General features: G+C 33.2%; 53 protein-coding genes and 1 tRNA gene (2 of these 54 only partly in view). 23 read left to right on the forward strand and 31 right to left on the reverse strand.

The genetic code is table 11. The features are described 5' to 3' along the window. The 3 genes from BMX64_RS01270 to BMX64_RS01280 all read right to left on the reverse strand — a co-directional run. A protein-coding gene (locus tag BMX64_RS01270) for a gluconate 5-dehydrogenase (protein WP_091165121.1) crosses the window boundary here: on the reverse strand, positions 1-45 show its 5' end (the start). It extends 741 nt beyond the left edge of the window; only the first 45 of its 786 coding nucleotides appear in the window; it begins with the start codon at positions 43-45; its stop codon lies beyond the left edge, outside the window. Between the two features lie 6 nt (positions 46-51). Further along, entirely contained in the window at positions 52-888 is an 837-nt protein-coding gene (kduI, locus tag BMX64_RS01275) for a 5-dehydro-4-deoxy-D-glucuronate isomerase (RefSeq protein WP_091165124.1), read from the reverse strand. Between the two features lie 100 nt (positions 889-988). After that, positions 989-2,437, reverse strand: a complete 1,449-nt coding sequence (locus BMX64_RS01280; protein ID WP_091165128.1) for an MFS transporter — start codon at positions 2,435-2,437, stop codon at positions 989-991. Between the two features lie 428 nt (positions 2,438-2,865). Between BMX64_RS01280 and BMX64_RS01285 the strand changes: the two genes are divergently transcribed. Next, complete coding sequence (locus BMX64_RS01285) at positions 2,866-3,813, forward strand: alpha/beta hydrolase (protein WP_091165132.1); 948 nt, start codon at positions 2,866-2,868, stop codon at positions 3,811-3,813. A 242-nt stretch (positions 3,814-4,055) separates the two neighbouring features. On the opposite strand, the gene BMX64_RS01290 is transcribed toward BMX64_RS01285, so the two are convergent. Beyond that, entirely contained in the window at positions 4,056-4,910 is an 855-nt protein-coding gene (locus BMX64_RS01290) for a leucine-rich repeat domain-containing protein (RefSeq protein ID WP_091165136.1), read from the reverse strand. A 182-nt stretch (positions 4,911-5,092) separates the two neighbouring features. Here BMX64_RS01290 and BMX64_RS01295 point away from each other — a divergent pair, with 182 nt between their 5' ends. Continuing rightward, entirely contained in the window at positions 5,093-5,575 is a 483-nt protein-coding gene (locus BMX64_RS01295; RefSeq protein WP_091165140.1) for a DUF1761 domain-containing protein, read from the forward strand. 59 nt (positions 5,576-5,634) lie between these two features. Here the strand turns inward: BMX64_RS01295 and BMX64_RS01300 are convergent, their stop codons facing one another. Next, a complete protein-coding gene (locus BMX64_RS01300) occupies positions 5,635-5,913 on the reverse strand; it encodes a 4a-hydroxytetrahydrobiopterin dehydratase (protein ID WP_091165143.1) in 279 nt (92 codons plus the stop codon). A 97-nt stretch (positions 5,914-6,010) separates the two neighbouring features. Here BMX64_RS01300 and BMX64_RS01305 point away from each other — a divergent pair, with 97 nt between their 5' ends. Continuing rightward, a complete protein-coding gene (locus BMX64_RS01305; RefSeq protein WP_091165147.1) occupies positions 6,011-7,159 on the forward strand; it encodes an 8-amino-7-oxononanoate synthase in 1,149 nt (382 codons plus the stop codon). Here BMX64_RS01305 and BMX64_RS01310 read toward each other — a convergent pair. After that, on the reverse strand, positions 7,152-8,042 hold the full coding sequence (locus tag BMX64_RS01310; protein ID WP_091165149.1) for a diacylglycerol/lipid kinase family protein: 891 nt from the start codon (positions 8,040-8,042) through the stop codon (positions 7,152-7,154). The genes BMX64_RS01305 and BMX64_RS01310 overlap by 8 nt on opposite strands. Before the next feature lie 65 nt (positions 8,043-8,107). Between BMX64_RS01310 and BMX64_RS01315 the strand changes: the two genes are divergently transcribed. Then, entirely contained in the window at positions 8,108-9,076 is a 969-nt protein-coding gene (locus BMX64_RS01315; RefSeq protein ID WP_091165153.1) for an App1 family protein, read from the forward strand. A gap of 30 nt (positions 9,077-9,106) precedes the next feature. Here the strand turns inward: BMX64_RS01315 and abc-f are convergent, their stop codons facing one another. Then, positions 9,107-11,014 (reverse strand): ribosomal protection-like ABC-F family protein, encoded by a 1,908-nt coding sequence (abc-f, locus tag BMX64_RS01320; protein WP_091165156.1) that lies wholly within the window; start codon positions 11,012-11,014, stop codon positions 9,107-9,109. An 84-nt stretch (positions 11,015-11,098) separates the two neighbouring features. On the opposite strand from abc-f, the gene BMX64_RS01325 reads away from it, so the two are divergent. Further along, positions 11,099-11,482 carry a DUF983 domain-containing protein gene (locus tag BMX64_RS01325; RefSeq protein ID WP_091165158.1) on the forward strand — a complete coding sequence of 128 codons (384 nt, stop codon included), beginning with the start codon at positions 11,099-11,101 and terminating at the stop codon, positions 11,480-11,482. Positions 11,483-11,484: 2 nt separating this feature from the next. Here BMX64_RS01325 and BMX64_RS01330 read toward each other — a convergent pair whose 3' ends face one another. The 7 genes from BMX64_RS01330 to topA all read right to left on the reverse strand — a co-directional run bounded on the left by BMX64_RS01330 (position 11,485) and on the right by topA (position 21,068). Next, on the reverse strand, positions 11,485-12,537 hold the full coding sequence (locus tag BMX64_RS01330; protein ID WP_091165161.1) for an NAD(P)/FAD-dependent oxidoreductase: 1,053 nt from the start codon (positions 12,535-12,537) through the stop codon (positions 11,485-11,487). A gap of 94 nt (positions 12,538-12,631) precedes the next feature. After that, entirely contained in the window at positions 12,632-13,522 is an 891-nt protein-coding gene (gene porN / locus BMX64_RS01335) for a type IX secretion system ring subunit PorN/GldN (RefSeq protein WP_091166514.1), read from the reverse strand. 49 nt (positions 13,523-13,571) lie between these two features. After that, a complete protein-coding gene (gene porM / locus BMX64_RS01340) occupies positions 13,572-15,113 on the reverse strand; it encodes a type IX secretion system motor protein PorM/GldM (protein ID WP_091165165.1) in 1,542 nt (513 codons plus the stop codon). A 44-nt stretch (positions 15,114-15,157) separates the two neighbouring features. Further along, on the reverse strand, positions 15,158-15,805 hold the full coding sequence (gene porL / locus BMX64_RS01345) for a type IX secretion system motor protein PorL/GldL (protein WP_091165169.1): 648 nt from the start codon (positions 15,803-15,805) through the stop codon (positions 15,158-15,160). Between the two features lie 41 nt (positions 15,806-15,846). Continuing rightward, positions 15,847-17,253, reverse strand: a complete 1,407-nt coding sequence (porK, locus tag BMX64_RS01350; protein WP_091165173.1) for a T9SS ring complex lipoprotein PorK/GldK — start codon at positions 17,251-17,253, stop codon at positions 15,847-15,849. A 131-nt stretch (positions 17,254-17,384) separates the two neighbouring features. Beyond that, complete coding sequence (locus tag BMX64_RS01355; protein WP_091165176.1) at positions 17,385-18,536, reverse strand: formimidoylglutamase; 1,152 nt, start codon at positions 18,534-18,536, stop codon at positions 17,385-17,387. A gap of 3 nt (positions 18,537-18,539) precedes the next feature. Continuing rightward, the gene (gene topA / locus BMX64_RS01360) at positions 18,540-21,068 is read right to left on the reverse strand and encodes a type I DNA topoisomerase (protein ID WP_091165179.1); all 2,529 of its coding nucleotides are present in this window, start codon (positions 21,066-21,068) and stop codon (positions 18,540-18,542) included. A gap of 393 nt (positions 21,069-21,461) precedes the next feature. Here topA and miaB point away from each other — a divergent pair, with 393 nt between their 5' ends. The 7 genes from miaB to groL all read left to right on the forward strand — a co-directional run bounded on the left by miaB (position 21,462) and on the right by groL (position 28,187). Then, positions 21,462-22,907 carry a tRNA (N6-isopentenyl adenosine(37)-C2)-methylthiotransferase MiaB gene (gene miaB, locus BMX64_RS01365; protein WP_091165182.1) on the forward strand — a complete coding sequence of 482 codons (1,446 nt, stop codon included), beginning with the start codon at positions 21,462-21,464 and terminating at the stop codon, positions 22,905-22,907. Positions 22,908-23,000: 93 nt separating this feature from the next. Next, the gene (locus tag BMX64_RS01370; RefSeq protein WP_091165185.1) at positions 23,001-24,257 is read left to right on the forward strand and encodes a sigma-54 interaction domain-containing protein; all 1,257 of its coding nucleotides are present in this window, start codon (positions 23,001-23,003) and stop codon (positions 24,255-24,257) included. A 100-nt stretch (positions 24,258-24,357) separates the two neighbouring features. Further along, positions 24,358-24,861, forward strand: coding sequence for an LptE family protein (locus tag BMX64_RS01375; protein ID WP_091165189.1), 504 nt, complete (start codon positions 24,358-24,360; stop codon positions 24,859-24,861). An 80-nt stretch (positions 24,862-24,941) separates the two neighbouring features. Further along, positions 24,942-25,772, forward strand: a complete 831-nt coding sequence (locus BMX64_RS01380; protein WP_091165191.1) for a tetratricopeptide repeat protein — start codon at positions 24,942-24,944, stop codon at positions 25,770-25,772. A 3-nt stretch (positions 25,773-25,775) separates the two neighbouring features. After that, positions 25,776-26,105 (forward strand): preprotein translocase subunit SecG, encoded by a 330-nt coding sequence (gene secG / locus BMX64_RS01385; RefSeq protein ID WP_091165194.1) that lies wholly within the window; start codon positions 25,776-25,778, stop codon positions 26,103-26,105. A gap of 138 nt (positions 26,106-26,243) precedes the next feature. Further along, positions 26,244-26,519: a co-chaperone GroES gene (locus BMX64_RS01390; protein ID WP_007137725.1), complete on the forward strand. Its 276-nt coding sequence runs from the start codon at positions 26,244-26,246 to the stop codon at positions 26,517-26,519. Positions 26,520-26,558: 39 nt separating this feature from the next. Next, a complete protein-coding gene (groL, locus tag BMX64_RS01395; protein WP_091165198.1) occupies positions 26,559-28,187 on the forward strand; it encodes a chaperonin GroEL in 1,629 nt (542 codons plus the stop codon). 71 nt (positions 28,188-28,258) lie between these two features. Here the strand turns inward: groL and BMX64_RS01400 are convergent, their stop codons facing one another. From BMX64_RS01400 to xrtF, 8 genes are all read right to left on the reverse strand, one after another. Continuing rightward, positions 28,259-28,939 (reverse strand): DedA family protein, encoded by a 681-nt coding sequence (locus BMX64_RS01400; RefSeq protein WP_091165202.1) that lies wholly within the window; start codon positions 28,937-28,939, stop codon positions 28,259-28,261. Positions 28,940-29,207: 268 nt separating this feature from the next. Continuing rightward, a complete protein-coding gene (locus BMX64_RS01405; protein WP_091165205.1) occupies positions 29,208-29,549 on the reverse strand; it encodes a heavy-metal-associated domain-containing protein in 342 nt (113 codons plus the stop codon). A gap of 19 nt (positions 29,550-29,568) precedes the next feature. Further along, positions 29,569-31,581: a TonB-dependent receptor plug domain-containing protein gene (locus BMX64_RS01410; RefSeq protein ID WP_091165208.1), complete on the reverse strand. Its 2,013-nt coding sequence runs from the start codon at positions 31,579-31,581 to the stop codon at positions 29,569-29,571. A gap of 70 nt (positions 31,582-31,651) precedes the next feature. Next, on the reverse strand, positions 31,652-32,053 hold the full coding sequence (locus BMX64_RS01415; protein WP_091165212.1) for an HYC_CC_PP family protein: 402 nt from the start codon (positions 32,051-32,053) through the stop codon (positions 31,652-31,654). 53 nt (positions 32,054-32,106) lie between these two features. Beyond that, complete coding sequence (locus BMX64_RS01420; protein ID WP_091165216.1) at positions 32,107-33,462, reverse strand: MBL fold metallo-hydrolase RNA specificity domain-containing protein; 1,356 nt, start codon at positions 33,460-33,462, stop codon at positions 32,107-32,109. A gap of 43 nt (positions 33,463-33,505) precedes the next feature. Next, positions 33,506-34,336 (reverse strand): ATP cone domain-containing protein, encoded by an 831-nt coding sequence (locus BMX64_RS01425; RefSeq protein WP_091165219.1) that lies wholly within the window; start codon positions 34,334-34,336, stop codon positions 33,506-33,508. A gap of 58 nt (positions 34,337-34,394) precedes the next feature. After that, positions 34,395-34,838: an exosortase F system-associated membrane protein gene (locus tag BMX64_RS01430; protein WP_091165223.1), complete on the reverse strand. Its 444-nt coding sequence runs from the start codon at positions 34,836-34,838 to the stop codon at positions 34,395-34,397. Beyond that, entirely contained in the window at positions 34,816-35,364 is a 549-nt protein-coding gene (xrtF, locus tag BMX64_RS01435; protein ID WP_091165226.1) for an exosortase family protein XrtF, read from the reverse strand. The genes BMX64_RS01430 and xrtF overlap by 23 nt, the downstream gene beginning before the upstream one ends. A gap of 75 nt (positions 35,365-35,439) precedes the next feature. On the opposite strand from xrtF, the gene BMX64_RS01440 reads away from it, so the two are divergent. From BMX64_RS01440 to rpe, 10 genes are all read left to right on the forward strand, one after another. Continuing rightward, entirely contained in the window at positions 35,440-35,895 is a 456-nt protein-coding gene (locus tag BMX64_RS01440; RefSeq protein WP_091165229.1) for a GAF domain-containing protein, read from the forward strand. 33 nt (positions 35,896-35,928) lie between these two features. Then, positions 35,929-36,870 carry an energy transducer TonB gene (locus tag BMX64_RS01445; protein ID WP_167543007.1) on the forward strand — a complete coding sequence of 314 codons (942 nt, stop codon included), beginning with the start codon at positions 35,929-35,931 and terminating at the stop codon, positions 36,868-36,870. 153 nt (positions 36,871-37,023) lie between these two features. Beyond that, entirely contained in the window at positions 37,024-37,290 is a 267-nt protein-coding gene (rpsO, locus tag BMX64_RS01450; RefSeq protein WP_066079886.1) for a 30S ribosomal protein S15, read from the forward strand. A gap of 237 nt (positions 37,291-37,527) precedes the next feature. Next, a complete protein-coding gene (locus BMX64_RS01455; RefSeq protein ID WP_091165236.1) occupies positions 37,528-39,663 on the forward strand; it encodes a polyribonucleotide nucleotidyltransferase in 2,136 nt (711 codons plus the stop codon). Positions 39,664-39,833: 170 nt separating this feature from the next. After that, on the forward strand, positions 39,834-40,580 hold the full coding sequence (locus BMX64_RS01460; protein WP_091165238.1) for a hypothetical protein: 747 nt from the start codon (positions 39,834-39,836) through the stop codon (positions 40,578-40,580). Beyond that, on the forward strand, positions 40,577-43,375 hold the full coding sequence (locus BMX64_RS01465) for a TonB-dependent receptor (protein ID WP_091165242.1): 2,799 nt from the start codon (positions 40,577-40,579) through the stop codon (positions 43,373-43,375). Before BMX64_RS01460 ends, BMX64_RS01465 begins: the two co-directional genes overlap by 4 nt. A 12-nt stretch (positions 43,376-43,387) precedes the next feature. Then, positions 43,388-44,590 carry a DUF4249 domain-containing protein gene (locus BMX64_RS01470; RefSeq protein ID WP_091165247.1) on the forward strand — a complete coding sequence of 401 codons (1,203 nt, stop codon included), beginning with the start codon at positions 43,388-43,390 and terminating at the stop codon, positions 44,588-44,590. A 14-nt stretch (positions 44,591-44,604) separates the two neighbouring features. Then, complete coding sequence (locus tag BMX64_RS01475; protein ID WP_244273196.1) at positions 44,605-46,308, forward strand: hypothetical protein; 1,704 nt, start codon at positions 44,605-44,607, stop codon at positions 46,306-46,308. 195 nt (positions 46,309-46,503) lie between these two features. Continuing rightward, positions 46,504-47,367 carry a sigma-70 family RNA polymerase sigma factor gene (locus tag BMX64_RS01480; RefSeq protein WP_007137700.1) on the forward strand — a complete coding sequence of 288 codons (864 nt, stop codon included), beginning with the start codon at positions 46,504-46,506 and terminating at the stop codon, positions 47,365-47,367. A 486-nt stretch (positions 47,368-47,853) separates the two neighbouring features. Then, positions 47,854-48,516, forward strand: a complete 663-nt coding sequence (rpe, locus tag BMX64_RS01485; protein WP_091166515.1) for a ribulose-phosphate 3-epimerase — start codon at positions 47,854-47,856, stop codon at positions 48,514-48,516. 36 nt (positions 48,517-48,552) lie between these two features. Here the strand turns inward: rpe and BMX64_RS01490 are convergent, their stop codons facing one another. The 3 genes from BMX64_RS01490 to BMX64_RS01500 all read right to left on the reverse strand — a co-directional run bounded on the left by BMX64_RS01490 (position 48,553) and on the right by BMX64_RS01500 (position 50,013). Continuing rightward, positions 48,553-49,353 carry a zinc-dependent peptidase gene (locus tag BMX64_RS01490; RefSeq protein ID WP_091165256.1) on the reverse strand — a complete coding sequence of 267 codons (801 nt, stop codon included), beginning with the start codon at positions 49,351-49,353 and terminating at the stop codon, positions 48,553-48,555. 83 nt (positions 49,354-49,436) lie between these two features. Further along, positions 49,437-49,510: transfer RNA gene (locus tag BMX64_RS01495), tRNA-Arg, on the reverse strand. A 53-nt stretch (positions 49,511-49,563) separates the two neighbouring features. Then, entirely contained in the window at positions 49,564-50,013 is a 450-nt protein-coding gene (locus BMX64_RS01500; RefSeq protein WP_091165261.1) for a GatB/YqeY domain-containing protein, read from the reverse strand. A gap of 61 nt (positions 50,014-50,074) precedes the next feature. Between BMX64_RS01500 and BMX64_RS15625 the strand changes: the two genes are divergently transcribed. Further along, positions 50,075-50,227, forward strand: a complete 153-nt coding sequence (locus tag BMX64_RS15625; protein WP_167543008.1) for a hypothetical protein — start codon at positions 50,075-50,077, stop codon at positions 50,225-50,227. A 146-nt stretch (positions 50,228-50,373) separates the two neighbouring features. Here BMX64_RS15625 and ftsZ read toward each other — a convergent pair whose 3' ends face one another. The 6 genes in view from ftsZ to BMX64_RS01530 are tightly spaced (at most 47 nt apart) and all read right to left on the reverse strand, a layout consistent with a single transcriptional unit that may run on beyond the window. Next, complete coding sequence (ftsZ, locus tag BMX64_RS01505; RefSeq protein WP_091165265.1) at positions 50,374-52,314, reverse strand: cell division protein FtsZ; 1,941 nt, start codon at positions 52,312-52,314, stop codon at positions 50,374-50,376. 47 nt (positions 52,315-52,361) lie between these two features. Continuing rightward, positions 52,362-53,744, reverse strand: a complete 1,383-nt coding sequence (gene ftsA, locus BMX64_RS01510; protein WP_091165268.1) for a cell division protein FtsA — start codon at positions 53,742-53,744, stop codon at positions 52,362-52,364. 6 nt (positions 53,745-53,750) lie between these two features. Continuing rightward, positions 53,751-54,473, reverse strand: a complete 723-nt coding sequence (locus BMX64_RS01515) for a cell division protein FtsQ/DivIB (protein WP_091165272.1) — start codon at positions 54,471-54,473, stop codon at positions 53,751-53,753. Further along, entirely contained in the window at positions 54,460-55,809 is a 1,350-nt protein-coding gene (gene murC, locus BMX64_RS01520) for a UDP-N-acetylmuramate--L-alanine ligase (protein ID WP_091165276.1), read from the reverse strand. Before murC ends, BMX64_RS01515 begins: the two co-directional genes overlap by 14 nt. Continuing rightward, on the reverse strand, positions 55,806-56,897 hold the full coding sequence (gene murG / locus BMX64_RS01525; RefSeq protein ID WP_091165279.1) for an undecaprenyldiphospho-muramoylpentapeptide beta-N-acetylglucosaminyltransferase: 1,092 nt from the start codon (positions 56,895-56,897) through the stop codon (positions 55,806-55,808). The genes murC and murG overlap by 4 nt, the downstream gene beginning before the upstream one ends. Before the next feature lie 42 nt (positions 56,898-56,939). After that, positions 56,940-57,671 carry the 3' portion of an FtsW/RodA/SpoVE family cell cycle protein gene (locus tag BMX64_RS01530; protein WP_091165282.1) on the reverse strand. 558 nt of this gene lie beyond the right edge of the window, so only the last 732 of its 1,290 coding nucleotides appear in the window; its start codon lies off the right edge, out of view; it ends in the stop codon at positions 56,940-56,942.

Below are 57,671 nucleotides of genomic sequence, written 5' to 3' on the forward strand. Positions count from 1 at the left end.
TCCAGTTATCAGTGCTCTTTTTCCTTTTAAATCAAATAAATTCATAGTTTCTTATCTTAATTCATTTGGCGCAACGATATCCATGTCGCCATAATCTAAATTCTCACCGGCCATTCCCCAAATAAAGGAATAGTTTGACGTTCCTGCACCAGAATGTATGGACCATTCCGGAGATAAAACGGCTTGGTGGTTTTGCATGAAGATATGTCTAGTGTTTTGTGGTTCTCCCATGAAATGACAAATCGTTTGTGGTGCTTCTATATCAAAATAAAAATAGGCCTCCATTCGTCGGTTGTGCGTGTGGGCAGGCATAGTGTTCCATACATTTCCGGGCAACAACTCCGTAAGTCCCATTTGCAACTGACATGTTTCAACGATACTGTTGACGATCAGTTTGTTTAAAATCCTCTTGTTGGCTGTTTTTTCTTCTCCTAATTGAATGACTTCAGCCTCATTTTTCCCTATTTTTTTGTTTGGAAATTTCGTGTGTGCCGGTGCCGAATTGATATAAAACAAAGCTTGTTCGCCTTTTGAACTGAAAAAAACAACTTCCTTACAGCCTTGACCTACATAAAGCGCTTCTTTTTTTTGCAATTCATACGCCACACCGTCAACCGTAACGGTTCCGCTACCGCCAACGTTGATAATTCCCAATTCCCGTCGGTCCAGAAAGTTTTCTGATTTCAAATACGGAATAGTTTCTAGTTTTAATTCTTTGTCAACCGGCATTATTCCCCCTACAATGTATCTATCATACATAGAATAGGTCAGTTGTATTTCATTTTCAACGAAAAGATTTTCAATTAAAAATTGCTCTCTCAATTCGTCAGTTCCATATTTCTTAACGTCCGTGGGATTCGAAGCGTATCTAAAAGAAAAATTTGTCATGTTATATCATTTTAATGTAATCGATTACACAAAGGTACTTTATATTCTTTTAAGTACTATTTTTTAATCTCTAAAAAGCTGTTAATTTTAAAAAACCGACTTATAAATCAGTAATCGGACTATATTTTGGTACCAATGCTTTCATGACCAACCAACCGGTCAAATAACAAACGGCACAAATAGAAAAAATGATAAAATATCCAGCTTCAATCCCTTGAAAACCCATAAAAGCCATATTGGTTTCTTTAGTATAATCAAACAACAATCCTGAACCTTTGTTGATCATCGTGGAACCAATACCACCAGCCAAACCACCGATACCAGTAATAGTTGCAATTGCTTTTTTAGGGAACATATCACCAACTGTTGTATAGATATTTGCCGACCAAGATTGGTGAGCCGCTCCTGAAATACCAATTATTATTACGGGCAACCAATAGCTAATATGGCCCAAAGGCTGTGCAATCAAAGCTAATAATGGAAAAAAAGCGAAAATCAGCATGGCTCTCATTCGTCCTTCATAAGGATTCATTCCCTTCTTTTCAACAAAATACGTAGGCAACCAACCTCCAATAATTGAAAGCAACGTAATCATGTATAATACAAATAATGGCAAAGCCGCTTCGGTTGAATCCATGCCGTAAACTGAGCTTAAATACGCAGGAGTCCAGAACAAAAAGAACCACCACACCCCATCGGTCATGAACTTACCAAAAGCAAAAGCCCATGTTTGTTTGTATCTAAAACAATCCATTAAAGTTACCTTGGTATTCGTTTCCGGTACATATCCTTCTAATTTACTAGCCGCAATATCATCTTGCTGGATATATTCTAATTCAGCGGTACTAACCTTTAGATGTTTCTCCGGTTTTTCATACATAAAAACCCAAAATCCCATCCAAACAAAACCTAAGGCACCAATGATAATAAAAGCCATTTCCCAACCAAACGCTTCTGCAATAAACGGAATAGATATTGGGGCAGCCAATGCACCAACAGTCGCACCTGCATTAAAAATACTTGTAGAAAATGCTCTGTCTTTTTTAGGAAAATATTCGGCTGTTGTTTTAATAGCTGCAGGGAAATTTCCTGCCTCACCAACGGCCAAAACAAAACGAGCAAAAATAAATAAAGTCACACTTACATTGATTATCAGTCCAGTATCTTTCACCGTACTAAGTGCCTCTTTAGCTCCTTCAAAACCAACAAACCAATCCCCAGTTATAATCCCTGCTGTTGCAATACCGCAGAATGCGTGTAAACAAGCTCCAAAAGACCATATCCCAATAGCCCAAAGAAATCCTTTTTTGGTGTCTAACCAATCCACAAATCTTCCTGCAAATAATAATGATACTGCATAAAAAATTGAAAATAACGCCGTAATATTTCCATAATCATTGTTGGTCCAATGAAATTCCGGAGCAATAAAATCACTCCATGTCAATGAAAGCACTTGTCTGTCTAAGTAATTTATAGTAGTTGCAAAAAAAAGTAAACCACAAATTGACCAGCGGTAGTTCCCAATATTTTTACTTGTTTGCTTTATCATTTGGTTATGTTTAAAATAGTTAGTTTTCGATATAAAATGCATCCTTCTTACGTAAAACAGTTTATTCGCAGAATTGATCTCTTTTCAAAATGAATTTCGGTAAAGTCTTTCCTTATATTCAATAAACCCTTTTTGCTAGCGATTAAATCTAATTGCAATAAAATGTAATCGATTGCACAAATATACTTTTTAATATTCATTATCCAAATAATTTAAATATTATTTTAAATTAGCAACCTAAATAAATACATAAAATAAAAAAAACAATATTAAATTACACATTTAAGAAAATTGATGTTAAAGCCAAAATATCTATAAATTAAGATTTAGGAATACTTTTGATGTGCTAAAATTGAATATTTATCAACTAATAAAACGTCAGAACTAAATTTCATTAAAAAAAGATGACGTAAAAAATAAGATTTACTATGAAAATAAATAAGATTCTAAAAATGAGTATTTATATTTTACCTGTATTTTTTAGTATTGGTATCATTTTACCCATACACGCTCAAGATAAAATTATCCCGCTTTGGACTGATGCAATTCCTGGCGCAATAAAAGCAGCCGACTATCAGGAAAAAGAAATCTATAAAGAAGGAAAGGTTCAAAGCATCAGCAAAGTTGTAACTCCTACTCTATCTGTTTTTCTTGCTGCTGAAGGTAATTCTAATGGCTCCTCCGTTTTAATTCTCCCTGGAGGCGGATATTCGCATTTGTCCATCGATAAAGAAGGAACGAAAGTAGCCCATTGGCTTAATTCATTAGGAATAACTGCCATTGTTCTAAAATACAGACTACCTAGTGACCAAATAATGAAAGACAAAACTATTGGTCCTTTACAAGATGCCCAAGAAGCAATTCGATATATCAGACGTAACGCCGAAAAATGGAATTTAAACAAAGACAAAATTGGAGTAATAGGATTTTCTGCTGGAGGACATTTAGCAGCCACTTTGTCTACTCATTACAATGACACAATATATCTAGTTTCTGATTCCGTAAGTGCAAAACCAGATTTTTCAATATTAATCTACCCCGTTATTTCCATGAATAATGAAATAACACACAAAGGATCACAAAATACTTTATTGGGGGTTTCGCCGTCCGTTTCATTGATTGATAAATTTTCCAATGAACAACACGTAAATTCTGAGACACCGCCAACATTCATCATTCATGCCACTGATGATTTAGTTGTTCGTATAGAAAACAGCATAAATTATCACATAGCTTTAAAGAAAAATAAGGTTCCTACAGAGTTGCATTTGTATGAAAAAGGCGGACATGGCTTTGGTTTGGGAGTGAAAGATACCAGCCAATATTGGACTAAAGATTGCGAGAATTGGCTTCGTATTCAGTTGTTTTTAAATTAAAAATACTAAAAGTAATATCTTATATTTTTAAGGATTGCATCACTAATTCAAACACTTCTTTATTAGTAATTACTTAAATAATTATAGTTTCAAAAGTAAATCTTTGGAGAAAATCTATCTTATTTACTGGAATAACACATAAAAACCTGTGAAGCAAGCTACACAGGTTTTTAACGAACTAAATTATTTAACAACTAAATCCTTATTTATACAGCATTAATCTTTACTAGAATTGATATTAACTAATCCTCAGACACAACTGCTTTATTTTTATCCATCGCTACATTCAACAATACTGCAATTCCTTTATCATTTATCATTTTCATATTCATAGCATCTAATTGGACCAAATCTTTAGAAACTAATCCACTAAACATATTGAATGAAATATTCATTTCTTTCAAGTTTTTTAATTTTTCCAACTCAAATGGAACTTGACCCATTAAATTATTATCAAACAAACTGATACTCTCTAAATTACTCAAGCTTGCAACTTGAGGATTTAATCTTCCTGAGAATTTATTACTATTCAAAAGTAATATCTTCAACGCTTTTAAACTATATAATGACGTAGGTATTTCGCCATATATTTCGTTATTATACAGTGATAAAACTTCTAACTGATTAAGACTGCCAATTTGAGAAGGTAATTCACCTGAAAGCCTATTCATATAAAGCTCTATACTTTTTAAATTTACCATCTTACAGATAGAATTAGGAATATTCCCAGATAATTTATTAAAAGATAAATTTAAGATTCTTAATTCATTTAAATCGCCAATGGTCGAAGGAATAACTCCGGAAATTTTATTTTTATATAAATTTAATTCTTGAAGACTTTTCAATTTTACAATTTCTAATGGAATTTCTCCTATTAGATTATTATTACTTAAATTTATAGAAACTACCTTATCATTTTGCAATTTCACTCCATACCAAGTAGCAACCGATGATGATAAATCCCATTTATTAATCCATTCATTCCCATTCGTTGCTTTGTATAGCTTTATCAAAATTTCTCTTTCAGATGAAGATACGTTCGCTAACATTGAAAATGAAAATAAAACAGTAAAACACAGGATAGTAATTTTTTTCATAATCAAGATATTTTTCTTTATAAATATATTTAAAGGTATATACTAAACTGCTCATGAGCAAATAAAATCGACGAACTACATCATATATTTTTTTACCTGTGGTAATATCTTACAATTTAATCTTGTTTTAATGTTACTTAAAATTTCATTAAATTTGGTGTATTAACCTTAATCTCAAATTTATGGAAATCAATTTCTTAGCACTATTTGTTGCGGCTTTATCTACTCTTGTAATCGGATTTGTTTGGTATCATCCAAAAGTTTTTGGAACAATTTGGATGAAAGAATCTGGAATGACAGAAGAAAAGCTAAAAGGAGGAAATATGCTTTTAATATTTGGTACGTCATTACTGTATGCTTTTTTCATCAGCTTCGTACTTCAAATGATCACCATACATCAATATGGAGCATTAGGTATGATTGGCGGAGATCCAAGTATCGCAAAACTTTCTTACGAAGCTTTCATGGCAGATTATGGATTAGCATTTAGAACTTTTAAACACGGAACATTACATGGCTTTATGGCCGGAGTGTTTTTAGCGTTACCAATTATAGGAACTAATGCCTTATACGAAAGAAGAAGTTTCAAATACACCCTTGTAACCGGTGGATTTTGGATACTGTGCTTTACAATTATGGGTGGAATTATTTGTGGTTGGAAATAAAAATCGCTGTTGATTTAAAATAAATTTCGTCTGCTACTCTGCAAGACGAAATTTATTTTTTATTGAATCTTTTCTATGGCTTTTGCCAAATCAATGTCTTTATCCGTAACGCCTTCTGCATCGTGAGTGGTTAAGCGAATTGTAACTTTATTATACACATTGAATAATTCTGGATGGTGATTACTCTTCTCGGCCATCACTCCTACCTGCACAATAAAACCCAAAGCTTGAGTAAAATCTAAGAACTTAAAATTTTTCTCTATTCCATTATTGATAAATTTCCAATTTTTCAGGTCTTTCAATTGGGTTTGAATAGATTCCTCTGAATAGGTTTTCATAATTTTCTTTTTTATTTATATAAAGTTAGTTAATTTCGAGACATTCAGTAATACTTTAACTTTATTAACTAATTTTGGAAAAATATCACTTTTCAATTTGAATACAGCTTATTCCTTTAAAATTTATAGTTCAACTGCTCAACTTCCTGCAAATTGGGATGATTTAGCAATTTCAACTATTTTTTTATCCAAAAAATACCTGCAGGTTTTAGAAGAATCATCTCCTAAGAATATGATTTGTCATTTCATTGGAATTTTCGAAAATGAAACTTTAGTTGGTAGTGCTCTTTCTCAATTTTTGGATTTGAATAAACTAGAATCTTTTGGGGAACGCGACAAATGCGTCAAAACCGCTGTACGAAATATTGTTTTCGGAAACTTTGCCTCTCATGTGCTCGTTATTGGCAACAATATGCTGACGGGTCAAAATTCATATTCCTTATCTAATACTATTGATAAAAAGAAAGCATTACAAACCTTGCACGCTGCAACAACGGAATTGAAAAAAATTTTTAAATCTAAAGGAATAAACATTCACATTACAACTTATAAAGATTTCAACAAAGAAGAAATTAAAAATTTTGACATTCCGGAATTCAAAAATGAGTATCAGTTCTCGACACAGCCCAACATGGTTTTCTCGATTAATGAAAATTGGAAGTCGGAGTCGGATTACATCGATTCGCTGTCAAAAAAATACAGAGATCAATACAAAAGAGCTCGAAAAAAAGCAGCTGTAATTGAGAAAAGAAAATTACATCTGGAAGAAATAATTGCTTTAGAAGATACGATTTATGAATTGTATTTTCATGTCGCCAAAAACGCCCCTTTTAATACTTTTTTTCTACCAAAAAACCATTTTAGAGTTTTTAAAGAAATCTTTAAAGACAAATTTCTTTTCTACGGCTACTTTATTAACGAAAAACTAATTGGTTTTAATACTTTAATAAAAAACGGTGAAGTAATGGATACTTATTTTCTTGGGTATGACGAAAGTATTCAGCGTGAAAAAATGCTGTATCTGAATATGTTATACGACATGATTGCTTACTCCATTAATAAAAATTTCAAGAAAATTGTCTTTGCCAGAACAGCATTGGAAATTAAAAGTTCTGTAGGTGCAAAACCCATCCAAATGTTTGGATTAATGACTCATAGTACTCCTATAGCAAATGTATTTCTACCAAAAATTTTCAAATATCTAGAACCTGAAACCATTTGGCAACAGCGAAATCCATTTAAATAATTCCACTGTTTGGATTGGGAATTGCAACTTTCATTTGTTTGGGCAAAATTTCAATATTTAGTTTCGTTTCTTTGCCGCAATATTCCCCATCAATTTGAAAACTCACCGGAATATTGGTTGTAACAAAAGCTTTATCCGTAGAGACAATTTCTACATCATTGACATCTATAGGCATATTTCCAGTAATAATTTTGCCAAGGACTACTAAATCCATATTTTTCAGGATTACTAATTCAAACTTTCCATCATCCATCACACCGTTTGGATTTATAGAAACTCCTGTACCATATTTTTGGGAATTAGCTATAACTATCATTCTTGCCTCACATTCTATTGTTGGAAAATCACCTGTAATGGTCGCAATAAACGGATCTTCCAAATCAATCAAAGTAGATACTGTTTGCAAAGCATATCCCCATTTGCCACGGATACTGCTATTTTCATAATTCTTAATCATTTCTGCATTTACACCCAAATCACTTAAATGAATACTTTTCTTTCCGTTAATGGAAATCATATCTATTTCCATATAATCATTGTGAAAAGCAACTTCTAAGTTTTCTTCAATGGTTGTGGGTAAATTCAAATCTACTGCTAAACCGTTAGCAGAACCAGCTGGCAAAATTCCAATAATAACATCATGCATTTCCATGGCTTCAGCAACCATCTTTATGGTTCCATCACCTCCGGCTACAATAATTCGCTTTGGAATATAGGTATCATAAAGCACTTTTATGTTTTCACTATCTGAAGTTCCTGAAGTATTGTAAATCACGAGATTTAAATTTTCTTTTTCAGCAAAAATAGTCGCAGCCTCAACAAGCTCTGATTTGTCTACATCTCCAGAGATAGGATTTACCACCAACATGATATTCTTTTTCAAACTTTTTCTTCTTTTATTGATTAAAAACCTTTAAATTGAACTTTTATCAAAAGTAATACAATATTATGAAACCAATTTTAAAATTATACCGAGGCTACGCAAATGAACAAGAATTAATTGTCATGGGGCACGTTTTTAAACCTACATCGGCTGAAGAGTATAATTTTCAAAAAAAGAACCTAAAAAATGCCACTTCTGTTATTAAAATGTTTCAAATAAAAACGCAGGCCAATGCCGATGTCTATTTGAAACACAACAATTCCAAAATCCATACCAAAACATTAGTTGATGGTTATTTTAAATTTTGCGTACCATTAGACCAAGACACTAAATACGGCTGGATTGACTATGAAGTAAGCATTGTTTACAAAAATGTCACTATCACTACAAAAGACAGTTACATTCGACCACACAAAGGAAATCTAGGAATCATATCTGACATTGATGATACTTTTTTAGTATCTCACACACTGAATCCGTTGAAAAAATTATATGTTTTGTTATTTAAAAACATAAATAAGAGAAAAATATATGATGATGTTGTAACCCATTATCAAGCTTTAAGTACTGCAGGAAGAGAAAAAAAGGAAGAGCTTAATGCTTTTTTCTATGTTTCCAGCAGTGAATGGAATTTGTACCGTTTCATCACAAAATTCACTGAACTTCATGAGTTGCCAAAAGCGGTGTTACTATTGAAGGACATCAAGACGAGTCTCACTGATTTCTTCATGACCGGCAGAGGAAATCACAATCACAAGTTTGATAAAATAAAACACATTTTAGAATTTTATCCCAACTTAGAATATGTTCTTCTTGGCGATGATTCGCAACATGATCCTTATTTATATGAAGCCATTTGCAAAATTTTCCCCGTTACTGTAAAAGCAGTTTACATCCGTCAAACTGGCGCCACTAAAAAAGAAAAAATAATCACTGTAATGAAAAATTTGGAAACTTTGAACGTTTCTATTTGTTACTTCAAAAATAGCAGTGAAGCAATCTCACACTCAAAATCTATTGGAATTATTGCATAAAAAAAGAGTTCCAAAATGGAACTCTCGTTTTTATAAATTATCTATTTCTTCCTGAACAACTTCCCATTCCAGCAGCAGTTTATCTAACTCTGCTTTTTTCTTATTGTAAGCAGTGAAAAACTTCGCGTCTTCAATATGCTTATCATAATTAGAAGCCAACATTTTATCATCTTGCTGTATTTCCTTTTCTAATTGTTTGATTTGGCTTTCTACTTTGCTCAATTTATTTTGCAACGCTTTTCCTTTCTTTTGATCTTCGTAGGAAGCTTTGTTACTTTCTTTAGGTGCAGCTGCTTTTTCGGCATCTTTTTTCTCCACTTCACGCATATTCTCCATATTGCGTTGCTCTAAGAAATAGTTGATATCCCCTAAATATTCTTTTATTTTTTGGTCTTTAAATTCATACACCAAATTTGACATGCCTTGCAAGAAATCCCTATCGTGAGAAACCAACAATAAAGTTCCCCCAAATTTTTGAAGTGCGGCTTTTAAAACATTCTTAGATTTGATGTCCAAGTGATTCGTAGGCTCATCCATCAACAAAACATTAATGGGCTGCAATAATAGTTTACACAGCGCTAAACGATTTCTTTCGCCCCCAGAAAGGACTTTTACCTTTTTTTCTACATCATCACCACGAAACAAGAAAGAACCCAACATATCACGTACTTTCATTCGGTTCGTATCTGCAGCGGCATCTTCCATTGTTTGCAACAAGGTAATTTCACCATCCAGATATTCCGCCTGATTTTGCGCAAAATAACCCAGTTGTACATTGTGACCTAATTTGATATTTCCTTTATATTCGAATTCATCAACAATAGCCTTGATAAAAGTCGATTTTCCTTGACCATTCTGTCCAACGAATGCAATTTTGCTTCCGCGTTCCACTAACAAATTGATATCTTTCAAAATCGTTTTGTCACCATAACTTTTAGTTACGTTTTCAGCTTCAATTACGACTCTTCCCGGTTCTTTTGAAACTGGAAAAGTAATATTCATCACTGAGTTATCATCCTCATCAACTTCGATGCGTTCGACTTTATCTAATTTTTTTATTAACGACTGCGCCATAGAAGCTTTAGAAGCTTTGGCACGGAATTTTTCAATTAATTTCTCCGTTTCTTCAATTTTTTTGGCTTGGTTTTTTTGTGTTGCCAATTGCTTTTCGCGAATTTCATGACGCAATTCTAAATATTGAGAATAGGGTTTGTTGAAATCATATGCTTTACCAAGAGAAATTTCGATAGTTCTGTTTGTTACATTATCCAAAAACATTTTATCGTGCGAAACAATTACCACAACTCCCGGATAATTACGAAGGAAACTTTCTAACCAAATGATACTTTCTATATCCAAGTGATTCGTTGGCTCATCCAATAATAAAACGTCATTAGCCTGTAATAATAATTTGGCTAATTCGATACGCATTCTCCATCCACCAGAAAAAGTTTCGGTTTGATTATCAAAAACATCACGTTTAAATCCTAAACCAAGTAAAATTTTCTCGGTATCACCCACATAATTATAACCTCCCAATAATTCAAAACGGTGTGTATATTCCGATAAGTCTTCTATTATTTGACTGTATTCGTCACTTTCATAATCGGTACGGGTTACTAAAAGATGATTGATCTCTTCAAGCTTTTTTTCAACAATTTTAATTTCCGTAAAAGCTTCGTATGCTTCCTCCAGAACTGTTCTTCCTTGTTCAAAATCGATATCCTGTCGCAAGAATCCCATTCGGATATCTTTCTCCTGAGAAATAACACCTGAATCAGGAGCAAAATCTCTCGCCAACATTTTAAGCATGGTAGATTTTCCCGCTCCGTTCTTCCCAACAAGACCCACACGGTCTCCGGCACCCAAACGAAAGGTAACTTCTTCAAATAAATAAGTACCACCAAACGAAACGGATAAATTGTGTATATTAAGCATGTATTGTGATTTTATTCCTTTTCAAATGTGTAAATTTGTATACCGAATTATCGGGACCAAAAAGGAAAATTAAATTTTTTGCAAATGTTAAAAAAAGGATCCAAATTATATAGTATTTTAACAGGAACTTGTCCTAAATGTCAGAATGAGAGTATGTATTTGGATAAAAATCCACTGCATCTCAATAAAATATTAAAAATGCACGAAAATTGCAACCATTGTGGTTTACATTATCAAATTGAACCTTCTTTTTTTTATGGCGCAATGTACGTTAGTTATGGATTAAATGTAGCAATAGGAATTGCAGCTTTTATCATCTCATTTGTATTTTTTAGTTCAAACCTTAAAGTGGCTTTCGTAGCTATAATAGCATCCTTGATACTATTATTCCCGTTTGTTTTACGCTGGTCCAGAAACATATATATAAATATGTTTGTTTCATACGACCCAGAGACTAAGCTCAAGTAATATTAATTCTTTTCTTTGAATCTAAATCGTTTAATATCAATTACTGGATCTAAAGGAGTTTGGTTTTCTATATGGTCAAATAATGCTTTTGCCATAGCGGGACCTAACATAACCCCTCTTGTTCCTAAACCATTCAAGATATGTATTGTTTCATAATTTTGATGAGTTCCCACTAAAGGTCTTCTGTCTTTTACAGTTGGCCGTACACCAGCAAAATGCTCTAAAACCTCAAAGTCACAACTTATAATTTCTTTTATCCTTTCTATTAATTCTGTCTTTCCTTCTTCTGTAGGCAATTCCGTTTTGTCTTTCCAATTATAAGTAGCGCCAACTTTGAATAAATCATTCCCAAGAGGCAAAATAAATACGCTGGTATTGACAATTACATCTAAATCTAATTCAGGTGCTCTTATAATAAAAAGCTCTCCTTTGGTGCCGTCTAATGGTAAATGCTTAAAATATGGATTTGCATGCATTCCAAAACCTTCAGCAAAAATAATATGTTTTGCTTTAATGTCTTTATAACGAATGCCATCCGACACAATCTGCAGAGCATCATAATCAAATGATTCTTCTTCAAACAAACTGTTTTCTTTCAGGAATTCCTTGTATTTATTTAATAATAAAGCCGTATCAACATAGCCAGTTTGTAAAACTTCGCCGTATCCGTAAGGTGAATCTATTCCTAAATACTTTTTAGAAATTAATTCAGTGGATAAAAAAGGAGCAAGCGCTGCTTTATCAGAAGCAGCAAACCAATTATTTTGTTCTTCGATAGAGAAAAATTTTCTTAAAATGGGTATTCTAAAATCTACTTTACATTTTAATTTTATTTCCAAAGAAACATACAAATCATTCATTAATTCTAACTGTTCCTGAGCATTCCATACTTCACTAAAACGTTTTAGAATTACCGGATTATACAATCCACCAGCAATTTTAGAGGAATTTTGGGAATTATTATCTAAAACAAAAATGGATTTTTCATTAAACAAAGCCACCTCTGCAAATGAAATACCAGCTAAACCAGAACCTACTATTAAATAATCAATCATTAAAACTCTTTTAAACTATCTACAAAGAAAGCATTTTAAAACAAAAAAACTCTTACCAATACAGTAAGAGTTCCTTATTTTATTAAAATTGAAATTAATAATTCCACATATCTTGTTCGAAATTGCGAATTTTCTCTTTCACTCTTTCTGATTCTAACAACTGATTTTGCGCATTATCTTTCATGTAATCTTCGATTGTTCTGTCACCGTAAACATTTTCTTCTTTGTAAATAACACTGTTGAAACGTCTTGAGTTCAATATTTGGTCAAAAGAAACAGGCATTGCAGAATTCTTATCATTAAAGGCCTTAGCTTCATGTAAAACTTCCCTAGCTGATGGAAAAAATATCCAAAACAATTCGATATAATCTTTTTCATCACTGTTCATCGTATAAACATCAGGCGTAACGGGACAAATCCCTAACAAACGATATTTTAATTCACTTTGACGTTTATCAAAATACCAATATCCCTTTATTTTATACTGTGTTACATCTTGAGCAGTAAGATCCTGTCTCATGATATACTCTTGTGAAACTGATTGCCCTGCGTTGATTTGCTCTCTTCCAGCATCTGTTGTATCAATACGAGAAAGAGATGCTTCAATATCTTTAATAGATTTTTTAGTATTGAAATAACTGTCTGTGTAAACTTCAGTGATTTTACCATTCTTCATTGCTTTTGTCAAAACATCATATAAAGAACGTCTGTCGGAACCAACATTAGCAGTATCAATTGGAAAGTATAACGAAAAATTTATTCTTTCACTCAAATCAATTATCTCCCAAGTAGTTTTACCCATCAAAACATCACGGTCGTGCACATAACCATAAGCCAAAGGTTTATCATTATCAGAAATAAGTTGAGCTGCAGTTTTAAGTCCTATTTGATCTGGACTTTTTGCATTCAGCAAATTTGATTGTGCAAATGAAGCAACACTTCCTAGTAAGGAAACAATAGCTAAAAAAAGATTTCTAACATTCATCATGGTATCATTATATAATATTAAAGCAAGGATCCGATAAACTTACTTATTATTGTATTTCAAAAATTACTGGAGCAGTTCTAGGCAATAAATAACTACCTGCACCTACCAGTTTAGTTTTAATTTCAGAGATCGTAACTTGATCTCCTCTTCCCGCTTTAGAAAGAACCGATTTACATTGTGCATTTAATCTATTTCCTTGAACAACTACTGTAGGCTGACCGGTTACTTTAAGATTAAACCCAACAACATCTAAACCAACTTGAAAATCAAAATCTACTAATTTAGCACCAATTGTTGCAATTTCTAAATTAGATTTAGGTCCTTTTACAACACCCATTTCTCCTCTAATTGTTCCAGTTGGACCAGGAATTCCTTTTATTCTAAATGCTTTCTTATCTGAAACTTTTGAACCATCGTTAAGAGTAGCTGTAACGTTAATCAACACTTCACTTCCTGAACCAGGACTCATGTTGTATTTACCATTCCCTGCTGAACTTAATCCTGGAGCAGAAACACTTACCTTATCAGCAGAAACTCCTGCAAATGAAATAGTCATAGGATTGACAACACCTCTATACACTACATTCATTTTGTCTGCAGAAATAGTTGCAGAATTTGGTCTAGGCACTACTACATAATTTCCTTGAAATTTAAGAGGTATATTTTTACCATCTTCTAAGAACGTAAACTGACCATTAATAGTTTGCTCACCAACATTTCCAGCAGTCATTGCAATAACAGCTTGACCGTTTACAATTTTTCCGGGACCTGAAAACGAAGTAGGCTTAGTATTTTCGTCATATCTTCCTAATACAACTTTTCCAGTTACTTTTTCACCTTGAAAATAAGCACTTTTATCAAGTACTACAATTGCTTGGTAATTACTATATGATGCAGCAGCTACTGCAGCTTTCCCTAATAAAGTATTATAAACATCTGTTTCTGCTTTTTTAACATCATTCTGCCAAGCAGAAAGTTTTGCTAAAGAAGCTACAGCTGGAAAACCTTTAAAATGGTAATCTAAATAATCAACTGCGATACCATCTTTATTTTTAACATCAGCCAAATTAAACTTAGTATCAACTTCAGATAAAATTGGAGATAATTTTTTATTATCACCCAATGCTAACTTCATATCTGATTTATACTTTTCTATTGTAGCAACAACTTCCTTGCCTTTAGCTGAATAACCTGAAGGACTAAACCATAAATGATCTATATTATCACCTTTATCCATTGCCTCATAAGGCAACTTACCTGTTTCCGGATCAACTTCAGTACCCACTAAAACTTCAGATTTTATTTTTCCAATATAATCATAAAAATTTTTAGTTATTACTTCTACTTTGTGCGCAGTAGCTGACGCAGCAGTAAATTCTCCACCTGCTTCAGATGCTTTAGCATCTAAACCAGCTAACATCTGAGTGTTAGATAATTGTGCTGAAGAATTTGCTCCTTCAAATTTTTCATTCATCAATCCAAAAGCAGATAATACTTCTTTGGACATATTTAATGCTAACATAGCGATAAAAACCAAGTACATTAGGTTAATCATCTTCTGTCTAGGGGTTAGTTTTCCTCCTGCCATATTTTCTAATAATTAGTTTATTTGTATTTATAGTTTGAAACTAATTATCCTTTATTATTCATTGCAGAAAGCATACCTCCATAAACATTATTCAAAGAAGCAATATTTGCAGTCATAGATTGCATTTGTTCTTTTAATTTACCTGCATTTTCAGCAATTTCTTTATTTGCTTCAGCATTTCTTGAAGCACTTTCCAGTTGAACTTTATACAAGCTATTTAATGATTCCATTTGTGCCGCGGCCATAGATAGTTCTTCACTGTATTTTTTAGTTGCAGAAATAGAATCTACTGTTGGCGAAATATTTTTAGCTGCAGATTCGAAATTTTTAATGCTATTTCCTAAACTTGACATTAATTCACCGTCAATTTTAGCATCTTTCAACATAGCATCTAATTTTTGAGACAACATACCTTGCTCATCTGATTTTGCTACAACTTTGTTTTTCACATCACCTTTAACACCGTTAGCTAATTCAGGGTAAACTAGAGTCCAATCCAAATCATCATCAACTGGTTCGAATGCTGAAAGTGCAAAAATAGCAGCTTCAACCACAAGACCGATTGTAAGCATTAAATTTCCAGTTATAAATCCGAACTCTATGTGTGTGATTTTGAATAATGCTCCAATAATTACAACTGCTGCTCCCATACCATATGAGAAATTCATTACTTTTTTACTTAACAATGCCATAATAATTTGTTTTTTTGTTTTATAGATTTGGTTTATTTGTACTATTTATTTTTTTTTCCAGTTCCAGTAGTCTGCAATCCCATGTAATCTTGGACAGTTCTAAAACCAATAAAGCTTCTTGCTGAATCCGCATATTCGAAATCCCTTGTACTTACCTGTAGGAAATAAGCAACATCTTTCCAAGAACCTCCACGAACAACTTTACGCTTATTTGAAGCATCAATAACATTTGGATTCATAGACGACACATATTCATATGCGTTTGGATCATATGCAGAATCAGTCCATTCAGAAACATTACCCGCCATGTTATAAAGATTGTAGCCGTTAGGCTCATACGATTTAGCTTCTACCGTGTACAATGCTTCATCCGCAGCGTAATCTCCTCTATTCGGCTTGAAATTAGCAAGAAAACAACCTCTGTCATTTTTTGTATAAGGACCTCCCCATGGATATGTGGCTGACTCTAAACCTCCTCTTGCAGAATATTCCCATTCGGCTTCTGTAGGTAATCTAAAAGAATTTATTAAATCCTGACCTTTCTTTTTTGATTTGATGTAAGTATTTTTATTTAATGTTCTCCAAGCACAAAAAGCTTTCGCTTGAGTCCATTTGACACCCACAACTGGATATTCTCCATACGCTTTGTGCCAAAAATAATCATTATGCATAGGCTCATTGTAGGAATAAGCAAAATCTTTAATCCAAACTGTGGTATCAGGATATATTTGAACCTCTTCAGTTTTGATGAAATCTTTTCTCTTACCCACTTTTGCTTTAGCTGCTGCTTGGATGTCCATCCAAGAGTAACGGAACTTCAATTTATCAACATCTATTGTACGCAAACCATTGTATGATGCTTCTAAAGGCAAATACATTGAATCCATAACTTCAGTATAATACTCATCTGGATACAATTTTGTATCCTTTATTAGTTTTACCTTTTTGTTTAATTTTCTACCTGCATATTGATCATCATCAGTACCTACACTATAGTAGTTGTCATACATGTACTTGTCATACGCGGTCATTTTTTCAGGATCCGCATCATTAAAAGCATAGTCACCAATACTTCCTGCATTTTTTCCTTTTGCATTTTCTCCTCCAGCTTTCAGTCCGCTTTCTTCAGCTAATATAGCTAATCGCACTCTCATTGTAGAATCTTTTACCCATTCCACAAATTGACGGTATTCACTGTTTGTTATTTCAGTTTCGTCCATGTAAAAAGAGCGAACAGTTACTGTTTTTGTAGGAGCATCATCTACATGAGCCATATCATCATCTGATTTACCCATTATAAATGACCCACCAGGAACCAGAGTCATACCGTAAGGCTTTTCAGGATGCCATTTTCCTCCTTTAACACCAACTAATTCTCCTTTGTCACTTGACTTTCCACAGCCAATTAATAAGGTCAAAATTGCCGTAAATGCAATGAACTTCTTCATATAATTTTTGGATTAACTATTCATTATTTTTAAGTGTGTAAACCTATTTATTATTTTTATAAAAAACAATTTTTTAAACAAAAGAAATTGCTTTTTTTTATAAAAACATTAACACAAAAACAAAAAACATTTTAAACAATGTTTTTGCGTTGTGCTTTCCACCATCTCTCAGGCAATTCTTGATTACAAGCCTGCAAGTATTCATCATAAGAACATGGTAATAACGTATTTCTTTTTAGTTTATTATTAACATTTGAAACAAATGGAATTTCTATCCACCAGCGATCCGTTTTGTCACTTTTATAAAAAACAAGCTCCTCTTCCTCCAATGGAACAATGTATTTTAAATAATTTTCTTTGCTCCCAAAAGGATACTCATTCGAACGATAATGAAATCCTTCAATAAAATACCAAATAACCTGTGCAATCAGCACCGATTCTTGTATTGAATTATTGTGGTTGAATATCCCAATCGAAGATACTTTATCACTTATTCCCGCATATCGAGACAAAGAACAGATCTCTTTTCCATTAAATCCATTCGGTTGAAATGAAATAAAATTTCCGGAATCAGACGATTTTACAGAATTCAAATCAACACTTACCAAATCAGCATCCCTAAAAACTGGCTCTGAAATAGCAATATTATTAGAAACTTCTCCTAATCTATATCCATCAAAGAATAATTTTTCTATCAAATCTATTTCTTCCTGAGAATTAAAATAAGTTTGATATCCTATATTACAATAGTTAAAAAGATTATTGGGCTCGTCTATAATTATTTTTGTCAAATAAGAAGATGCAGAAACTGCTTCATCTTCTTTTCCGAAATCAAATTTATTATCAATAGAAACCAAGTTGACCATTTGTTCCAAATCATCGTAAGCTCTGTAAAGCGCATAGGTCAAATCTTGAGAACCTCCAATAACAATAGGAGTGATTTTTTTCTTGATTAGACTTGCAACGACTTTTTTTAATGCAAAATAAGTATCCGCTGCTGAATTTCCAGCAAGAATATCACCTAAATCCGCAATAGAAGCGTCCCAGTTTCCCGGAAACAATCCATACAACTCTTTTCTGAACGGTATTAAATCAACATCCGAAACCGCTTTTTTATCTCCTCGATTTTCTAAAACGCCTATTACTGCAATTTTAATCTTGTTTAAATCAGGAAATTGTTCATTAGTGTGCAAAACTATTTTACTTCCTAGTTGCTGCGAAGTCAATCCGTTTATAAACTCTTGGATTTCATCATCGACGGGTTTCAGAAAATCAAATTCCATTTTTTACTTTTTTGCTACTGGTTTCTTAACTGCTGGTTTCTTTGCCACAGCTTTCTTTGCAGGTGCTTTTTTAGCAGCTACTTTTTTAGCAGGCGTTTTCTTGGCAATCATTTCTTGAACTTCCGCCAATGTCAATTTTGTAGCATCAACATCTTTGCTTAATTCAATTTTGATTTTTCCTTTGGTAATAACCGAGCGTCCCCAACGGGCTTTTTCGACTAGAATCCCTTCGTCCTCCCAATTATGTAAAACCTTATCAATATTCTTTTGTAATTTATCTTCAATCAACGCTTCAATGTCTGCTTGAGACAAATTATCAAAATTATATTTCTTACTTACATTGATAAACAAACCGTCCCATTTGATAAAAGGACCAAAACGCCCCACCCCTTTTTGAACTCCTTCGCCTTTATAAACAGTAATCGGCGCATCAGCAATTGCTTTTTCATCAATTATTTCCTGAGCTCTTTCAAAATCTACGTCTAATGGATTTTCACCTTTAGGCAAAGAAACAAAAGCAGCGCCGTGACGAATATAAGGACCATAACGGCCGTTACTTACCTCAACTTCTGCTCCTTTATATTCACCCAAATTTTTTGGCAACAAAAATAAATTCAACGTTTCTTCTAAAGTAATGTTTCCAATATTCTGATCCGTCATTAAACTGGCAAATTTTTTCTCTTCATCATCTGCAGCTCCAATTTGAGCCATTGGTCCAAATTTCCCTAAACGAACAGAAACCGGTTTCCCCGTTTTGGGATCTGTTCCCAGAATTCTTTCACCGCTTTCTCTTTCTGCATTCGCTTCGACATCTTTCACTATTGGGTGAAATTTATCGTAGAACTCCTGCATCATTTTTGTCCATTCAATATTTCCTTCAGCAATTTCATCAAAATCCTGCTCGACTTTTGCAGTGAAATTATAATCTAAAATGTTTCCAAAATTCTTAACTAAGAAATCAGTAACAATCGTCCCAATATCGGTAGGAACTAATTTTCCTTTATCGGAACCTGTATTTTCTTTCAGTAACTTCTCTCCTACTTTCCCGGATTGTAACGTCAATTGCGTGTAATTACGTTCTTGTCCGTCAAGATTTCCTTTCTCCACATAATTTCTGTTGATAATCGTAGAAATCGTTGGTGCATAAGTAGAAGGACGGCCAATTCCTAATTCCTCTAATTTTTTCACCAAAGAAGCTTCAGTATATCTTGCAGCAGCACGAGAATATCTCTCTGTCGCAGTAATGTAATTATTTTGTAATTTTTCGTTGACTTTCATTGCAGGCAACATTCCTTCTTGCTCTTCTTCATCGTCATCATGACCTTCCAAGTACACTTTCAAGAAACCTTCAAAAAGCAACACTTCTCCAGATGCAGTGAATATTTCACCGTGATTGTTTGCTTCAATTTTTACGTTAGTACGTTCTAATTGCGCATCACTCATTTGCGAAGCCAACGTTCTTTTCCAAATCAAATCATACAAACGCGCTTGATCTCTGTCAATGTCTACCGTATGACGGGACATATCCGTAGGACGAATCGCCTCGTGTGCTTCCTGTGCCCCTTTGCTTTTATTGACAAATGTTCGAGGTTTAGAAAACTCTTTTCCATAGGATTTGATAATTTCAGCCTGAGCAGCTTCCATTGCATCTTTGGATAAGTTCACACTATCCGTTCTCATATAAGTGATAAGTCCAGCTTCGTACAACCGTTGTGCAAGTTGCATGGTAATTCCAACAGGCAAATACAATTTCCTCGCTGCTTCTTGTTGCAAAGTCGAAGTGGTAAAAGGTCCAGTTGGTGATTTCTTGGTAGGTTTCGTTTCTAAATCAGCTACCTTATATGTAGAACCTATATTTTTATTTAAAAAATCTTCGGCTTCTTTTTTAGTATTGAAATTTTTAGGCAGTTTGGCTTTGAATGTTTTTCCGGATTCATTGGTAAATTCTGCCACAACAGAATACGTAGCAACAGCTTTGAAATTTTGAATTTCTCTTTCACGTTCCACAATCAAACGAACAGATACCGATTGTACACGACCCGCAGAAAGTCCTCCTTTTATTTTTCTCCAAAGTACAGGCGACAATTCATAACCAACTAATCTGTCTAAAACACGACGCGCTTGTTGCGCATTGACTAAGTTATAATCGATTTCACGTGGATTATCAATCGCTTTTAGAATTGCAGTTTTAGTAATTTCGTGAAATACAATACGTTTTGTTTTGCTTTTGTCTAATTTTAATTCTTCGGCTAAATGCCAAGAAATAGCCTCACCCTCGCGATCCTCATCACTTGCTAACCAAACCATTTCAGCTTTTTTTGCTAATCCTTTTAATTTGGTGACCAATGCCTTTTTATCGGCAGAAACTTCGTATTTTGGTTTGAAACCATTTTCTACATCTACACCAATTTCTTTGGAAGGTAAGTCAGCAATATGCCCATAACTGGACTCCACTTGAAAATCACTTCCTAGAAATTTCTCGATTGTTTTTGCCTTTGCAGGGGACTCAACTATAACTAAATTCTTTGCCATTGCTCTATTTTTCTGGGACAAAAGTATCTATTTTTTTTAAATATTGGGCTTTAGATTTTATTTTTGAATTATTTCACAATCATTAATAGGTAAGTTATTGCCATACTCGACTGTTTTTTAGCCACGATTACAGTGAAAAGCCCTGAGCAAAAAAGTAAAAGTTTCCTGTTCTAAAAAAGCGACCAACGGAAGCTCTTTTTAGGACTTTGGAAACTTTACTTTCTTGTGAGTCCCGAAGGGTCGGGATTATAACGGAAAGCGGGACACGAGCAAAGCGAACTGACGAAGTAAATAGCTCCCCAGAAAAAATGCCTTAAAATAGTGTTAATTCTTAATCTGACATCTTGTCATATTTATTTGAATTGCGTTATCTTTGTGCTTTGAAAACATAGGATGGAAAAGATTATTGAAGAAAGCAAACAAGGCGAAAGTCTTGTTCTAGAACATAAGCCCGAGAATACCAAAAAACTATTTATAGAAAGTTACGGTTGTGCGATGAATTTTTCGGACAGTGAAATTGTAGCTTCTATTTTATCCGGAAATGGATACAACACAACGCAAGTGCTGGAAGAAGCCGATTTAGTTTTGGTTAATACTTGTTCCATTCGGGACAAGGCAGAGCAAACCATTCGCAAACGTCTCGAAAAATACAATGCGGTGAAACGCATTAATCCAAAGATGAAAGTCGGTGTTTTAGGCTGTATGGCGGAACGATTGAAAAGTCAATTCCTTGAAGAAGAAAAAATCGTTGACCTTGTAGTAGGACCTGATGCCTATAAAGATTTACCAAACCTTTTGCAAGAAGTGGAAGAAGGACGCGATGCGATTAACGTGATTTTGTCGAAGGATGAAACCTATGGTGATATTTCACCGGTTCGATTGATGAGCAACGGAATTACCGCTTTGGTTTCTATCACGCGTGGTTGTGATAATATGTGTACGTTTTGCGTGGTACCTTTTACCCGCGGACGCGAACGCAGCCGTGAACCACAAAGTATCATGAAAGAAATCCAAGATTTGTGGGACAAAGGGTTTAAAGAAATTACGCTTTTGGGGCAAAACGTGGATAGTTTCCTTTGGTACGGCGGCGGATTGAAAAAAGATTTTGAGAATGCTACCAAAATGCAAAAAGCAACGGCAGTCGATTTTGACCAATTGTTAGAAATGGTAGCGGTTGGTTTTCCAAAAATGCGCATTCGATTTTCGACATCAAATCCGCAAGACATGCACGAAAGTATTTTACATGTGATTGCAAAACATCCTAATATTTGCAAACACATTCACTTGCCGGTTCAGTCCGGAAGCAATAGAATCCTAAAAGAGATGAATCGTTTGCATACGCGTGAAGAATACATGACTTTGATTGATAAAATCAGAACTATTATTCCGAACAGCTCCATTTCGCAGGATATGATTGCTGGTTTCCCAACAGAAACCGAACAAGATCATCAAGACACAATGAGCTTGATGGAATATGTGAAATATAATTTTGGTTATATGTATTCGTATTCCGAACGTCCGGGAACATTGGCAGGAAGAAAAATGGAAGACGACGTTCCAGAAGAAACAAAGGCAAGAAGATTGCAGGAAATTGTCGATTTACAACAAAAACACGCTTGGTTCCGCAGTGAAGAATTCATTGGACAAAAGGTAGAAGTTTTGGTAGAGAAAGTTTCAAAAAAATCGACGGAAGAGTTTTCAGGAAGGAATTCGCAAAGTATAACAGTGGTTTTTCCAAAAGAGAATTATAAAGTTGGTGATTTTGTAAATGTAAAAATCACTTCTTGCACCAGCGGAACTTTGAAAGGGGAAGCAGTTGGTTTGAGTGAAATGAATTAAGAAAAAGTTTGCCACGAATTTTTAATTCATTAAAAATAAAAAAGAGTTTTAAGTAATTATTAATGAGATTGCTTCGTGCCTCGCAATGACAACATGGAAACAGTTCAAGCTATAAAACAACGATTTGAGATTATCGGGAATGACCCGAAGCTTAATCGTGCGATAGAAAAAGCCATTCAAGTCGCTCCTACTGATATTACTGTATTAGTAGCGGGAGAAAGCGGAGTTGGAAAAGAGAATATTCCTAGAATTATTCATTCGCTTTCGCATAGAAAACACGGGAAATACATTGCTGTAAACTGTGGAGCCATTCCGGAAGGAACGATTGACAGTGAACTCTTCGGACATGAAAAAGGTGCTTTTACTGGAGCCACAGGAACTCGTGAAGGTTATTTTGAAGTGGCTGACGGAGGAACTATATTTTTGGATGAAGTAGGTGAATTACCATTAACAACACAAGTTCGTTTGTTGCGTGTTCTTGAAAATGGCGAATTTATCAAAGTCGGTTCTTCACAAGTACAGAAAACTGACGTACGAATTGTGGCTGCTACCAATGTGAATTTATTTGATGCAATCGAAAAAGGGAAATTTCGTGAGGATCTGTATTATCGTTTAAGTACCGTGGACATTACTTTGCCACCTTTACGCGATCGAAAAGATGACATTCATTTATTATTTAGAAAATTCGTTGCTGATTTTGCGCATAAATATAAAATGCCTCCTTTGAAACTAGACGAAAATGCTATTCAATTATTACAGAAATTTCGTTGGAGCGGAAACATTCGACAATTGCGAAATGTTGCGGAACAAATCTCCGTTTTAGAAACTAATCGGGATATATCAGCCGTGACTTTACAATCTTATTTACCAGTTCAGGGAAGCAATTTACCTTCTGTAATAAAAGACAAAAAAAGCGAAAGTGATTTCAGTACCGAAAGGGAAATTTTATACAAAGTACTTTTTGACATGAAAAGTGATTTGAATGATTTGAAAAAACTAACATTAGAACTGATTCAAAGCGGAAGTTCAAAAGTGCAAGAGACGAATCAGAATTTGATAAAAAAAATATACGGTTCAAAAGAAAGCGACAGTGAAATAGATTTTGAAGAAGAACCGAGAGCATCATTAATAGCGGCTCAAAACAATGAGGATTTATACCAGGAACATGATGATAATTATCTTTTTGCAGAAACCGTTGAGGAGGAAGAAACCCTGCGATTAGAACAAAAAGAAATTGAAATGATTAAAAAATCATTAGAAAAAAATAAAGGAAAACGAAAAGCAGCCGCGGATGAATTGGGCATTTCTGAAAGAACTTTATACCGAAAAATCAAGCAATTTGATTTGTAGTTTTTGTTACAAAAACACAAAGACGAAAATGGTTTGATTGAAAATGAATATATTTGACCCGAGTTTTAGCACACTGGCGAAGCAATTTTTAAAATAAAAAATGAAACATATAAAACTTATTCTTCTTTCAATAATTATATTGAGCATCAATAGTTGCTCGGTTTATAACTTTACCGGAACTGGTAAAATTGATGCCGAAACATTTCAAGTTGGCTTTTTTCAGAATAATGCTGAATTAATTGAACCTGGTATTGATCGTACTTTTACATTAGAACTTCAAGATTTGATTCAGAACCAAACCAATTTAAACTTGGTCAAAAACGGTGCTGATTTGACATACGAAGGAGAGATTGTAGATTATAGGATTAGTCCAATGACAGCAACCGCCGATCAGCGAGCTGCTCAAAACCGTCTGACGATTCGAGTGAATGTTCGTTTTACCAACAAGAAAAAAGAAGCAGATGATTTTGAAAAACCATTCACATTTTTCTACGATTATCCTGCGGAACAACAATTGACAGGTGCAACTTTGAATAGTGCTTTGAAAGATATTTTTGAAAGAATAACGCAAGATATCTTTAATGAGTCCTTAGCTAAATGGTAAATGAGGTTTTATTCGGAAATTTGAAGATTCGGTCAATCGAATAACAAATTAATGAATAACCAAATAAACGAATAACCTTTATGAATGTAACCGATTATACTTATTTGATTAACAAACCTGATGCTATTCATGAAAAGCAAATGGAGGCTTTAGAAAAAGTACTCGTTGAGTTTCCTTATTTTCAAAGTGCCAGAGCGATTCAATTAAAAGGACTTTACAACCAAAATAGTTTTAAATATAATACTGCTTTAAAAATAACAGCAGCCTATTCAACAGACAGATCGGTTTTATTTGATTTCATCACATCGGACACGTTTACTTCTATTCATAAAAGTCTGTATAATAGAAAAGCACTCGAAATTCTAGATATTCAAGTAATCGATAGTGAGATTATTATTGCTGAAGAAAAATCAGCACTTAAAATAAACACATTAGAACAATCGATTCTGACTTCGATAAAAGAGGCTTCTCCATCAGCAATCGAGGAAAAACTAGCTATTGGCACACCATTGGATTTCTCCAAAAAAGAACAACATTCCTTCCAAGAGTGGCTACAGCTTTCGCGTACTGAACCTATCAAAAGAGAAAGTGAGCAACCAACAAATCAGCCTGCTTTAATTATAGATGCGGACAAAAGAAAAAAAATAGAATTAATTGATAAGTTTATTGAAGCGAGTCCGAAGATATCTCCAGTAAAACATGGAGTACCTTCTACGGTTACTTTTGACTTAAATGCAGCCGACAATTCCTTCTTGATGACTGAGACTTTAGCCCGCGTTTATTTGGAACAAAAAAAATATCAAAAAGCGATTCAAGCTTATGAAATATTAATTTTGAAATATCCAGAAAAAAGTAGTTACTTTGCGGACCGCATATCGGATATTAAGATTTTACAACATAATAATAATTAAACAATGAGTACATTTTCAATTTTTTTAGTTTTAATAACTATAGTTTGTTTTCTATTAATCGTAGTTATCATGGTTCAAAATCCTAAAGGTGGTGGATTATCTTCTACAATAGGCGGTTCTCAAATGCTGGGTGGAGTACAAAAAACAACTGATTTTTTAGACAAAAGTACTTGGACATTAGCAACTATACTAATTGCACTTATATTACTTTCAAGCTTGAGCTTTACAGGAACATTAAGTGATACTGATTCTAAAATTATTGAAAACACTGGAAGTACTACACCAGTAGCTCCTGTTCAAAATACACCTGCTGCAACAAATCCAGCAAAATAAAAATACATTTCCTATTTTAAAAATGCCAGCTTGTCAAAGCTGGCATTTTTTATAGGAAAATATGTCAGTTGACCAAGCATGGCATAATTTCTGAAATCTTATACTTTTAATACATTTAATAATAAAAAACATAAAATCATGGCTTTAAACATCAAACCACTTTCAGACAGAGTTCTTATCGAACCCGTTGCAGCTGAAACAAAAACTGCGTCCGGGATTTTTATTCCAGATACAGCCAAAGAAAAACCGCAAAAAGGAACTGTTGTTGCTGTTGGAAACGGGACAAAAGAACACACAATGACTGTGAAAATTGGTGATTCTGTTCTTTACGGAAAGTATGCTGGTACTGAATTAAAACTGGAAGGAAAAGATTATTTGATCATGCGTGAAGACGATATTTTAGCAATAATATAATCGAATTTAACAAATAAACGAATTAACAAATAAATTAAAATGGCAAAAGATATAAAATTTGATATTGAAGCACGTGACGGATTAAAACGTGGAGTTGATGCATTGGCAAATGCAGTAAAAGTAACGCTAGGACCAAAAGGTCGTAATGTAATTATTGGAAAAGCTTTTGGTGGACCAAACGTTACTAAAGATGGTGTTACCGTTGCAAAAGAAATTGAATTGAAAGATCCATTGGAAAATATGGGTGCTCAAATGGTAAAAGAAGTTGCCTCTAAGACGAATGATTTAGCTGGAGACGGAACTACAACTGCAACAGTTTTGGCACAAGCAATTGTAAAAGAAGGTTTGAAAAACGTTGCTGCGGGTGCTAATCCTATGGATTTGAAACGTGGTATTGACAAAGCAGTTGAAGCTATTGTAGCTGACTTAGCAAAACAAGCAAAAGTAGTAGGAAGTGATTCTGAAAAAATCAAACAAATTGCTTCAATTTCTGCTAACAATGACGAAGTAATTGGTGAGTTAATCGCTACTGCTTTCGCAAAAGTTGGAAAAGAAGGTGTGATCACTGTTGAAGAAGCGAAAGGAACTGATACGTATGTTGATGTTGTAGAAGGAATGCAATTTGACAGAGGATATCTTTCTCCGTATTTCGTGACTAATTCAGAGAAAATGGAAGTAGAATTGGAAAATCCTTATATCCTTTTGTATGACAAAAAAGTTTCTTCTTTAAAAGAATTGTTACCAGTTTTAGAACCAGTTGCTCAATCTGGAAAACCATTATTGATTATTGCTGAAGATGTTGATGGTGAAGCATTATCTACATTAGTGGTAAATAAATTACGTGGAGCCTTGAAAATCGCTGCTGTAAAAGCACCTGGTTTTGGAGACAGGAGAAAAGCAATGTTGGAAGATATCGCTATCTTAACTGGAGGAACTGTAATTTCAGAAGAAAGAGGATACACTTTAGAAAACACAACTATCGAGATGTTAGGAACTGCTAAAAAAGTGACTATCGATAAAGACAATACAACAATTGTTAGCGGTGCTGGCGAAGCTGACATGATCAAAAATCGTGTCAACCAAATCAAAGGTCAAATGGAAGCCACAACTTCTGATTATGACAAAGAAAAACTACAAGAGCGTTTGGCTAAATTAGCTGGAGGAGTTGCTGTACTGTATGTTGGTGCTGCTTCTGAAGTAGAAATGAAAGAGAAAAAAGACAGAGTTGATGATGCACTTCACGCAACTCGCGCTGCTGTTGAAGAAGGAATTGTTGCTGGTGGCGGTGTTGCACTTTTGAGAGCTAAAAATGTACTTAGCGCTATTAAAGCAGATAATGCTGATGAAGCAACAGGAATCCAAATTGTATCTCGTGCAGTAGAGTCTCCATTGAGAACTATTGTTGAAAATGCAGGTCTTGAAGGGTCAGTTGTTGTAGCAAAAGTTGCTGAAGGTACAGGTGACTTTGGATACAACGCAAAAACGGATGAATACGTTGACATGCTTAAAGCAGGAATTATTGATCCTAAAAAAGTAACTCGTGTAGCATTAGAAAACGCAGCTTCGGTTGCCGGAATGATATTAACTACTGAATGTGCTTTGATCGATATTAAAGAAGATAATGGTGGCGGAAACCCAATGGGTGGCGGTATGCCAGGAATGATGTAATAACATTTCACTTCAAATAAAAACCGTCCTGATAAAAATCGGGACGGTTTTTTTATGGGTTGTAATTTTATTTATTCTTGAACTTTAGATTTTTTACTAAACTTATAAATTACTGGTAAAACGGTAATTCCAACTAAAGCCAAAACAATTAACTCAATATGTTCTTTTAAATCAATTTGGTAATTTTCAAGTAAAAAGCCATACAAGTAGTGCCCAGCGAAAATTAATGTATAAGACCAAATAAATGAACTTAAAATATTATAAAACATAAACTTCTTCTTGTCCATAGAAACGATTCCAGCAACAATTGGTGCAAAAGTTCTAAATATTGGAAGAAATCGAGCGAATATTATTGCTTTTCCACCATATTTTTCAAAAAAGTCTTTTGATTGAACCAGATATTTTCTTTTGAACCAAAAACTATCTTGCTTGTTATACAAATAGTACCCACTTTTTGAACCAAACCAATACCCTACAACATTACCTAAAATTCCTGACAACGCCACAAGTGTTGATAAAAGAACAACATTTAGAAAATCATTATCAATAAATAAAATATTCTCTATTAATTCCCGGCTGTAAATTCCAGCTAAAAACAACAAACTATCTCCTGGTAAAAAGAAACCCGCAAAGAGACCCGTTTCTGCAAATACAATAAATAAAACTATATAAATACCCAGTTTAATTCCATTAACATCAAAATGAATATAAAAAAGCGGGTCAATCAAATTCTTCCAATCAAAATCGTTCATTCTACGGTGTTTTATGCTACAATTATTCGTGCGTGAAAGTACGGATAATATATCTTAACCACAATTTATGGCACCACTTTAAAGTTTTATTAACTATTTAAATTAGCCGAATTAACTTTACCCAGTTTACAATCAAATATTGTTTTTAATATTCAGAATTCTAAATTCTTAAAAACATGATTTTTTATAGCTAGCAACTAGAATTTCACTAAAAAAACATTGAAATATGGCATTAAAAAAACCAAAGCTTTCACTTTGGTTTTTTTAATTATTTTCGCTCATATTGACAACAAGTATGAAGTTTGTCATAATCTTCCTTTAATGCCTTGACTTCATCTGTATCGTGACCCGCTTTTGCAATAGCGTTCTGAATTGCAACAACATTAGTTTTCTGCTCGTTTACAATCAAATATAAAGTGCCGCAATCCATATGCCAATCGGCAGATTTCACCCCCGAAACGCTTAATGCCGCTTTTTCAATTCTCTTTTTGCACATTTCACAATTCCCGCTCACATGAAATTCAAGCTTTGCATTTTTATTTTTCACTTCTTGAGCCTGAACTGAAAATCCAATAAATGTCAGCAACAATACTGCTAATATATTTTTCATCCTTTAAATTATTTTAAGACTATTTAATTTTAAAACGTAAACCCGCGTAATACATTTGTCCAAAAACTGGACCATAAACTATTGATGCGTCAAAAGTAGGTCCAAAAGGATTTTCATTACCCAAGATCACATTGTCTTGCTTGTAATTACCAATATTTTCCCCGCCAATATATATTTCAAAAGTAGAAGAAAAAGTTCTGGTAACTTGTATATTCATCACAGAAAACGACGGCGAAAATTCAGGCAGACGGTCTTCTTCAGGATTAGTTGAAGTATTGGGTAATTGCTGTTTGCCGAGCCAATTGAAAGTATAATCAAACTTCCATTGTTTTCCCTTATCTAAAATATGAGTTTCATATCCTAAATTCCCAAAGAAACGATGTTTTGCCTGCAATGGCCTTTGATAGGTTCCTGATAAATAATCCGTTTGAATATCATAGAATTTGTAGGCAGTTCTCAAATTAAAATGTTTGGCTAATTCATAATTGAATTCTACTTGCAAACTATTCGCATACGATTTCCCTTCTAAGTTATAAAACAAAACCTGTTGCGGACTTTGCAATACATCAACAACTGCCTGATTTTGAAAATCGGTTCTGTAGAAATCAAATCCAACATCAGCACTTTTGCCAAAAAGCAAAAAACCCTGCATAAAACTCAACCCGTAATTCCAAGCAATTTCAGGATTCAAACCGTATATTTTTCCATTGGAATCTAAAAATTCAAAAGTTCTTGAACTTGCCAAAAGCTGTTGATTTTCGGCAAAAATATTAGCGCTTCGCTTTCCTCTACCTGCTGAAAATCGCAAAACACCTTTCTCCCAAGGATTGTATCGTACATGCAATCTTGGCGTAGCAAAAGTTCCCAAACGATTATGATTGTCTATTCTACCGCCAAGAACTACGCTAAAATTCTCCGTGTTATCAAAAGTATATTCGAAAAAAGCACCTACCGAGTTATCAATCCTACTATAATCATTTACATTGACAAACTCCCCGTATTTATCATACGTGAAATTCAAGCCCGTTGAAAATTTATGTTTTGTATTATTGATAATCGAATTAAAAATCAGGTTCGAATAATAGCTTTTTTGTTTGATATTATATTGGTTTAATCCAAAATAAGAATTTTGATCGTGACTGTTGAAAGCATTTTGAAAACCAATACTCTGATACGGCATATCGGGGAATACATATCCTAATTTAGTGGAAACATCAAAACGTTCCGTATTGATTTCGGAGCCCCAATAGTTAGTTGTTCCCTTATCTTTATCTGGGTCAAAATTTAATTCTCCTGTTTGTTTTTGATCATTCATATACCGGAAGTTGATGAAACTCACCCAACCTTTTTCGGCATTGGTATATTGCCAACGGTTTAAAACATTGATTTGTTTTGCCAACGGGTTGTCCAGAAAACCATCGTCATTCATATCATTTTTTGAAACTCTGGTATTTCCGTGAACAAACAAACTACTACTCCATTTATCAGAAATTTTCTTGTTGAAATGGGTATTTAATTCAAATCGGGAATCTGTAGAACCATATACATTCAGAAAAAATGGAATATCGCTGATTGGCTTTATTAATTCGGTGTTGATTTGTCCTGAAATACTTTCGAAACCATTAACAACACTTCCGGCACCTTTAGTAATTTGGATGCTTTCAACCCAAGTTCCCGGCGTGAATGACAATCCGTAGGCTTGAGAAGCACCACGAACCGAAGGAATATTTTCCTCGGTAATCATTAAATAAGGACTCGTTAATCCTAACATTTTTATTTGTTTCGTTCCCGTCAAAGCATCCGAAAAATTGACGTCAATTGAGGGATTTGTTTCGAAACTTTCTGCCAAATTACAACAAGCGGCTTTAAGTAATTCTTTACTCGTTAGCGTTGTAGTATTAGCCGTTAGTCTATATGATTTTTTTAAACTTTTACTATTCCCTTGTACTTTTATCTCCTGCAAGGTATCTTGCGAATAAGAATTAAAAGCGCAAAAGAACAACAATAAAAATATTGAAATATGTTTTTGCATGATTGATTTTTAATGTTAGAAAAATGTAAAACCACAAAAGTGTGATTCAAGTTTTATTAAACATTAAAAACTATGCGTAGAAAATATATTGGTGGTATAATTTAAAGAAAGGCGGCGCATTTGCATCGCAATAATAGGAAGTAAATTGACCGTTTTTAAAATTTGATATAAATAAAAACACAGAAGGATTCCATTCCTCTATTAAAAATGTAAAATCCGTATGGTCAGAAACTATTTTTTGAATTAAGTCATCTGTTTTCTTTTGAAAATTAACCTCTTTGTTTTTGCAACAATGTGATTTTTTCTCAACAACCCCACAACAATCTTTTTCTAAATTTTGATTCTGGACAGGAGTTTTAAGAGAAACAGACGTAATCTCATTGCCGCAATAACGAATATTAAATGCTAATCCTGTATTGGAAAGCAACAGGAAAAAAGCAAGAAGAAGACAAATAGGTCCTTTGAATTTCATGTTGCTAAAGTAGTGATTTAATTAAACTCCAAAAGCTAAATTCATGTTAAAATCTACAATTCAAATTCTTGCCCCATCAAAGGAACTTTACAATCAAAACCATATTTTTCATGAACTTTTATACGGAGTTCATCCAGCGGCTCATTTTCACCATGAACTAAAAACACTCTGGTTGGTTTATTTTCTAATTCTGACAACCAATTCAACAAATCTTTTTGATCTCCATGTGCTGACAACCCCTGTATTTCTAAAATTTTTGCTTTTACCGGATAATATTGCCCATGAATTTTAATTTCTTTGGCCCCTTCCAGCAATTTTCTTCCACGTGTTCCTTCGGCTTGATACCCTACAACAATTACCGTGGTTTGTGGCAAAACAATATACTTTTCTAAATAACTCAACACTCTCCCTCCAGTAACCATTCCGCTAGCAGCAATTACTACTTTAGGTTGTTCATCAAAAATTACCTCCATGGTTTCTTGATAATCTGAAACTAATGAAAACATTTTACTCATTTCGGCACATTCTTCCAAGGACAACTTATGCCATTTTTGGTTATTAGAAAAAATATTTAGCGCATTAATTCCCATTGGCGTATCAATGATATAGGGGATATTTGGAATTCTATCTTCTTCCCTGAGTTGCCATAACAAGTACATGATGGTTTGGGCACGCTCTACGGCAAAACTCGGAATAATAATCGTTCCGCCTTTGTCAACCGCGTTATTGATGTACATTTCTAATTCAAATTTGGTATCCGTTTTAGGATGGATCCGATTTCCATAGGTACTTTCGAGAAAAACATAATTGGCTTTTTTGGGTTTGGTCGGCGGATACATCAACACATCATCATCTCGACCAATATCTCCCGAAAAAACTAATGTTTTATTTTCAAGGGTCAAAGCAATACTGCAAGCGCCCAAAATATGTCCTGCATTGGAATAAACTGCTTCAATTTGGGCATCCAAAGGTATTGGCTCATTAATTTTGATTACTCTAAATAGCGGGAAAACTTTTTCGGCTTGTTCCACCGTATACAACGGCTCGGCAATTTCGTGCTTAGAATATTTCCTTTCATTCGCATTTTTGGCTTCTTCCTCCTGAATTTTAGCACTATCCAAAAGAATAAGTTTCGTTATATCTTTTGTGGGACTGGTGCAATATATTTTTCCAGAAAATCCTTGATTGACTAATCTGGGCAACCAGCCGCAATGATCTAAATGCCCATGGGTCAGCAACACAAAATCTATTGTGGAAGGCAAAACCGGCAACGGATCCCAATTGAGTTCCCGCAAAGGTTTTAACCCTTGGAATAATCCACAATCAATCAAAATCCGAATTCCATTGCTTTCTATTAATGTTTTAGAACCGGTTACAGTTCCCACTCCACCTATAAATTTAACTTTCATTTCATTTGAATTTAAAATTTAACACTCTCACCAATAATTTCTTTTAAAGATACCTGCACAATTCTGACGCTTCCTTTAATACGTTTTTCATCCGATTAGGACTCAATCCTATTCTGTTTAAACAATCTGAATTGTTTATAATTTCTTTTACTAAAATAACATCCAAAATCAATAATTTATCTTTTTCAGCAATAGACAAGGTTGTTAAACAGGTTACGGGATAAAGAGAATTACTATCATTCTTAGTTTTCAAATTGTTATCTTCAGGATAATTCCAACTCAACAAACTCAATCCGGAGCATTTAGCAAAAGTAATTGCATCTGCCGTAAACCGATTATTGGTGACAATCCAACATTTAGAGACGATGTCTTTTCTATCAAAAATAGGATGATTTCTTTCCTTAATGTCATTAAAACGGGACAAAATATACATCGGAACTTTTACATCTGAAGCAACATCTCTACCAGCATGATACTTACATTCTACCATCGCGATAATTTCATTTTTTTTGACCAAAACATCTATTTCATGCGAAACACATTTTCCTTGCAAAGTCAAATTGGTAATCGTTTTATAATGCTCCGAAGAAAAAATTCGTCCTATATATTTTTCAAAAAAGAAACCTGCAGGACCCAAAAGCCGAATTGCTTCTCTTAAATTATAACGTGCCGCATGGGAATTAGCCGTTTTCTTCAATAATGAAAAAGCCATTTTATAGATTTGTTTCGTAGAAATTCCCTCAAACATTTGCTTTTTTATGGCATGCAAAATCGTGTCTACTTCCAGAGTACTGGCACCAGACTTTAGAAGTGATTTTTTAAGTTTGTCAGAATTAAATTCGACAATATCCCCAGAATGTTTTACTATCTTCATGCTGATAATGTTTTGATAAAGAAATACTTAAACCAACATTAAAGATAGATAAAAAAGATTATCTATTTTGTTTTTGATAATAAAATCCAGGAACAAACAACAATAAAAAAATAGGCTGAATTAAAAACCGACGGATATAAAACAGTATCCAGTTATGGTTTTCACGAGTGAAGAAAATGATATAGAAAAAAGCAACAATTAGAATCATAAAAAGAAAATAATACAGAACAAAAGCGAATTTCACCATCATTATTTCTTTGAAAAGCACATAAATAATACCCAATGAAATAGCGGTATTTAATGTGTAACGAAATAATAATCCTAAAAACAATTGGAATGAATTGACACTTGGCAACCTTAATTTAGCAAAATCCTTTTTGAAAAAATCTAAAAAAGGATCATAAAACAACTGATTTTCAAAAGCACGGACAAGCACTAATAATACAACTAAAAAAAGGAATTGTATTAGTCTTAGTTTGTTATTTAGAATCTTTTGAAGCATATCTTGAAAATTTACGAACCCAAATTAACCACAAAATAAAAACCACACCATAAATATACAAAGGAAAAAGGACTTCGTGTAATAATGACTCCTGTTTTGGAAAATAAAAAATCAGCGCACTTAAAGCTGCAATTCTCAAAACATTCAGTGCATAAATAAGTAGGCTTCCGCCAAAGATAAAAAGCAAGGTTGTTTGTAGCCTTCCTGAAAAAGCGACCACAAATGAAATGAACAAAATAATTACGCTGATTGAATTGCAGCCTTCCACAATTCGGGCAACATATTTTTCATTAAAAAACAACTTCATATAAGGTTGCGTAGTACTTTCTTCAATCGAAGAGCCATCAGTAAAAAGAAGCAACACTTGTTCGGTATTTTCACTTACCATTCTGGTAACAGAATCTATTTGGTTTTCTTCAAAACCATTAAGATATTGCTGATACAAAAAAGTTAGTACTATATATGTCAAAAAAAAAGTGCCAAGAAAAAGCAAAAACGGTTTGTAGAGAATAAAATATTTTTTCAAAATCTATTTTTTAACAAATTTATGTAATTTTTGAAACTGGCTTTAAATACTTTTGCATAAATAAAAATTAAAAACATGACATTTCAAGAATTACAACCAAAAGTAACCGAAATCACTTTAAATACAACGCTTTCAAGAGACGAAAAACTTTTATCTGTTTGTCAATTGCTTAGCGAGTCCATTTCCTATTACAATTGGGTAGGATTTTATTTTGCAAATCATGAATCTAAAACATTACACTTAGGACCGTATGTTGGAGCAGAAACAGATCATACGGTAATCCCTTTCGGAAAAGGAATTTGCGGACAAGTTGCAGTTTCTAACGAAAATTTTGTTGTTCCTGACGTTTCGGCACAAGACAATTACATCGCTTGTAGTTTTACTGTAAAATCAGAAATCGTAGTACCACTTTTTGTAAACGGAGAAAACATAGGGCAAATTGACATTGACAGTCATGTCATAGATCCATTCACTAAAGAGGATGAAAAGTTCTTGGATTTTGTTAATCAGGAAATTGCGAAGTTGTATTAAAATAATTACATTTACCTGTAAATGAAACATCTTATGGCATCTAATCTGTTTTCTGCAATATTATTTATGGTGTTCTCTTTATCGTTTTCACAAACATCAAAAGACGGGAAAATATTTTTAGATTCAACATGGAGTGAAACTACTGAAGCAAATCATAAATATTATAGAATAATCAAAGACTATTATTCAGATAAAGACAGCTATAAAATCTACGATTATTTTAAATCAGGCGTTTTACAAATGGTCGGAACCTCAAAATTCAAAGACCATATACAAAAAGAAGGTCCATTTGTTTATTATTATGAAAATGGCAACAAAGAATCTATAGAGACTTATGTAAACGGTACACAAACCGGGAAACAATATTATTGGTATCAAAATGGAAATAAAAAATCAGAGATTCATTATTTTACAGATATCGAGACTAAATCTCCTACTTACAATATAATTCAATATTGGGATATAAATGGCAACCAAAAATTAGTTAATGGCAACGGTGAATATGAAATAGAAAGTGATGATTTGCATGAAATTGGCACACTAGTAAAAAGTTTGAAACACGGAACATGGAAAGGTAAAATCACGTCAGCAAAACATAGCTTCATTGAAAAATATGAGGAAGGAAATCTCATTTCCGGAATAAGCACTGACTCTAATGGCATTAATTACAGCTACACCTCTCTAACAACAGCTGGAGGCCCGAAGAAAGGTCTAAAGCATTTTTACTTTTTCATTAGCCGTAATTTTATGAAACCCAAGGAAGCTAAAACAAATAATTTTATAGGGACTGTATATTTGACATTCACAATTGAAAAAGAAGGTAGCGCTAGCAATATAGAAGTTATAAGAAAAGTGGGTTATGGAATTGACGAGGAAGCTGTTCGATTAGTTAAAAGATATAAAGGATGGACTCCTTTCAAAAGAAAAGGAATAATTGAACCTGTACTGTATTCTTTACCAATAAAAATTAAATAATTCCTCATTAATATTCCACCCATCATCTATAAAATCAACAATCTTTTATTAATCCTAATCAAAAACTTGTTCTTCCAAAAAATAAATACTATTTTTGCACCCGTCTTACAATAGATGTATGACATACATAAAAATCATTAAACAAATATTGGAATGTATTTAACTAAAGAGATTAAAGAAGAAATCTTCGCTAAACACGGAGAAAAAACAAACACTGGAAAATCAGAAGCTCAAATTGCTTTGTTCACTTTCAGAATTAGCCACTTAACTGAGCACTTGAAAAAAAATCGTCACGATTATAACACAGAGCGTTCATTAGTATTGCTTGTAGGTAAAAGAAGATCTTTGTTGGATTACTTGAAGAAAACAGAAATCAACAGATACCGTGAAATTATCAAAGTATTGAATATCAGAAAATAATCAATATAAAAGAGGTGCGAAAGTGCCTCTTTTTTTATTTTACAATTTAAAGTCTAAAGGTTCTATTTTGGTCCTGACACAAAAGGGATTAGAATCAAGACTACACCATAAAGTCTGTACTAAATCAGTATAGATCAATAAAAAAAGTTTGGTTTTTCATTGGGTTTTAGGCATTAACTACGCAAAACAACAACTACAACACAACTAGAACCCATGTTTAACTAATAAATTAAATTTATGATTCCACAATTATTTGTAGAAAGTATCGATTTAGGTGATGGCAGAAACATCACAATCGAGACAGGTCGTTTAGCCAAACAAGCGGATGGATCTGTAGTAGTAAGAATAGGAAAAACTGTTATTTTAGGAACAGTTGTATCTTCAAGAAAAGCAAGTCCAGGTATCGACTTTTTACCACTTACGGTAGATTATCGTGAAAAATTTGCTGCAGCAGGACGTTTCCCTGGTGGTTTCTTCAAAAGAGAAGCTCGTCCAAGTGATAACGAAGTGCTAACAATGCGTTTAGTAGACCGTGTATTGCGTCCGCTTTTCCCAGATGATTATCACGCTGAAGTTCAAGTGATGATTCAATTAATGTCTTATGATGAAGATGTAATGCCAGATGCATTAGCCGGCTTAGCCGCTTCAGCAGCATTAGCTTTATCTGACATTCCTTTCGAAACTTTAATTTCTGAAGCTAGAGTTGGAAGAATTGATGGTAAATTTATCATCAACCCAAGTCGCGCACAATTAGCATTATCTGACATTGATATGATGATTGGAGCTTCTATGGATTCTATCGCGATGGTAGAAGGTGAAATGAAAGAAATTTCAGAAGCAGAAATGTTAGAAGCAATTAAATTTGCACACGAACATATCAAAAATCAAATTGCTGCTCAACTACGTTTGCAAGCTGCTTTTGGAAAAAAAGAAGTTCGTACCTATGAAGGAGAAAGAGAAGATGAGGCTATTTACGCAAAAGTAAAAGATGCATCTTATGATAAAATTTATGCTATTGCAAGCAAAGGTTCTTCAAAACAAGAACGTACAGCTTCATTTGCAGAAGTAAAAGAAGAAGTAAAAGCATTATTTACAGAAGAAGAATTAGCCGCAAATGGCGATTTAGTTTCAAAATATTTTTACAAAACTAACAAAGAAGCGGTTCGTAACGTAACCCTAGATTTAGGAACACGTTTAGACGGAAGAAAAACTACCGAAATCAGACCAATCTGGAGTGAAGTAGATTATTTACCATCGGTTCACGGATCAGCATTGTTCACACGTGGAGAAACACAAGCATTGGCTACAGCAACTTTGGGAACATCCAGAGAAGCAAACCAAATTGACTCTCCATCAGAACAAGGTGAAGAAAAATTCTACTTACATTATAATTTCCCTCCTTTCTCAACTGGTGAAGCTCGCCCTTTAAGAGGAACTTCAAGAAGAGAAGTAGGTCACGGAAACTTGGCTCAAAGAGCCTTAAAAAACATGATTCCTGCTGATTGTCCGTATACAATTCGTGTAGTATCTGAAGTTTTAGAATCTAACGGTTCATCTTCTATGGCAACAGTTTGTGCTGGAACATTAGCACTTATGGATGCTGGTATTCAAATGATTCGTCCAGTTTCTGGAATTGCGATGGGATTAATTACTGATGGAGAACGTTTTGCTGTATTGTCTGATATTCTTGGTGATGAAGATCACTTAGGAGATATGGATTTCAAAGTAACTGGAACTTCTGTAGGAATTACAGCTTGTCAAATGGATATCAAGATTGACGGATTGAAATATGAGATTATGGAAGCAGCATTGGCACAAGCTCGTGACGGTCGTTTGCATATTCTTGGTAAATTAATCGAAACTTTAGCTGAGCCAAAAGCAGATGTTAAAGCGTATGCTCCAAAAATCATTACAAGAACAATTCCTGGTAACTTTATTGGTGCTTTGATTGGACCTGGTGGAAAAGTAATTCAAGAATTACAAAAAGCTACTGGAACAACTATCGTAATCAACGAAGTAGACGAACAAGGAGTTATCGAAATCTTAGGAACAGATCCTGCTGGAATTGAAGCAGTATTGGCTAAAATTAAGTCAATCACTTTCAAACCACAAATGGGAGAAGCTTACGAAGTGAAAGTAATCAAAATGCTAGATTTTGGTGCAGTTGTAGAATATACTGCCGCTCCAGGAAACGAAGTTTTATTACACGTATCGGAACTTGCTTGGGAACGTACTGAAAATGTTTCTGATGTAGTAAAAATGGGTGATGTATTCGAAGTAAAATACTTAGGATTAGATCCAAAAACTAGAAAAGAAAAAGTGTCAAGAAAAGCACTTATGCCAAGACCTCCACGTGAGGAAAGAAAAGAGTAATCAGATCTTAAGTTTACTAAAGGTTTATTTATAGGAAATCCCGTTTCATGAATTTGAAACGGGATTTTTGTTTTTTAAAAAAATTTATACCGAATTATATTACATCAATATAATAATTTTTATATATTTGATATGATCTTACAATAAATAACATCCATATATCATATATTTTGAAAATTAATAAAACAAAATACATTATCAGTTTTACATTAGTTTTACTTTTAAGCACATTGTCTTTACGTAGTCAAACCAAAAATGATATCTTAATTTACAATTGGTTTGATAATTTAACAGGCAAGGAAAACCTAGATATTAATACTGGAAAACTTCATAGTAACCCTTATAAGACAACCGTAAATAACAGTATGTATTACAAAGACGAGAAGTTTGAATTAGGGATCTTGAGCTATGAAAAACAAACTTATTACAATGTCAACTTAAAATATGACATACACACTGATTGTCTAGTAGTATATCCTTTCGGCATTAATAAAAATACAGGAATCAACCTTAATAGTGATAAAGTTGATTCATTCAATTTAAACGGCAAACACTTTGTTAAAATTACAAAAAAAGAAAATCATCAAACAGAGCTCTTAAATGGCTATTATGAAGAAAACAAAATTTCTTCTGATTTTGTCTTTTACATACGCCATCATAAAGACATTCAAAAAAAGATAAATGATGATGGAGTAATTTACAAATTCAATGAAAATAATTCATTCTTTATAGAATATAAAAAAAAAATGTATAAGATTAAATCTAAAAACGATGTTAGCAAAATATTTCCTGCGCAAAAAAAGCAAATAAATGAGTTTTATTTAATCAATAAAGAAATTAAAAAGAACAACGAAAATCAATTTATGGAAAATTTAATGAGATACATGTATAAATCCTCTTCACTTAAAAATAAATGAAATTAACGAAAAAAAAAATCTATATATTATTTATTTTATTGTTTATAAATGAATTCTCATTTGCTCAAAAACCAGAAGACAAATTATCAATTGAGCTTAAAAACTGTTCATTATTAACCGCAATTGAAACCATAGAAAACTCAAGTACTTATACGTTTTATTTTGACCCAACTTGGATTAATTTAAATAAAAATCAAATAAGCGGAAATTACAACAACATAACTATTAGCGAGTTATTAAATAAAATTTTTGATGAGACTGATTTAAATTACATCATCATAAATCACAAAATCATACTCACCTCAAACAACTTAATATACAATAATCTACCCGCTAACTATTTTAATGAATTAGACTCAAACAAAACTTCTAGAGAATTTAACAATATTTCTGGAAATCCTATTTTCTACAGACAATACGACTCTTTAAACCAACATAAATTTACAAAAAAACCCTCGCTGCAATTTATAGGTAAAGAAAATAAAAACACCACAAAAAAAAATTTTTTATTATCTGGATACATTGTTAATGAGAAAACAGAGAAACCAGAAGTTAATATTTATCTTAAAATACGCGACAAAGACATCAGTACATCAAGTGATTTAAATGGCCATTATAAACTGTTGTTACCAGCTGGAATAAATATTATTGAAATAAAATCAATGAATCATGTTGAAGTAATTAAAACATTAATGGTTTATGATGATGGAAACCTAGACATAACCATAAATGATCAATCAAATCAGCTTGACGAAGTCGTAATTACAAAAAAAGGGATGAGAGCCAAAGAGACGACTATATCCGGATTAGTTTCAATAGATATTAAAGCTATTAAAAACACACCTTTAATTCTTGGTGAAAGAGATATATTAAGAGTTGCAACTACTCTCCCAGGTATCAAAACTACAGGAGAAGGCGCATCTGGTTTTAATGTTAGAGGAGGAAAAGACGATCAAAATTTAATACTCCTAGACAATTCAGTTCTTTATAATCCTCAACATTTTCTAGGGTTTTTCTCTGCAATAAACCCATATACCGCTAAGAAAGCAGAAATTTACAAAGGAAGCATCCCTGCTGATTTTGGAGGTAGACTTTCTTCTGTTTTTGACATAACTACAAAAAATGGAAATCCGGAAAATTTCTCAGGAGAAGGAGCTATAGGTCCCATAACATCAAATTTAAGCTTTGGTCTACCTATTCAAAAAAATAAATCTAGTATTCTTGTTGGAGCAAGAGCGACCTATTCCGATTGGATTTTAAAAACTTTAGATGACGAAAATTTAAAAAATAGTGAAGCTGGATTTTATGATGGAATTATTAAATATAATAATACTATTAATGATAATAATGATTTAGAAGCTACAGTATATTACAGTAAGGATCGGTTTAGTTTAAGCTCTGATTCAATATACAAGTATAGCAATCGTCTGATTTCTTTAAAATGGGATCATACATTTAACAAAAAAAGTAAAGTTGAATTAATTCTTACAAATAGTGAATATAAATTTAATATAGATTACAATTCAAGTGAGGATAATTCATTTGATTTTGGCTACAAAATAAGTGAAACACAATTACAGTTAAAATTTAAATATTTATTTAATAAAAAGCATACCTTCTCATACGGAATAGCAAGTAAATCTTATGGTATTTCTCCTGGATATCAACACCCAAAAAGTCTTATGTCAACTTTAATTGCCATAGACATCGAAAAAGAAAAAGCCTTAGAGTCTGCTATTTACTTTTCAGATAATTACAAAATAGGCGAAAAATTATTAATTGACTTAGGGCTAAGATATTCCTTTTATGCTTCTTTAGGAGAAGCTAATGTAAACATATATCAAGAAGGATTTCCTTTAAACGAAGAAACGATAATTGAAAATAAACATTATATAAAAAACGAGATAATCAAAACCTATGGTGGATTTGAACCACGTTTAGCAGCACGCTATTTCTTGAATGATGATTTATCAATAAAAGCAAGTTATGACTTCACTAGACAATACATTCATCTTTTATCGAGTAATACAACACAGTCACCGACCGATTCTTGGAAATTATCTGATATTAATGTCAAACCACAAAGTGCACAACAATTCTCTTTAGGCCTCTACAAAACTCTTCAAGATAATCTATATGAAATTAGTTTAGAAGGATATTATAAAAAATCAAAAAACATCCTTGATTATAAAGTTGGTGCTGAACTATTATTAAATAAAAATGTAGAAACTGAATTATTACAAGGTGTAGGAAAAGCTTACGGTATAGAATTACTACTTAAGAAACAAGAAGGCAAATTAAATGGCTGGATTGGCTATACTTATTCTAGAACGTTTATTAAACTTGATAGTAATTTCGAATCAGAAATAGTCAATAATGGAAAGTATTTTTCAGCAAATTTTGACAAACCACATGACTTTAGTGCTATTTTAAATTATAAATTCACAAAACGTTACAGTTTATCTACTAATTTTTTATACCAAACAGGTAGGCCAATTACTTACCCTATAGGTGTGTTTCAATATGGAAATTCAGAATACACCTTATATAGTGATCGAAATCAATATCGAATCCCAGATTATATACGCCTAGACATTGGAATAAACATTGAAGGAAATCATAAAATAAAAAAGTTAGCGCATAGCTTTTGGAATATTTCGATTTATAATATTTTAGGTAGAAATAACCCTTATTCAATTTATTTCGTAACTGATAAAAATGGAGGAGTAAAAGGGTACAAAACATCAATTTTCTCAATCCCAATACCGAGTATTACATATAATTTTAAATTTTAGCTATATTAAGTAATGAATACAAAAAAAATACAAAAATTCTCTTTGGGTAAAATTATTATTGCTTTATTAATTCTTAATATTTTAAATAGTTGTAGCGAAGCATATAATTTACAAACTGACACCTATCAAGAGGCACTTGTAGTAGAAGCAACTATTACAAATGAATTTATCAGACAAGAAATAAAAATATCTAAAACCTCTCAATTTGAAGATGAAGGAATAGAAAAAGAAAGCGGTGCTATTGTAATCATAGAAGACGACTTAGGCAACACATTCCCTTTTGAAGAAAAGGATGATATTTACATCTCTAAAAACCCTTTTAAAGCTGAATCAAATAGAGAGTATACTTTAAAGATAGAAACAAATGAAGGTAAAGTTTTTAAATCATCAAGTCAAAAACTAACAACAGAAAACAAAATTTTAGATATTATCCCAAAATTAGTTACAACCAAAGATAATGAAAGAGGTATTCAAATTACCGTTAACAATTATGACTCTACTAACTCTTCAAAATATTACCGATATGAATATGAAGAAACATACAAAATAGTTGCTCCAGTTTGGCGTCAACAGAAGCTTGTTGTAACAGGACAGCAGGAAGTGGCACTCATACCCAACTCCCTTGAAACAAGAATATGTTACAAAACACAAAAATCCAATGATATAATTTTAGCATCAACGACAAACTTACAAGAAGACAAAGTTAATCTTGATATTCGCTTCATTAGTGATAATGATTATATAATTAGCCATCGATATAGCATAATTGTCAAACAATATGTATTAAGTTTAGAGTCATATTCTTTTAGAAGAACATTAAAAGACTTATCGACTTCTTCTAGTATTTTTTCACCTAAACAACCTGGATTCTTGAATGGAAACATTAAATGTATTTCAAATACAAATGAAAAAGTGATTGGTTTTTTTGAGGTATCTTCTTTTTCTTCAAAAAGAATTTTTTTCAATCATGAAGACTTATTTCCAAATGAGCCTAAACCTCCTTATTTCACAAATTGCGATGAGCAAGAATATAAATTCTGTTTTGGTTACTCAGTTCCAGTATGTGAAGGCCCCTTATTAATCTCTAAGATAAAAGGAAATACGATAGCTTATTCTTCAAATTTATCAAACTCCTTTTATTCAGTTGTACCCATAGAATGCGGCGATTGCACTTCTTTTTCATCAAACTTAATACCTTCATTTTGGATCGATTAAAACACATTGTCATTTTGTTCGTATTAATAAATGCAACAATAACCAAGGCTCAACAAATTGTCTCTATAGATGAAACAATATTTCTCCATGCAAATGCTACAACTTTTGTCTCAGGAGAAACATTATTATACAAAATACATTGTCTAAAATCTACAGACAAAACACCAAGTACCATAAGTAAAATTGCTTATGTGGAACTTATTGATGAAGCAAAAAAAATAGTCTTCAAAAATAAAATAAATTTGGAAAGTAGCACTGGTCAAGCTGAATACTTCATTCCTACAACTGTAAAAACTGGAAAATATAAGCTTATTGCTTATACACAATGGATGTTAAACAAACTGGATTCATCATTTTTCGAAACAAACATAACAATCATAAACCCCTATATAAGTGACGAAAAACAAAACTCAAATGTTATTATAAATACTGATCCAGATAAATTCATAAAAAATATAAAAAGTACAAATTCAAATATAATTCCACCTAATAATATTAAACTAATACTTAATAAGAATAAATTCAAAAATCGTGAAATTGTCTCGTTAAATTTTAAGTCAGACGACAATACCATAACAGAAGGGAGTTTTTCTTTGTCAGTTAGAAAAATAGAGGATTTACCATTTGAAAATCAAATTTCAGCTGTTGACTTCAGTTTCAAACAAGAGAACAATTTCGTCGATTTACAAAATTCGAAAACTAAAATTTATCTTCCAGAGCTTCGAGGAGAAAAATTATCTGGAAAATTAATAGCTAAAAACAATACTGATAAAGTTGAAAATAAAACAATAGCTTTTTCTTTACCAGGTAAAAATTTCATCTTTAAAATTATTAGAACTGACAATACTGGAAGCTTTCAAATTAACATTAACCAAGTAGATTCTAACTCTGAAATAACAATCCAACTAATGGATGAAGATGTTAACAATTATTACATTAAATTAGATGAAGAAGCCATCATAGATTACACAAAACTATTGATTACAGAAAACTATAAACTACCTCCAAACTTTAAAGAAATTTTAATTAATAGATCAATTAATAGTCAAATTGAAAATGCATATTACGCTAGCAAAACTGACAAAATAATTATTCCGAAAGAAAATCCTACATTTTTTCATCCATTAGCCAAAAAGTATATACTGGATGATTATACAAGGTTCAATACTTTAAAAGAAACAATTAAAGAAGTAACAACCGAAGTATATTACAAACAAATAGACAACAAATCATTCCTTCATGTAAATGATCCTAATGTTTTTCCTCAGCAACCAGACCTACCATTAGTGTTGATTGATGGATTGTATTTAGAAAATCAGAATGAATTATTTGAGTACAATATGAAAAATGTATTTAAAATTGAAATAATTACTGGTAGGTATTTTTTAGGCTCAAAATTTTTTAATGGTCTTATAAGCTTCACTACATTCAATAATGCTTTCAAAAGCTCACAAAGCGGAAGTTCAATAATCAAAAGTACCATACAAAGGCCACAACCTAAAAAAACATATTACAAAGTTAATTATTCCGATTTAAACATAAACAAAAGAATTCCTGATTTTAGAAATCAATTAATATGGAATCCCGAAGTTGACTTAAGAAATATTAATACTTTCTACACTTCTGATGTTTCAGGTACATTTGAAATAAAACTTGAAGGGTTCGCTAAAAACGGAACTCCTGTTTCTTTGATTGAAACATTTGAGGTCAATGAATAATTTAAGCCAACATGTATTTTGCATTAGCTCTAACTACCCTTGTTCAAGCACTTTTTATGAATACAAAGTAAGTGCGTAAAGCCTGCCAACTTTCGGCTAAACTTAAAATAATAAAAAAATGAGATGTTTTGTAACTTTTCTGAAACTCCATACGTATAATCAGTTGTACACTTAAAATTTAGGAGACAAAAAAACATGAGACAACTAAAAATCACCAAGCAGGTAACCAATCGTGAAACTGCTTCATTAGACAAGTATTTACAAGAAATTGGTAAAGTTGACCTTATTACCGCTGACGAAGAGGTAGAATTAGCACAGAAGATTAAAGCCGGTGACCAGAAAGCATTAGAGAAATTGACAAAAGCCAATTTACGTTTCGTGGTTTCGGTGGCAAAACAATACCAAAATCAAGGGTTAACGCTTCCCGATTTGATTAACGAAGGAAATTTAGGATTGATAAAAGCAGCACAACGTTTTGATGAAACACGTGGTTTCAAATTCATCTCGTATGCAGTTTGGTGGATTCGTCAATCTATATTACAAGCATTGGCAGAACAATCTCGTATCGTTCGTTTGCCTTTGAACAAAATTGGTTCTATCAATAAAATCAACAAAATGTACGCTTTATTAGAGCAATCTAACGAGCGTCCACCATCTGCTGAGGAAATTGCAAAAGAACTTGATATGACCGTAAATGACGTAAAAGAGAGTATGAAAAACTCTGGTCGTCACTTATCAATGGATGCACCTCTTGTAGAAGGAGAAGATTCTAACCTTTACGATGTATTGCGTTCTGGTGAGTCACCAAATCCAGACAGAGAATTAATCCACGAATCATTGCGTACCGAAATCGAGCGTTCCTTAGAAACATTGACTCCAAGAGAAGCTGATGTAGTTCGTTTGTACTTTGGTCTTGGCGATCAACACCCAATGACATTAGAGGAAATCGGGGAAACTTTCGACTTAACTCGTGAGCGTGTACGTCAAATCAAGGAAAAAGCAATCCGCAGATTAAAACACACTTCAAGAAGTAAAATATTAAAAACCTATTTAGGATAATACAGTCAAATGCTACAAAGTCAAAAATCATATCGTCCAACAACAGTATGATTTTTGACTTTCGGCTTTCGACTAATAAGTAACGACGGTCTGATTAACTGTTCGTTTTTTGATTGATGATTGAAACTCCGGCTGATTACCGGAGTTTTATTTTTTAAGTATGAATTCTTTTCTCTTTTCTCTTTTCTCTTTTCTCTTTTCTCTTTTCTCTTTTCTCTACTATGACGTAACCCTCCGTAAAACTTCGGGTCAGGCTTTCGGCTTTATCTCTCCGTTACACTTCGAGGATACCGCCTCAAATGAAATTCACTGAACACATATAAAAAACAAACATCTAGTGAAGTAATCCTTTACGCAAATTGCTAAACAATTCACGAATTGAATCTATAAAAAACTTTCTCCAATTGCTGCAAAAAAACTACTTTTGCACAAACAACACAAACTGTAAAGATGCACTGCAGTGCGTCTCTACGTAACAACTACACAATGAAGAATACACTTATTGCACCATCTGTGCTTGCTGCCGATTTTGGTAATCTGCAACGCGACATCGAAATGATTAACAACAGTGAAGCCGATTGGTTTCATATCGACATCATGGATGGCGTTTTTGTTCCAAACATTTCTTATGGAATGCCCGTTTTGGAAGCCATTAACCGCCATGCCAAAAAAACAATTGATGTTCACTTGATGATTATCGATCCAGACCGTTACATTAAAACTTTTGCTGAATTAGGCGCAAATATTTTAAGCGTACACTATGAAGCTTGCACACACCTTCACAGAACGCTACAAGCGATAAAAGCCGAAGGAATGAAAGCTGGAGTGGCCATTAATCCACATACTAATATTGATTTGTTAGAGGACGTAATTATCGATATTGATTTAGTTTGTATCATGAGTGTGAATCCTGGTTTTGGAGGACAATCTTTTATAGAGAACACCTATGCAAAAATTGAAAAGCTAAAAGCTTTAATCATTAAAAAAGGAGCAACTACAATCATTGAAGTTGATGGCGGTGTAACCAATAAAAACGCAAAACAATTAGTGGAAGCCGGTGCCGATGTTCTGGTAGCGGGAAGTTTTGTTTTTAAAGCAGAAAATCCAACCCAAACGATACACGATTTAAAGAAACTTACAAACTTCTAATAAAAAATGGCGCTTAAAGCGCCATTTTTTATTCAATTATTCGTCTTTGAAATTAATCATGACCGCTACGTGGGCATACAATTCAGGATGCAAACTTTTAAAAACATGAGGCGTCTCAAAGAAATGCTCCAGAATTACCGATAAAAATTCGAATTGATTTTCATACGCATACAATCTAAAATAATCTGTTCGAGTTAACTCCTTATTCAAAACTGGATCGCTATAATATTTTATAACTTCATTAAACGCATCAAAAAATACAATGGCGCTTGGATCATTACTTTTTAAACAATGGAAATGCAACACATGCGAAAACTCATGTAAACCCAGATTAACATTATCATTTGAAGTCACATGTCCTAATAAAAAATCTTCCCAAGAAAAAACGATTGCTTTCATTTTAGGATTAAATTCTCCTTTGTGATATGCTTTATTCACTGTGGAAAAATAACTGGAAGGATAAATTATTATTTTATTGAACAAACGAATAAGATAATTACGCATCCCAAAGGTTAACATTAGATAGGTTCCAGCAATCAATATTTGCATTTGTTCCGTAATAACAATCTCCTTGCCTACCAACTGATAGTTCGCAATAAACTCATTCACCCGATGTTCAAAATACATTTTTCTTTTTGGAGAGAGTCTATTATAAAATGGAAAATCATTTACTAAAATTTGACGTTGACTGGGTTTCAATTTCTTGGAAAAAGGATACCAATGAATGTAAAGCGGTTTATTAAACAATAAAATATAAGCTGGCTCTACTATTCTAAAAATTAAAAGCAGAAGAAATAATGTTCCAAAAAACACCGAAATGAAAATTTGTAATGACATATGTTAAACTGCTTTAAAAGAAAAAATGCTTCAAAATATTTCAAGGAAACTTGATTTTTTTTGAAGCATTTCTATTGTATTTGTGGCCGCGACAGGGTTCGAACCTGCAACCCTCAGAGTCGAAATCTGATATTCTATCCAGTTGAACTACGCAGCCATTTGATTTGCACTTTAGGATTTTGAAATTCTAAATCGTAAATCACAACTATTTTATGTCAATAGTTTTTTAACTATTGTAGAAATTGTTTTTCCTTCGGCAGTTCCACCTAATTGAGCTGCAGCCAATCCCATTACTTTTCCCATTGATGCGATTCCTGATGCTCCAGTTTCTGTAATGATTTTTGCTATCACAGCTTCTACTTCTGCTTCGCTTAATTGTGCTGGTAAGAATTTCTCGATTACTGCAATTTGTGCCAATTCTGGTTCAGCCAAGTCCAACCGGTTTTGTTCTGTAAAAATTTTGGCGCTATCCTTACGTGTTTTTACTAATTTCTGAAGTAACTTTATTTCATCATCAGCAGAGATTTCTTCTTTTGATCCTGTTGCTGTTTGTGCTAATAAGATTTCAGATTTGATAGCTCTCAAAGCTTCTAATGCTACTGTATCTTTGGCTCTCATGGCGATTTTGATTTCGTCCATGATGTGTACTGATAAACTCATATTCTTTATTGTTAATTTGGTTAATCAATTATTTGACTAATCGATTGTTGAAATGCTACTTTTGAAAACGATTTTTTTGCCCCAGATGGCAGTAAAAAGCCTTTTAGGAGAAAATGTGTTTTTTATTGGACTTAAAAAGCGACCAAAGGAAGCTCTTTTAAGACCTTATAAAAAAGCATTTTCGAGAAAAAGCTTGAAACAACAGCTGGATTAAGGCCCGACAAATTTAAAGAATTTTACTCGGATTTACAACAACAGATCGCTTGGTCTTATCGATAGTTCCCGAATTTCCTTGCAATGGCAAAAAATAGCCCGAAAATTAAATATAATTTTCGGGCTACTCCTTTTAGTCTGCGTTCGTTAATCTACGTTATCGTGTAAATAGGAGTTGTTTGAACGCAACTGTAAATCATTATTACTATCTGTTCCTACAGAAATTCTTGAATTTGTATTATTCGTTTGATTGTTTGTAATGTCTATTCCCAATCTTTTGTAAGCTGGTTCTTTTTCATACTCATCAATTTTAGAGACATTGTTATGAAACTTATAATTGAATTCTTTTAATTTTTTTCTTCTTTCATCAGCTTTCATTCGCAATGATTCTTCTATAGTCATTTCCATAGGAGATATTGCATCAAAATCTACAGTAGTGTTAACCGAAGTTTCCACTTGTTTCATGGTGATATTCAATTCCGCCGGCACAACAACTTCTGGCGTTTTTGCAACTGGCTTTGCCATAAATTCTGGCTCTTCTTCCATATATTCTTCTAGAGAATATTTGATGATTCCATTATCCATCAATTCTGTTACGGGAACAAATTGAACGGCTTCATTTACTTTGATATCACGAGTTTCATTCGTCAATTCAAACATCACTTTATTTTCTTCAACTTGCGCTACTGGTTCAGCTTTGAAAAGTGGCAAATCAAAAGAGAACGTAGTTTGTTCTTGTCTTTCTACAACTTTAGGCTGTACTGCTTTTACTTCTGCCACTGGCGATGAAATGGTAAAATCAATATCAGTAATAGGAGAAACAATTTCAAAAGTCACGTCTAAATTTTTAATAAATTCAGACATTACCATCAATTCTTCCTTGTTGATTGTTGGTGCAGGTGCTGTAACTACTGGCTCAGGAGCAACTACCATATCTTCCAACAAATCGAAAACTATTCTTTCGTTTGAATTATTAGCTGGAGATTCTGTATTCAAATCAAACGCAGCAACAGTTCTGTTGGTTAGATTATGAACACTTCTTTGCTCATCTTCTAGCGTGTGTATAATTTTTTTTGGTTCTGTATTTACGATTTCGTTTTGTTGTTCAATATCAAAACCGGTAGCAATAATAGTCACTGCAATAGCATCTCCAAGTGATTCGTCTTCACCAACCCCCATGATAATGTTTGCATTATGACCTGCTTCAACTTGAATATGGTCATTGATTTCTCCAATTTCGTCAATTGTAATTTCATTAGTTCCAGAAACGATAAGCAACAATACGTTTTTTGCACCAGTAATTTTATTATCATTTAACAACGGAGAATCTAAGGCAGCAATAATGGCTTCCTTAGCTCTATTTTCACCTGAAGAAACAGAAGATCCCATAATAGCCGTTCCGCTATTATACAATACTGTTTTAGCATCTCTTAAATCGATATTTTGAGTATAGTGATGCGTAATCACTTCGGCTATTCCTCTTGAGGCTGTTGCCAAAACTTCATCTGCTTTTGAAAACCCAGCTTTGAAACCAAGATTCCCATACACTTCTCTTAATTTATTGTTGTTGATAACAATTAAAGAATCGACTTGTTTACGCAATTTTTCAATACCAATTAACGCTTGCTCCTGACGCACTTTCCCTTCAAACAAGAAAGGCAATGTCACAATACCAACCGTAAGAATATCTCTTTCTTTAGCTAATTGCGCAATTACTGGTGCAGCTCCAGTTCCTGTTCCTCCACCCATTCCGGCAGTAATGAATACCATTTTAGTATTTCGATCCAACATTTTTTCAATTTCGGAAATACTTTCAATAGCGGATTGCTGTCCTACATCTGGGTTAGCTCCTGCACCAAGTCCTTCAGTCAAATGTACTCCTAACTGAATTTTATTAGGTACAGAACTGCTCTGTAAAGCTTGAGAATCCGTATTACATACGATAAAATCTACGCCTTTAATCCCTTGTTTAAACATGTGATTTATAGCGTTACTTCCGCCTCCACCTACACCAATAACTTTGATTACATTTGATTGGTTTTTTGGTAAATCAAATGAAATACTTCCAAATTCTGAGTTGCTCATCATTTTATTTGGTTTTTGATATTTATTATTAATTCTTGCGAGTGTTTGTCTTATTCTGCGTTATCTAAAAAATCTTTGATCTTATCAACATAACGGTCAAAGAAATTTCTTTGAATTCTGTTTACAGTAGAATTGTGTTTTTCATTTGAATTTTGTTCTTCTTCCTCATCTACTTTCTCCGGAATCTCATACACTGGACTCTGAATAACTGGCGCTCTATAAGCGACCACTTTTGGTTCCACAACAGCATCGAGTCGTATTGCACTTTGTGAATTATTCTCAATGCTCTTCATTACTAATCCTACTGCCGTTGCGTACAATGGACTTGAGATCTCTTCATCTGAATTTCCAGCCAGATGCTCATTTGGATATCCAATTCTAGTATCCATTCCTGTAATATATTCTACTAACTGCTTGATGTGTTTTAATTGTGCACCACCACCAGTAAGTACTATTCCTGCAATTAATTTTTTACGAGGATCTTCGTGACCATACGCTTTTACTTCCGTAAAAACCTGATCTACAATCTCCACAACACGAGCATGGATTATTTTAGAAAGATTTTTTAACGAAATCTCCTTTGGTTCTCTGCCTCTTAATCCTGGAATAGAAACAATTTCATTGTCTTTATTTTCTCCTGGCCAAGCTGATCCAAATTTAACCTTTAATAATTCTGCCTGTTTTTCAATTATAGAACACCCTTCTTTAATATCATCCGTAATCACGTTTCCTCCAAAAGGAATTACCGCCGTATGCCGAATAATACCATCTTTGAAAATCGCTAAATCCGTTGTTCCACCACCGATATCGATCAATGCAACCCCAGCTTCTTTTTCTTCCTGACTCAAAACGGCATCTGCCGAAGCCAATGGCTCCAATGTTAATCCCGACAATTCAATTCCGGAACTTTGAATACATCTGCCTACATTACGAATCGATGAAGCCTGTCCGACTACAACATGAAAACTAGATTCTAATCGTCCGCCATACATTCCTATAGGCTCTTTAATTTCAGATTGTCCGTCAATTTTAAATTCCTGTGGCAAAACGTGTATTATTTCTTCACCCGGTAACATTGCTAATTTATTCACTTGATCAATCAAAAGCTGAATATCATCCCCACCAATTACTTCTTCGGGATTATGTCTGCTGATATAATCTGTATGCTGAATACTACGGATGTGTTGCCCCGCAATTCCTACTACTACATCTTTTATTTTATAACCTGAATTATTTTCAGCTTCATGTATTGCTTGCTGTATTGATTGTATGGTTTGAGTGATGTTATTTACAACGCCTCTTGCCACACCCAAACTTTTAGATTTTCCTACACCTAAAATTTCTAGTTTACCATATTCATTTTTCTTGCCTATCATGGCAACTATTTTAGTTGTCCCAATATCTAGACCTACTGCAATATTCTCTTTTTCCATTATCTATTATTTAGTGCAAACTACTTGTTCCGTAAATCGGAGATCAATTTTTCTATATTTATACAACGAACTGTCTAAAACTGCTTTTTGAAAAAAAGCTTTATAATTTTTAAATTTACGCTCTACATTTATGATTCTACCAAAATCTATTTGATAATCAAAATTTCTATTGAACATTTTTAAGCTCCCATTAGGCATAATCTGAATTCCAATTATGTTTTTTTTCAAAAAGGGATCATCATAAATTACACGAAATAAATTAGCCAAATCTTCGCTGTTTTTTGTACTCATCACCCCCGAAACTAGCGGAACTCTTGCGGTAAAATTTGCTGACAACGGCATTCTATTACCTTTGTAATCAACATAAAAAGAACCTTGCTCATTAAAAAATCTTGCTATAGGAATTTTTTGTTTCACTACTGCTTTTAATACACCATCAATAGTCACAAATACATCTGATTTGTCAATCATTTCTTGTGAATTAATGCTTTTTTCAAGCTTATTCAAATCTAAATCAACTTTTTGAATGCTTGATGCATCTCTTTTATTTTCTATCAACAATTTATTAACCGTTTCTTGTTTTACAAAAGGGGCGTTATCGTCGACAAAAATGACCTTAGATTTAGTCAATTTTCTGTTTTCGTTTCGGTTTGATGTGAACGAAAACAGAAAAATCACTAAAACAAACATCAGTAATAATCGAATATTTGTCCAATTAAAGAGTCTCATTTATTGCTTTTTTAATTGACGGTACTAATTCTCCTATATCTCCAGCTCCGATAGTAACAATAACTGTGGCATCACTACCTAAAATTGAAGTAATCAATTCATTTTTAGAAACTAACACACAATTTTTATTTGTCATTTTATCCATCAGCCATTTTGTAGTTACACCTTCCATTGGCAATTCTCTCGCAGGATAAATATCTAATAAGATAATCTGATCAAAAGCCGACAGACTTTTGGCGAAATCATCTGCAAAATCTCTGGTTCTGCTAAACAAATGCGGTTGAAAAACAGCCAAAACTTTTTGGTTTGGATATAACTCCCGAACTGCTTGATGTACTGCATTTATTTCTGTTGGATGATGTGCATAATCGTCTATATAAACTAAATCATCCGTTTTAATCTGATAAGAAAACCTTCTTTTAATTCCTTTGAAACTAGCTAAAGCATTTGCAATATCGCTATTTTCTATACCATAGGTTTTTGACATTGCTATAGCCATTAAAGCATTCATCAAATTATGTTTTCCTGGTAATCCAAAATGCAAATCCTTTATTATTTCAGTAGGCGTTTGCACATCAAAAATATAACTACCTTTGTCTATTCTAATATTCAAAGCTTTGAATGCAGCCTCATCCTTTACTGCACATATAACGCCTTCGAGTGGTAATTCTTTGGTAATAAAGAGTTTGCTTTTATCTTCTATTTTAGAGGCAAATTCAACAAAAGATTCTTCAATTGCTTCACTAGTCCCGTAAATATCCAAATGATCTGCATCCATAGAAGTAATACAAGCAATATTAGGAGATAAATGCAAGAAAGAACGATCGAACTCATCTGCTTCTACAACTGTAACTGTTTTTCCGCTTCCTATTAAATTCGAATTATAATTCTCTACAATTCCTCCAATAAAGGCAGTAACGTCAACACCACTTTCGTATAAAATATGTCCAAGTATACTTGACGTTGTTGTTTTTCCGTGGGTTCCTGCAACAGCAAAACTGAACGTATCTTTAGTGATTATACCTAAAACTTCTGCTCTTTTTTTAATTACGTACCCTCTTTCTAAGAAATAATTCCACTCCGAATGTACCATAGGAACTGCGGGAGTAATTATCACCAAAGTGTTTTCTATAAAAAAATCTTTTGGAATCAAATCAATATTGTCTTCAAAATGAATTGAGATTCCGCTTTCTATTAATTCATTGGTAAGGGCTGAAGGCATTTTATCATAACCTGAAACCTGCTTTCCAATGGTCTTGAAATAACGAGCTAAAGCGCTCATTCCAATACCTCCGATGCCTATGAAATATACATTATGTATTTGGTTTAGGTTCATTTTATTAATTTTATGATTTCGTCAACGATCTCTTTTGTGGCGTTTACTTTAGCTAATTTTTTTATGTTTTCCGATAATTCTTTTTGTACTATTTCATTTAATACTAAATCATTAAATACCGTATTAAATTGTGTATCCAATTCATTTTCTTTGATTAAAATTGCTCCCTTTTTATCAACAACAGCTTGAGCATTTTTAGTCTGATGATCTTCCGCAACGTTTGGAGATGGAATAAAAATCACTGGTTTTCCCACTATACACAACTCGGAAACCGAAGATGCACCTGCTCGTGAAATCACAATGTCTGCCGCCGCGTATACCAAATCCATCCTGTCAATAAATGAAAAAACTTGGATATTTTCGTTATCACCATAACGTTTATAATCCTCAAAATATAATTTTCCACATTGCCAAATCACTTGAATATTCTGTGCGGAAAAAGCTAAAATCTCTTTAGCTATCAACTGATTTACTCTTCTTGCGCCAAGGCTTCCTCCAAGAACTAATACTGTTTTTTTTTCAGAATCTAAATTAAAATGGTGAATCGCCTCGTCTCTTTTGCTATCAATATCAATTAAATCCTGTCGTACTGGATTTCCCGTCAGAATCATTTTATTCTTTGGAAAAAAACGTTCCAAGTTTTCGTATGCTACGCAAATTTTATCTACGTTTTTACTCAGCAATTTATTTGTAATACCCGGATAGGAATTCTGTTCTTGAATAACTGTTGGAACACCCGCAATAGTAGCTATTTGCAATAATGGACCACTTGCAAAACCTCCAGTACCGATCACTACATCCGGTTTGAATTGACTAATTATCGTTCTTGATTTCAGCAAACTACTAATTAATTTGATTGGAAAAAGTGTATTATCAAATGTCAGTCTTCTTTGCAATCCTGCAATCCAAAGCCCAATAATTTTGTAACCTGCCTGAGGAACTTTTTGCATTTCCATTTTATCTTTTGCACCTACAAAAAGAAATTCCGCATCCGGAAAACGCGATTTTAATTCATTTGCAATAGCAATTGCCGGATAGATATGCCCTCCCGTTCCACCACCACTCAATATGAATTTATACTGTCTCATTTATTTTAAATTTCCAATTTTCTTAAAAAACCTTAAAATGAATTATTTATTCAAAACTGCATTCATAGGATTTATAGCTTTATCCTCAATAGAAAAATTTTCTGCAACTACCTCTTCCTCTTCTAATTCCCGGTCAATTAATTTTTGAAGTGCTTCCTCTCTTTTAGCAGCATTCATCAATTCTTGAGCAATTTCTTCGTCTTTTTTAGTGACACTAATAATAATTCCAAGTGCAAAACAGGTCATCCAAATTGAACTTCCTCCACTACTTATCAATGGTAATGTTTGTCCCGTGACAGGTAATAATTCTACTGCAACTGCCATATTTATCATGGCTTGAAAAATCATTGGAAAACCTAAACCTACGACTACTAATTTCCCAAACAACGTATTAGCCTTATGCGAAGCAATAACAAATCGAAACAACAACAGCAGATATAAAGTAAGTACGCCAAAACCTCCTATAAGCCCATACTCCTCAACAATTATAGCAAAAATAAAATCAGAGGAAGATTGTGGCAAAAAGTTTTTTTGAACACTTTTACCTGGACCTAATCCATATATTTTACCAGAAGCTATTGCAATTTTAGCTTTCTCTATTTGATAATTATCTTCATCAGGCTTATCCGTCCTAAAATTTTCAATTCGATTTCCCCATGTCCCTACTCTACTAAAAAACCTTGAATCAGGAAATGCTTTAGCAATCAGAATAAAAAAAGTGAGAAATAATATCCCAGAACCAACAACAATGGCAATATATTTTAATGGATATTT

Source organism: Flavobacterium sinopsychrotolerans, assembly GCF_900110375.1.
GTDB lineage: Bacteria > Bacteroidota > Bacteroidia > Flavobacteriales > Flavobacteriaceae > Flavobacterium > Flavobacterium sinopsychrotolerans.

Bases quoted from the DNA above. Each gene is read 5' to 3' on its own strand.
- kduI (WP_091165124.1), bottom strand. From the start codon at position 888: ATGACAAATTTTTCTTTTAGATACGCTTCGAATCCCACGGACGTTAAG.
- BMX64_RS01280 (WP_091165128.1), bottom strand. From the start codon at position 2,437: ATGATAAAGCAAACAAGTAAAAATATTGGGAACTACCGCTGGTCAATT.
- BMX64_RS01285 (WP_091165132.1), top strand. From the start codon at position 2,866: ATGAAAATAAATAAGATTCTAAAAATGAGTATTTATATTTTACCTGTA.
- BMX64_RS01290 (WP_091165136.1), bottom strand. From the start codon at position 4,910: ATGAAAAAAATTACTATCCTGTGTTTTACTGTTTTATTTTCATTTTCA.
- BMX64_RS01295 (WP_091165140.1), top strand. From the start codon at position 5,093: ATGGAAATCAATTTCTTAGCACTATTTGTTGCGGCTTTATCTACTCTT.
- BMX64_RS01300 (WP_091165143.1), bottom strand. From the start codon at position 5,913: ATGAAAACCTATTCAGAGGAATCTATTCAAACCCAATTGAAAGACCTG.
- BMX64_RS01315 (WP_091165153.1), top strand. From the start codon at position 8,108: ATGAAACCAATTTTAAAATTATACCGAGGCTACGCAAATGAACAAGAA.
- abc-f (WP_091165156.1), bottom strand. From the start codon at position 11,014: ATGCTTAATATACACAATTTATCCGTTTCGTTTGGTGGTACTTATTTA.
- BMX64_RS01325 (WP_091165158.1), top strand. From the start codon at position 11,099: ATGTTAAAAAAAGGATCCAAATTATATAGTATTTTAACAGGAACTTGT.
- BMX64_RS01330 (WP_091165161.1), bottom strand. From the start codon at position 12,537: ATGATTGATTATTTAATAGTAGGTTCTGGTTTAGCTGGTATTTCATTT.
- porN (WP_091166514.1), bottom strand. From the start codon at position 13,522: ATGAATGTTAGAAATCTTTTTTTAGCTATTGTTTCCTTACTAGGAAGT.
- porM (WP_091165165.1), bottom strand. From the start codon at position 15,113: ATGGCAGGAGGAAAACTAACCCCTAGACAGAAGATGATTAACCTAATG.
- porL (WP_091165169.1), bottom strand. From the start codon at position 15,805: ATGGCATTGTTAAGTAAAAAAGTAATGAATTTCTCATATGGTATGGGA.
- porK (WP_091165173.1), bottom strand. From the start codon at position 17,253: ATGAAGAAGTTCATTGCATTTACGGCAATTTTGACCTTATTAATTGGC.
- BMX64_RS01355 (WP_091165176.1), bottom strand. From the start codon at position 18,536: ATGGAATTTGATTTTCTGAAACCCGTCGATGATGAAATCCAAGAGTTT.
- topA (WP_091165179.1), bottom strand. From the start codon at position 21,068: ATGGCAAAGAATTTAGTTATAGTTGAGTCCCCTGCAAAGGCAAAAACA.
- miaB (WP_091165182.1), top strand. From the start codon at position 21,462: ATGGAAAAGATTATTGAAGAAAGCAAACAAGGCGAAAGTCTTGTTCTA.
- BMX64_RS01370 (WP_091165185.1), top strand. From the start codon at position 23,001: ATGGAAACAGTTCAAGCTATAAAACAACGATTTGAGATTATCGGGAAT.
- BMX64_RS01375 (WP_091165189.1), top strand. From the start codon at position 24,358: ATGAAACATATAAAACTTATTCTTCTTTCAATAATTATATTGAGCATC.
- BMX64_RS01380 (WP_091165191.1), top strand. From the start codon at position 24,942: ATGAATGTAACCGATTATACTTATTTGATTAACAAACCTGATGCTATT.
- secG (WP_091165194.1), top strand. From the start codon at position 25,776: ATGAGTACATTTTCAATTTTTTTAGTTTTAATAACTATAGTTTGTTTT.
- BMX64_RS01390 (WP_007137725.1), top strand. From the start codon at position 26,244: ATGGCTTTAAACATCAAACCACTTTCAGACAGAGTTCTTATCGAACCC.
- groL (WP_091165198.1), top strand. From the start codon at position 26,559: ATGGCAAAAGATATAAAATTTGATATTGAAGCACGTGACGGATTAAAA.
- BMX64_RS01400 (WP_091165202.1), bottom strand. From the start codon at position 28,939: ATGAACGATTTTGATTGGAAGAATTTGATTGACCCGCTTTTTTATATT.
- BMX64_RS01405 (WP_091165205.1), bottom strand. From the start codon at position 29,549: ATGAAAAATATATTAGCAGTATTGTTGCTGACATTTATTGGATTTTCA.
- BMX64_RS01410 (WP_091165208.1), bottom strand. From the start codon at position 31,581: ATGCAAAAACATATTTCAATATTTTTATTGTTGTTCTTTTGCGCTTTT.
- BMX64_RS01415 (WP_091165212.1), bottom strand. From the start codon at position 32,053: ATGAAATTCAAAGGACCTATTTGTCTTCTTCTTGCTTTTTTCCTGTTG.
- BMX64_RS01420 (WP_091165216.1), bottom strand. From the start codon at position 33,462: ATGAAAGTTAAATTTATAGGTGGAGTGGGAACTGTAACCGGTTCTAAA.
- BMX64_RS01425 (WP_091165219.1), bottom strand. From the start codon at position 34,336: ATGAAGATAGTAAAACATTCTGGGGATATTGTCGAATTTAATTCTGAC.
- BMX64_RS01430 (WP_091165223.1), bottom strand. From the start codon at position 34,838: ATGCTTCAAAAGATTCTAAATAACAAACTAAGACTAATACAATTCCTT.
- BMX64_RS01440 (WP_091165229.1), top strand. From the start codon at position 35,440: ATGACATTTCAAGAATTACAACCAAAAGTAACCGAAATCACTTTAAAT.
- BMX64_RS01445 (WP_167543007.1), top strand. From the start codon at position 35,929: ATGGCATCTAATCTGTTTTCTGCAATATTATTTATGGTGTTCTCTTTA.
- rpsO (WP_066079886.1), top strand. From the start codon at position 37,024: ATGTATTTAACTAAAGAGATTAAAGAAGAAATCTTCGCTAAACACGGA.
- BMX64_RS01455 (WP_091165236.1), top strand. From the start codon at position 37,528: ATGATTCCACAATTATTTGTAGAAAGTATCGATTTAGGTGATGGCAGA.
- BMX64_RS01465 (WP_091165242.1), top strand. From the start codon at position 40,577: ATGAAATTAACGAAAAAAAAAATCTATATATTATTTATTTTATTGTTT.
- BMX64_RS01470 (WP_091165247.1), top strand. From the start codon at position 43,388: ATGAATACAAAAAAAATACAAAAATTCTCTTTGGGTAAAATTATTATT.
- BMX64_RS01480 (WP_007137700.1), top strand. From the start codon at position 46,504: ATGAGACAACTAAAAATCACCAAGCAGGTAACCAATCGTGAAACTGCT.
- rpe (WP_091166515.1), top strand. From the start codon at position 47,854: ATGAAGAATACACTTATTGCACCATCTGTGCTTGCTGCCGATTTTGGT.
- BMX64_RS01490 (WP_091165256.1), bottom strand. From the start codon at position 49,353: ATGTCATTACAAATTTTCATTTCGGTGTTTTTTGGAACATTATTTCTT.
- BMX64_RS01500 (WP_091165261.1), bottom strand. From the start codon at position 50,013: ATGAGTTTATCAGTACACATCATGGACGAAATCAAAATCGCCATGAGA.
- ftsZ (WP_091165265.1), bottom strand. From the start codon at position 52,314: ATGATGAGCAACTCAGAATTTGGAAGTATTTCATTTGATTTACCAAAA.
- ftsA (WP_091165268.1), bottom strand. From the start codon at position 53,744: ATGGAAAAAGAGAATATTGCAGTAGGTCTAGATATTGGGACAACTAAA.
- BMX64_RS01515 (WP_091165272.1), bottom strand. From the start codon at position 54,473: ATGAGACTCTTTAATTGGACAAATATTCGATTATTACTGATGTTTGTT.
- murC (WP_091165276.1), bottom strand. From the start codon at position 55,809: ATGAACCTAAACCAAATACATAATGTATATTTCATAGGCATCGGAGGT.
- murG (WP_091165279.1), bottom strand. From the start codon at position 56,897: ATGAGACAGTATAAATTCATATTGAGTGGTGGTGGAACGGGAGGGCAT.